35 protein-coding genes (2 of these 35 running past the window's edge) are annotated in these 57,671 nt (G+C 44.3%); 21 read left to right on the forward strand and 14 right to left on the reverse strand.

Features of this window, described 5'->3' with window-relative positions:
• From ACESQI_RS06445 to lpdA, 4 genes are all read right to left on the reverse strand, one after another.
• Positions 1–516, reverse strand: the start of a protein-coding gene (locus ACESQI_RS06445; protein ID WP_373125574.1) for a thiamine pyrophosphate-dependent enzyme. The gene continues 1,521 nt to the left of window position 1, outside the view; the window shows 516 of its 2,037 coding nt (coding positions 1–516); the start codon lies at positions 514–516; its stop codon lies off the left edge, out of view.
• A 327-nt stretch (positions 517–843) separates the two neighbouring features.
• Complete coding sequence (locus ACESQI_RS06450; RefSeq protein WP_373125575.1) at positions 844–2,181, reverse strand: dihydrolipoamide acetyltransferase family protein; 1,338 nt, start codon at positions 2,179–2,181, stop codon at positions 844–846.
• Positions 2,182–2,330: 149 nt separating this feature from the next.
• Entirely contained in the window at positions 2,331–3,065 is a 735-nt protein-coding gene (locus ACESQI_RS06455; protein WP_373125576.1) for a biotin/lipoate A/B protein ligase family protein, read from the reverse strand.
• Positions 3,065–4,414 carry a dihydrolipoyl dehydrogenase gene (lpdA, locus tag ACESQI_RS06460; protein ID WP_373125577.1) on the reverse strand — a complete coding sequence of 450 codons (1,350 nt, stop codon included), beginning with the start codon at positions 4,412–4,414 and terminating at the stop codon, positions 3,065–3,067. Before lpdA ends, ACESQI_RS06455 begins: the two co-directional genes overlap by 1 nt.
• A 111-nt stretch (positions 4,415–4,525) precedes the next feature.
• On the opposite strand from lpdA, the gene ACESQI_RS06465 reads away from it, so the two are divergent.
• Positions 4,526–4,993 (forward strand): nucleoside deaminase, encoded by a 468-nt coding sequence (locus ACESQI_RS06465; RefSeq protein WP_002561697.1) that lies wholly within the window; start codon positions 4,526–4,528, stop codon positions 4,991–4,993.
• 282 nt (positions 4,994–5,275) lie between these two features.
• On the opposite strand, the gene ACESQI_RS06470 is transcribed toward ACESQI_RS06465, so the two are convergent.
• The gene (locus ACESQI_RS06470) at positions 5,276–6,838 is read right to left on the reverse strand and encodes an OmpP1/FadL family transporter (RefSeq protein WP_373125578.1); all 1,563 of its coding nucleotides are present in this window, start codon (positions 6,836–6,838) and stop codon (positions 5,276–5,278) included.
• Positions 6,839–6,867: 29 nt separating this feature from the next.
• Positions 6,868–8,166, reverse strand: coding sequence for a hypothetical protein (locus ACESQI_RS06475; RefSeq protein WP_002561699.1), 1,299 nt, complete (start codon positions 8,164–8,166; stop codon positions 6,868–6,870).
• Positions 8,167–8,604: 438 nt separating this feature from the next.
• On the opposite strand from ACESQI_RS06475, the gene ACESQI_RS06480 reads away from it, so the two are divergent.
• Both ACESQI_RS06480 and prmA read left to right on the forward strand, forming a co-directional pair.
• Entirely contained in the window at positions 8,605–10,842 is a 2,238-nt protein-coding gene (locus ACESQI_RS06480; RefSeq protein WP_373125579.1) for a hypothetical protein, read from the forward strand.
• 242 nt (positions 10,843–11,084) lie between these two features.
• Positions 11,085–11,930, forward strand: coding sequence for a 50S ribosomal protein L11 methyltransferase (gene prmA, locus ACESQI_RS06485; protein ID WP_373125580.1), 846 nt, complete (start codon positions 11,085–11,087; stop codon positions 11,928–11,930).
• A gap of 122 nt (positions 11,931–12,052) precedes the next feature.
• On the opposite strand, the gene ACESQI_RS06490 is transcribed toward prmA, so the two are convergent.
• Both ACESQI_RS06490 and ACESQI_RS06495 read right to left on the reverse strand, forming a co-directional pair.
• The gene (locus ACESQI_RS06490) at positions 12,053–12,883 is read right to left on the reverse strand and encodes a glycoside hydrolase family 25 protein (RefSeq protein ID WP_373125595.1); all 831 of its coding nucleotides are present in this window, start codon (positions 12,881–12,883) and stop codon (positions 12,053–12,055) included.
• A 277-nt stretch (positions 12,884–13,160) separates the two neighbouring features.
• The gene (locus ACESQI_RS06495) at positions 13,161–14,804 is read right to left on the reverse strand and encodes a diphosphate--fructose-6-phosphate 1-phosphotransferase (RefSeq protein ID WP_195349533.1); all 1,644 of its coding nucleotides are present in this window, start codon (positions 14,802–14,804) and stop codon (positions 13,161–13,163) included.
• A 289-nt stretch (positions 14,805–15,093) separates the two neighbouring features.
• On the opposite strand from ACESQI_RS06495, the gene ACESQI_RS06500 reads away from it, so the two are divergent.
• On the forward strand, positions 15,094–17,430 hold the full coding sequence (locus ACESQI_RS06500) for a trehalose hydrolase (protein ID WP_234130522.1): 2,337 nt from the start codon (positions 15,094–15,096) through the stop codon (positions 17,428–17,430).
• A 247-nt stretch (positions 17,431–17,677) separates the two neighbouring features.
• On the opposite strand, the gene ACESQI_RS06505 is transcribed toward ACESQI_RS06500, so the two are convergent.
• From ACESQI_RS06505 to ACESQI_RS06515, 3 genes are all read right to left on the reverse strand, one after another.
• Positions 17,678–19,066 carry an efflux transporter outer membrane subunit gene (locus tag ACESQI_RS06505; protein WP_002561705.1) on the reverse strand — a complete coding sequence of 463 codons (1,389 nt, stop codon included), beginning with the start codon at positions 19,064–19,066 and terminating at the stop codon, positions 17,678–17,680.
• A 111-nt stretch (positions 19,067–19,177) separates the two neighbouring features.
• Entirely contained in the window at positions 19,178–22,270 is a 3,093-nt protein-coding gene (locus ACESQI_RS06510) for an efflux RND transporter permease subunit (RefSeq protein ID WP_007484964.1), read from the reverse strand.
• 3 nt (positions 22,271–22,273) lie between these two features.
• A complete protein-coding gene (locus ACESQI_RS06515; protein WP_373125581.1) occupies positions 22,274–23,470 on the reverse strand; it encodes an efflux RND transporter periplasmic adaptor subunit in 1,197 nt (398 codons plus the stop codon).
• 275 nt (positions 23,471–23,745) lie between these two features.
• Between ACESQI_RS06515 and ACESQI_RS06520 the strand changes: the two genes are divergently transcribed.
• The 13 genes from ACESQI_RS06520 (at position 23,746) to ACESQI_RS06580 (ending at position 39,183) form a co-directional block, all read left to right on the forward strand.
• Positions 23,746–25,959 carry a patatin-like phospholipase family protein gene (locus tag ACESQI_RS06520; RefSeq protein WP_002561711.1) on the forward strand — a complete coding sequence of 738 codons (2,214 nt, stop codon included), beginning with the start codon at positions 23,746–23,748 and terminating at the stop codon, positions 25,957–25,959.
• Positions 25,960–26,622: 663 nt separating this feature from the next.
• Positions 26,623–26,892, forward strand: a complete 270-nt coding sequence (locus tag ACESQI_RS06525; protein ID WP_007484959.1) for a hypothetical protein — start codon at positions 26,623–26,625, stop codon at positions 26,890–26,892.
• A gap of 2 nt (positions 26,893–26,894) precedes the next feature.
• Complete coding sequence (locus tag ACESQI_RS06530) at positions 26,895–27,455, forward strand: 1-acyl-sn-glycerol-3-phosphate acyltransferase (protein WP_002561714.1); 561 nt, start codon at positions 26,895–26,897, stop codon at positions 27,453–27,455.
• Positions 27,456–27,700: 245 nt separating this feature from the next.
• Entirely contained in the window at positions 27,701–28,477 is a 777-nt protein-coding gene (locus ACESQI_RS06535; protein ID WP_373125582.1) for an amidohydrolase, read from the forward strand.
• Positions 28,478–28,650: 173 nt separating this feature from the next.
• Positions 28,651–30,642 (forward strand): glucosamine-6-phosphate deaminase, encoded by a 1,992-nt coding sequence (locus ACESQI_RS06540; RefSeq protein ID WP_002561716.1) that lies wholly within the window; start codon positions 28,651–28,653, stop codon positions 30,640–30,642.
• A gap of 83 nt (positions 30,643–30,725) precedes the next feature.
• Positions 30,726–31,451 carry a tyrosine-protein phosphatase gene (locus ACESQI_RS06545; RefSeq protein ID WP_373125583.1) on the forward strand — a complete coding sequence of 242 codons (726 nt, stop codon included), beginning with the start codon at positions 30,726–30,728 and terminating at the stop codon, positions 31,449–31,451.
• 215 nt (positions 31,452–31,666) lie between these two features.
• Positions 31,667–34,564: a xanthan lyase gene (locus ACESQI_RS06550; protein WP_373125584.1), complete on the forward strand. Its 2,898-nt coding sequence runs from the start codon at positions 31,667–31,669 to the stop codon at positions 34,562–34,564.
• A gap of 201 nt (positions 34,565–34,765) precedes the next feature.
• Positions 34,766–35,083, forward strand: coding sequence for a hypothetical protein (locus ACESQI_RS06555; RefSeq protein WP_373125585.1), 318 nt, complete (start codon positions 34,766–34,768; stop codon positions 35,081–35,083).
• A complete protein-coding gene (locus tag ACESQI_RS06560) occupies positions 35,080–35,298 on the forward strand; it encodes a sulfurtransferase TusA family protein (protein WP_002561720.1) in 219 nt (72 codons plus the stop codon). The genes ACESQI_RS06555 and ACESQI_RS06560 overlap by 4 nt, the downstream gene beginning before the upstream one ends.
• 114 nt (positions 35,299–35,412) lie before the next feature.
• Positions 35,413–35,757, forward strand: a complete 345-nt coding sequence (locus ACESQI_RS06565; RefSeq protein WP_373125586.1) for a hypothetical protein — start codon at positions 35,413–35,415, stop codon at positions 35,755–35,757.
• Positions 35,758–35,761: 4 nt separating this feature from the next.
• Positions 35,762–36,244: a DUF456 domain-containing protein gene (locus tag ACESQI_RS06570; RefSeq protein ID WP_122202077.1), complete on the forward strand. Its 483-nt coding sequence runs from the start codon at positions 35,762–35,764 to the stop codon at positions 36,242–36,244.
• A 10-nt stretch (positions 36,245–36,254) separates the two neighbouring features.
• A complete protein-coding gene (locus ACESQI_RS06575) occupies positions 36,255–37,328 on the forward strand; it encodes a hypothetical protein (protein WP_373125587.1) in 1,074 nt (357 codons plus the stop codon).
• Between the two features lie 34 nt (positions 37,329–37,362).
• Positions 37,363–39,183, forward strand: coding sequence for a YgiQ family radical SAM protein (locus ACESQI_RS06580; protein ID WP_373125588.1), 1,821 nt, complete (start codon positions 37,363–37,365; stop codon positions 39,181–39,183).
• A 103-nt stretch (positions 39,184–39,286) separates the two neighbouring features.
• On the opposite strand, the gene mfd is transcribed toward ACESQI_RS06580, so the two are convergent.
• Positions 39,287–42,664, reverse strand: coding sequence for a transcription-repair coupling factor (gene mfd, locus ACESQI_RS06585; protein ID WP_195660288.1), 3,378 nt, complete (start codon positions 42,662–42,664; stop codon positions 39,287–39,289).
• Between the two features lie 195 nt (positions 42,665–42,859).
• Between mfd and ACESQI_RS06590 the strand changes: the two genes are divergently transcribed.
• The 3 genes from ACESQI_RS06590 to ACESQI_RS06600 all read left to right on the forward strand — a co-directional run bounded on the left by ACESQI_RS06590 (position 42,860) and on the right by ACESQI_RS06600 (position 46,013).
• The gene (locus tag ACESQI_RS06590) at positions 42,860–43,621 is read left to right on the forward strand and encodes a polyprenol monophosphomannose synthase (RefSeq protein ID WP_025868154.1); all 762 of its coding nucleotides are present in this window, start codon (positions 42,860–42,862) and stop codon (positions 43,619–43,621) included.
• 41 nt (positions 43,622–43,662) lie between these two features.
• On the forward strand, positions 43,663–45,006 hold the full coding sequence (locus ACESQI_RS06595; protein ID WP_195660287.1) for a dihydroorotase: 1,344 nt from the start codon (positions 43,663–43,665) through the stop codon (positions 45,004–45,006).
• A 110-nt stretch (positions 45,007–45,116) separates the two neighbouring features.
• A complete protein-coding gene (locus ACESQI_RS06600; protein WP_002561727.1) occupies positions 45,117–46,013 on the forward strand; it encodes a vitamin B12 dependent-methionine synthase activation domain-containing protein in 897 nt (298 codons plus the stop codon).
• A gap of 199 nt (positions 46,014–46,212) precedes the next feature.
• Here the strand turns inward: ACESQI_RS06600 and ACESQI_RS06605 are convergent, their stop codons facing one another.
• On the reverse strand, positions 46,213–53,358 hold the full coding sequence (locus tag ACESQI_RS06605) for a T9SS type A sorting domain-containing protein (protein ID WP_373125589.1): 7,146 nt from the start codon (positions 53,356–53,358) through the stop codon (positions 46,213–46,215).
• Between the two features lie 20 nt (positions 53,359–53,378).
• On the reverse strand, positions 53,379–57,203 hold the full coding sequence (locus ACESQI_RS06610) for a leucine-rich repeat protein (RefSeq protein WP_373125590.1): 3,825 nt from the start codon (positions 57,201–57,203) through the stop codon (positions 53,379–53,381).
• A gap of 366 nt (positions 57,204–57,569) precedes the next feature.
• Between ACESQI_RS06610 and ACESQI_RS06615 the strand changes: the two genes are divergently transcribed.
• Positions 57,570–57,671: the 5' end (the start) of an RNA polymerase sigma factor gene (locus ACESQI_RS06615; RefSeq protein ID WP_278510235.1), read on the forward strand. 411 nt of this gene lie beyond the right edge of the window; only the first 102 of its 513 coding nucleotides appear in the window; it begins with the start codon at positions 57,570–57,572; the stop codon falls past the right edge of the window.

Genomic DNA, 57,671 nt, shown 5'->3' on the forward strand with positions numbered 1-57,671 from the left:
GCGCTCAAGACTGGCCCCATTGACAGCTTCGTAAACAAAGCCCTCGGAGGAGGCTGATTCGCCATGCGAAGTGATCGCAACACCCCGGTGGCCGTAGTAAACCATAGCCCGGGCTACGCCTGCGGCATGCAAGTCGTGTGTACCGGTGGCAGAAGAGACATTTTCAATGTGCCACTCCGGTTTGGCGAAGTGATTGGACATGTGACGACCGCCACTACCGGGGTCGGTAGCTTTGGAAATGCCGTTTAGAATCAATTCCTCTACGCTCATTCCGGCAGAAAGAGCGGTAAGCATATCGCGGTAGTATGGGAAAAGAAAATCTTCTCCTTTGGTGAAAACCTGCCCGATGGCTAACTGAATGCCATCATGCCCGGCATAAGGGGCGTGGAAAGACCACCCTAAAGATTGCAACAAATAAGACGGTGTTTTCTCGTCGAGTGCACGTCCTAAAGTCATCAGATAGTACCATTTACGAAGCGTGGCTTCGTCAGTAGTCTTAATATCATATTTCTTCATAAATCTTTTTTTGTGCTTCCCGCACGGGGAGGTGCGGCAGGCGATGATTGTATATTAATGGGGGTATCAATGTGTATTTTTATTTGACATTTAGGGGATACTTCGAGGGAGGCTTCGGGAGGGGGTGTTGTGACATCGTGATGTCATGCCCGGTGACATCGTGATGTCATGCCCGGTGACATCAGTGTGTCATGCTCGGTGACATCAGTGTGTCATGACTGGTGACACAGGTGTGTCATGACTGGTAACACAGGTGTGTCATGACCGGTGACACAGGTGTGTCATAACAGCATCCCCAAAAAGCTGCTCAGAAGTACCACAGGGGCATTATTCTGAGGTGAAACGCTCTAAATAATCTGCTATAAAATGGAGGAAGTTACCCCCTAATGAGCCATCAACTACCCGGTGGTCATAAGAGAGAGACAGGTACATTTTGTGCCGGATAGCGATCACATCTCCTTCGGGAGTTTCTTTTACAACCGGCTTCTTCTCAATACTCCCCACACCCAGGATAGCGACCTCCGGCTGATTGATTACCGGAGTACCAAAAAGCATCTTAAATGTACCGTAGTTGGTGATTGTAAATGTTCCGCCACTAATCTCGTCAGGAGTCAGCTTATTATTGCGGGCTTTAAGTGCCAGTGAGTTTATGCTCAGTGCCAGTCCGTTCAGGTTCAGGCGGTCGGCATCATGGATGACAGGTACAATCAGATTACCGTCATTCAGCGATACGGCAACCCCGATATTGATGTGCTTCTTAAACAGTATATTGTAACCGTCAACAGATACATTCACCTGCGGATAAGCAGCCAATGCTTTAGCCACCGCCTCTGTTATGACAGGCATATAAGTCAGCTTCACACCCTCCCGACGGAAGAATGCATCTTTATTCTTCTCACGCCAGTGAACCAGCCGGGTCACATCAACTTCGACTACATTGGTTACGTGTGGAGAAACTTTCTTCGACATTACCATATGATCGGCGATAATCTTACGGACAAAATCCATAGGCTTCACTTCCACATCCGAAGTGGACCCGGCTACCGGAGCAGGCGAGACAACCGGTGCAACCGGAGCAGTGGTAGCAGCAGATACAGGCGAAGTAGCCGGAGCTGTATTCACCGGAGCCTCTTTGGATATAGCGGCTGCTTGCTGAACAGTAACTTTAGGCGCAACAGGACTACCACTCTTCTTCCGGGCAATGTAATCTTTGATATCTTTCTTACTCAACCGCCCCTCATAACCTGTACCGGGAATGGTATCCAGTTCTTCCCTCTGAATTTTTGCTTCCCGTGCCAGCTGTAACACAACGGGCGAGTACCAACGCTCTTCTTCGGCTTTCACAGCTTTCTCCTGCGGAGAGTCAGAAGTGGGTATTCCGCTTGCAGGTTGCTCTGTTTCGGTTTCTTCCTGTTCGCCTTCTCCACCCATATCTACAAGGGCAACCACAGTTCCTACCGGCACTGTATCGCCTTCTTTAAACAATATCTCTACCACCTTGCCGGCTACGGGAGACGGAACTTCGGCACTCACTTTGGCAGTGTTAACCTCAAACAATACATCGTCTTCCTGAACGACGTCGCCTACTTGTACCGACCAGGATATAATGGTACCTTCAGTGACACTCTCACCCAATTTGGGCATCTTTATTTCAAACTTTGCCATATAACTTACTCTTTTATTATTATTGACTTATATAGATTAAACAACCTTCCGGATTAGAAAGTTCCGAGTTAATAGTTTATAGTTGTTATCACCCCGCACAATAACTGTCCACTGTCAATTGTCCACTGTCAATTGTCCATTGTCCCCTGTCAATTCCCCAAAATCCACGCTTCCGTAGCATACTTCTCACGCTTCAGCCGTTCAATAGCTTCTATATCATTACGGGTGAAACGATAGATAGGATTCTCTCCATTCTCACTCAGAAAGTAATGAAACAGGAGCCGTAGAAAGCGTCGCATATCCGGAGGTTGTTGCAAATGCCTGCACACATTGGTCACTTCACTTTTTACTGACGGCACAGCGCGCACTATGTGCGAACCGGGAGCCAGTACTTCCGGCTCCGACCTGCCATTGAGCGAGGCATTCAATGCCTCGATGTTTGTAGAAAAGAGGAGTGTGCAGTGATACATCACTCTGTTTTTGTGGATACACTGCGCACTACCGGATATCTTCTGCCCGTCGATATACACTCCTAAGCGACTGTCCGCACTGGCAGTGATCCCTACTGTTGCCAGAAAATCAATGGTCTGTTGCAGATAATAGTTGAAGTCGGGCTGAGTAGCAGTCTCTATGAAAGTGAGGTTGACATTTCCCGCATCGTGATAAACTGCACCTCCACCGGAGAAACGGCGGGCAATCCTCACACCGTACTGCTGCGTGTAGTCCGTATCCACTTCTGCCTCCACACGCTGGTGTTTGCCGATAACCACCGTAGGAGTTGCCTGCCAGAGCATGAAATAGTTCTCACGCTTCTGCTTCAACAGATATTCTTCTGCTGCCAGATTGAAATAGATATCCGTACAGCGGTTGTCTATGCAGAACATCAGGCAAAAAGGGTTTCATGGAAAATCTCTCCCACCGTGGGGTGAGGAAATACACTCTTCTTAAACTCTTCTACCGTATATCCGTGCTCGATGGCAATACCTGCCACCACAATTAGTTCCGAAGCCGGATTCCCCAACAAGTGACAGCCGATGATATGCTCATCCTCATCAAGAATCAGTTTGCAAAGCCCATTTCCCAATTCATTCTCGGCAATAAAACGCCCGGAGTAGACCATTGGTAACTTCTGCACCCGGTAACTCACCCCTCCGGCAATCAGCTCTTCTTCCGTCTTCCCCACCCCGGCAAGTTCGGGATTGGTATAAACTACTCCGGGAATGTAGTCGTAGTTCATCTTATCTTCTACGCCCAAAATGTGGTTAATAGCCACCTCACTCTCACGGATGGCAGTATGTGCCAGCATCGAATGGCCTGTAATATCACCACAAGCATATACATGCGGGTGAGAGGTTTGCATGTGCTCATTTACTTTCACCCCACTACGGTGTAGCTCGATGTTCAGTTTATCAAGCCCCACCTGGCCTATATTTGCTTTACGTCCCACGCTTACTAATATCTTATCTGCTTCAAGCACGGTTGTTTTCCCATCTCTCTCTACTGTAACTCCTGCCTTACCCACTTCAATCACTTTTGTATTCAGATAGAAATTAACACCCCGTTTCGTATAGTCTGCCCGGAGCATGGCGCTGGTTTCTTTATCCATCGCACCCAGAATTTCGGGCATCATCTCGACCACTGCTACCCGCACTCCCATACTGTTGAAGAAAGAGGCGAACTCCATACCGATTACGCCACCACCAATGATGACGAGTGACCGGGGGAGCTGCGTCGACTCCAGGGCTTCTTTTGAAGTCCAGTAATCTACATCCGTAAGCCCCTTTATCGGAGGAATCACCGTATCAGAACCCGTACAAACCATCAGATAGGTTACCTCATACGATTCGTCCTCACTGCTAATGTGTATTCGCCCATCCTTCTCCCCCACTATGAGGGCTTCATGCTCCACAATCGTTACACCGTAGGAAGTTACCGTCATTGTCACTCCTCCCGTCAGCTTCTTCACTGTCTTGTCTTTGCGGCTGATAATCTTTTCCATATCAAACGCGGGAAGCCCGGAGACGGAAACACCATACTTGGATGCTCCTTTTATATTATCCAGCACTTTGGCGGAGTACAATAATGTTTTGGTTGGGATACATCCTTCGTTAAGGCATACCCCTCCCATTGCTTTTTTCTCAAACAGTACGGTTCTCAGACCGTTGGCCCCTGCACGCTCGGCAGCGGTATATCCGGCGGGACCTCCGCCAATGATTGCTATATCAAATTTCATACGCTGATTGTTCTTAAATAAAATATGATATAACAACAAATAAAAGAAGAACTTGGTTGCCGGGAATTGTCTGAATGATTACCTTTGCCTTAAAACTAAATCTTAAAAGAAATGACTAAGGAAGAATTAATGCGGAAAGCCATTGAGCTTTCAAAAGAAAATGTCGCTAATGGTGGTGGCCCGTTTGGTGCTGTTATTGCCAAAGACGGAGAGATTATTGCTACCGGAGTAAACCGCGTAACTGCCTCTTGCGACCCTACAGCCCATGCGGAAGTCAGCGCTATCCGTGCTGCTGCTGCCCAACTTGGTACATTCAACCTAAGCGGTTACGAAATATATACTTCGTGTGAACCCTGCCCGATGTGTCTGGGAGCGATCTATTGGGCACGACTGGATAAAATGTATTATGGCAATAACAAAACGGATGCGAAGAATATAGGGTTCGACGACTCATTTATTTATGACGAACTGGAATTGAAGCCCGCAGACCGGAAATTGCCTTCGGAGGTACTGCTCCACAATGAAGCTATCAAAGCTTTTGAAGAGTGGGCGGAGAAGGAAGATAAAGTGGAGTATTGATTAATCCTATTAACATTCCTGAGAATCATACGTACTATGCCTGACAAAGAATGCATAGTTTACATCTGAACTATGCATTTTAAGGGAGCGTTAAAATGCATTTTAAGGTATTGTTAAATACGTACTTTAGGACTCGTAATATTATCTTTCCTAAATGGTAACATAAAGCGTTGCAACATAGAAGTATACGCTATATAAAACAAGAATCCCCGGAGTACTGCATTTCTCCGGGGATCTTTTTCACACACAAAAGTTATAATTGCAATTGAAACTCTTCTCTTTTTAGAAACGCATGCCGATGGTAAAGAGTACCTGGCTGCGAGTATTGGTAACGTCCGTCTTGTTAAGATATATATCTTCAAAGGCATAGAACTTCTCTTTATAAGTACTGTATTTATATGCGAGATCTGCATAAAGCAGGCTGCCACGATAACCGATACCGATGGTATAATTGCTAAGCGCCTGGGCATTGGCAAAATCGGTATCTGTACTTATTGAGTTTATAGGCAAGTTCTTGAAAGCATCCTCCTTAAAGGCAGAAGTGCTGTAATTGTATCCCAAACGGAAAGCAAATTGCGGAATCACCTTATACTCTGCCCCTACGCGAACCGTACTAACTCCTTTCAGCATACTGGTCTGGTCATTTTCCCAAGTCATTGCATCACCTTCGGGGTAGTTGAAGCGCATCGTTGAATAATTTTCATATTCATACTCCGCACCGATAGCCAGGCTACTGCCCACTGTATATCCGAGACTGAAATTATAAGTCCACGGTGTACGGAAACTATACTCACGGTTCATATCACCCACCAAGTCATAGGTATCAATGGTGGTCCGAGTCAGTTTATCACCCAAAAAGACATCGGAAACCATACGGGAACTTGTGGTCAGCGTAAGTTTATAGAATGTAGGAGAGTGCACAGACACACCGAAACGCAGAGGAGAGGATTCGATGGGACGTACAATGGCTCCCAGCTTAAAGTCAAATCCACTACCGCCAATCTTGTTCCAGCTTTCCAGCAAATATCCTGTCTCGCCATAGTTCTCGTCATAAGAGGAGTACTTCTTATAGTCTACGTCATAAGCTCCTATTGTCATTCCGAAATAGAAACGGTCATTGACGTTGAACGATACGTTGAAATCATATTGATCAATTCCGCCTCTTTCCTCGGAGTGAAACTTAGCATAAGGGATATCGGTAGTCATCGGCCTGTAAAGGTTTCCACCCCATTGGTCTTTGCCGTCTTCATTGAGCAGATGGCCTTGCCATCCCAATACGGAAAGCCAACCCAAATCCTTGTCACGAAAAGCTTCACGGCCTTCAAGATATTTACTGTCTTTCACTCCATTCGCCTGATTAGCCATCTGATAGGTTTGGGTTACAATTCCATCACCAGGTGCTGTGTTCAGCAATCCCTCCATACCCATATTCTTATAGAACGACTTCGATTTGTGATAGTTGAATCCGAAATTCACATACCGCAGAGGCGTCTGATTACCTATCTTTGAAGAAAACACAAAACCTATATTATCAAATCCTCCACGGTTCTTATCCCATTTTGAATTATAAACATTGTCAAATCCCTTGTATGTACTCTCCATCCCATAGGCTGAGAAACTGAAAGTAGTCATCACATCGTTACTGCGGTAGATTCCGATACCAGCCGGATTTGTTCCGATAGTGGATATATCTCCTCCTAAAGCACTCATTGCGCCACCCATACCGACAAAACGGGCGGTTCCATTTAAGTCCTTACCAGTAAACTTAGCAGCATCGTATATTGTCTGTGCCTTTGCACTGCCTGCAAGCAGGGCGGCAGCCGCTATAATCATTATCTTTTTCATAATCCTTACCTTTTAAGTTAATACTACGGTTATCTCCGGCTACTACTGCTACGGCTGGAACCACCGCCACCACCACTGGAACGGGAGGAACTACCACCACTATATGAACCTGCACTGGAGCGCGAACTACTGCTGCTACTGGGAGAATAACTTCTGCTGGAAGAAGGAGTAGACGACGAACGTGAACTTCCGCTTGAATAGCTGCTACGGCTGGAAGGCTGCGTTGAGCTACCTCTGTTGTAAGTAGAACTCGGACGGCTACTGCTACTACTGCTCGGTCTGGAGGAAGAGCTGCTGGAAGGACGGCTTACCTCAGTCCGCGAGCTACTATTATAAGTACTGCGCGTACTGCTCGGACGTGTGTAGGTAGAACGACGTGAAGAGCTTGCTTCTCCCCTGTCCGTACTTACTCCCGGACGACTGCTGGCGGAGGTACGTGTTCCTACAACCCTGCTTGAAGACGAAGCATTGGTACGACGGGAAGTGCTCGTTCCGCCTGCACTTGGGCGACGGGAGGCATCTCCTGAGGTATATGTACGACGGGAAGTACCCGACGAATACCGGTCGCTGTTTCCGTAAGACCGACGATTGGTATAACTGTTATTGCTCCAGTAGTGACCTCCGCCACCCCAACCCGGATAATACCCGGGATAATGATGGTGATGTCCCCAGTGACCACCCCAATAGCCGCCACCATACCAACCACCGTACCAGCCGCCATAATATCCGCCCCAACCGTAATAAGGACGTGACCATCCCCAACCCCAACCGGGACCGTAGGAATTATAGCGCCAATCCCACCACATCGGATTGCTGAACGTAGGGAACGCATAGGCATACAAGCCGTCAGTATATACGTTCCAGTCCCATGAATTGCTTCCGTAAACAATATCCCAATAGAACGGGCTACTGATACTTACAGCAAAACGCGGATTACGGAAACGGATGATGCGTTCTGCATATTCGTAATCGTCCTGCGAACCGTTGAACTCACCGTTCACCCATTCGCCATCCAGATCCGGGCGTGATTTCTCTTTAATATATAAGGTGTCATCCTCCATCTCGAAGTCGTTTTCACGTGCATCGTAGCGGCGGTTATACTCGTCCACATCTCGGGTATTTCCTTTGCGGTCCTGAACAACAACAGTTGTCCCCGGAGACGTATAAATATTCGTCGTGGCCTGTCTCCTCACCGGTTCCTTCTTCTCTGGTGCCGGCTCTTCCTTCTCTTTGGAAGGAATGAAGTAGAGGTCATCGTCATAGCTCTGTGCCATCAAACCTATAGGGAGACACAAGGCAATCAACAATAAAAAAACAATCTTTTTCATATCTCTGTGGTTTATGGGTTTATTTTTTTTAATCCTTTTATTCACATTACAAAGATAAGCAAGGTATTGTTGCTTTTCGGGAGATTTTCCCCAAACAATAATAGGGAAATCCCTATTTATAAAAGATTAAGAAGCTGATAAAAGCCTTTAATACTTTACCTCAATGGATAAAAAACAGAAGGATGTAGGGAATTGTTTCCGGGAGAAGAAAAGTTAACCATGAAGGTTGCATGTAGCCGGGGCGTAGTCTACATGTAGGCAAGGCATAGTCTCCAAGCAGGCAAGGCGTAGTCTCCAAACACCCTGTTTGTCCTCCTTTTACCATAGTAATCTTTACAAGGCAGGAACAGCCGTTTAAATTAAAAACTCATTTCGCTTTCAATTTCAAAAAATATATATACTTTTGTTCGTCATAAATAAACTTTTAAAAGACAGATTATGAAAAAAGAACTACTATTAATTGGTTTGTCACTGTTTTCCGTGACAACATCGGCACAACAAATCCATTCCATAATAAGTAAAAAATATGGAATAGAGCACAAAACATCTATCAAAACAAAGCAAACCAGACAAGCAGAAACAGAAAAACAAAAAGAGTATCAGAAAATGGTGGAAACACAGGTGAATACCAGCATCGCACGCCATAAACTGGAAAATATGCGCGAAACCATCGAAAGGGCAAGCGTCAACCTCCTGGACGAAGCTGTCATCGAAGGATCGGAGAGACGCACATACACCTATTCGCCCGACGGCAAACGTGACGAAGAAAAGCTATACCATTGGTACAACAATGAATGGCGACTGGATAATGTCTATAAAAGAATATACACGTATGACGACCAACAACGCTGTACTGGACGTACTATATTAGATGATGGCAGAGAAATATCCAAAGTTACCATCAGCTATGAAGGTGGAAACACCATCTACAAATACTACAGAATAGGAGGACCCGAGCAAACATTGGTGGCCGACTATGAAAAAGGTTACGATGCAGAAAAGCGCGAAACCCTCTACAAATTATACGACGAACGAGGTATCCTAAGAGACTGGAGAGAATTCAGATATGATAATGAAGGAGACCAGGTATTCACGTTATTCTGGAACGGATCATGGGGTGAACATGGCAGTGGAACAAAGTATGAAACGATAAAAGAAGGCTTGAAAAATACAAGAACCTCCTATCAATGGGACTCAAATAAAAACGACTGGTGGATGACCGAAACCCTGACCATCCTCCACAATGAAGCAAAATGCAGCTTGTCCGAAGAACGTTACGCATACAATCCCGATGGTAGCATCATCCATGGAGAAAAAGAAACCAATGTATATGATGCATACAACCGCCTCACCTCTACAGTGGTCGAGGAGTATACGAACGGAAAATTTGAATACTCATACAAAGAAGAGTATACATACTGGGGAACCGAAGCCTACGATCCCGACAGCGAAGAGGAAGACTTTGAAGGTCCGTTACTCACCTATTCTTCTTCTGACTGGGAAGACGGTGAATGGGTAGAAACTGAGTATGGAAAGATAGAACGTAATGCACAAGGGGTAGCCACAAAGGGTTACTCAAAAGAAATTGATGAAGAACGTATTGACGGTGAGTATGTCTTTGTAATCAACGAAGAAGAAGGAACGTTTGACGATAAGGGAAACCTTATTGCAAGTACAGGAACATGCAAGCATGAGAACGGCACATTGTTGTACAACATAAAATCTGAATACGAATATAATGCCCAAAACAAAAACATACGTTCTACTTTCTACAGAAAATACCCGACGGATGATGCATGGCAACTGAATGAAGAAGACCGTGAGGAATATGATTCATTCGGCAGAACTATCCTGAGTTCCTACCTCTACCGCGATGATAGCAATAACTGGCAGGGAAATAAGTCAATATACAAATACCAGTTTGGAACCAAAGAGACGGAATATGCCGAAATAACAGATTACTTTGTAAACAGCAACGGTGAATTCAGTACAGTACCAAGCTACTTCCGTTCTCATCTCCTGAAGGATCAAATCAAAGAAACCATAAACCAATCCTACGAGAATGGAGTTGTAGTTTATGGAAACAAAGAGGAAGTGGCTACAATCAGCATCCAGCTCACACTGCCCGACCCCGAACGTTACAACGATCCTATCGAGATAGAAGAGGTGATGGAAAGTCCGAAGATTTCTCTCATATCCTCCTACTACTGGGAAAACGATAGCTGGATACCGCAACAAAAGTACGGATTCGAGCAAGAAGGCAACAACATCACCGTAACATTCCAGGTAGGTGACAGAGAGATGGAAAGAAGCGTATACACCTACGATGACCAGAAGAGAATCGTTGCCTATACACAGTATCAGGATACAGAGAAGAGATCAGAAGTGACATATAGCTACAACAACGACGGATTGCTGAACAAGAAAGACGAAAACGGTATTGTCACCCTCTACATCTATTCTAAACACGAGGTGACAGGTATTGAGAAAACAACCGTGTCCGTTCTGCAAATCAAGGGACGTATCATTACTACCGACAACGCAGAAACATTGTTGCAGGTATATACCATTGACGGAACACTCATCGCCAGCGGAACAGGTACAGTTACCCTGCCGGAAAGCGGAATCTACATCGTAGTTACAGACACTGTTCGCCAAAAAGTTATGATCCAATAATGTATGGACATGAATTTATTTACGATTAGACGATATACGATTGAAGTTACTCTTTTAAAAGCCTGTTTCAGTGCTGTTAGAGACAAAGTAATCCCAATCGTACATCGTAAATCGTCTAATCGTAAATAAATTCATTATTATACGGATATAAGGAAATTTTAGTGCAGTTGCCCGGGCTTTTTCGGATATTATACCAGGCAATTGGTATTTTAATTACCTTTGCAAATAAAAACAGAATACATATGAAGTACTTTGAATTCACTTTTAACACCAACCCTTGTACCGAAACAGTCAACGATGTACTGGCCGCTGTCCTGGGTGAGGCAGGATTTGAAAGTTTTGTAGAGTGCGAAGGAGGATTATCAGCTTATATCCAGCAAAGCCTTTGCGATGAAGAAACAATAAAAAATGCGCTTGCTGATTTTCCTTTGCCCGATACGCAAATCACTTACAGCTATGTAGAGGCAGAGGATAAGAACTGGAACGAGGAATGGGAAAAGAACTTCTTCCAGCCAATAGTAATCGGAGACCGTTGCGTGATTCACAGTACATTCCATACAGATGTGCCCAAAGCGGAATACGATATTGTAATCAACCCACAAATGGCATTCGGCACAGGACATCATGAAACCACCAGCCTTATTATTGGTGAATTACTGGATAGCGAACTGCAAGGTAAATCATTGCTCGATATGGGGTGCGGAACTTCCATACTTGCTATCCTTGCCCGCATGCGTGGCGCTGCTCCCTGCACTGCTATTGACATCGACGAATGGTGCGTACGCAACTCCATTGAAAACATTGAACTAAACCAGGTAACGGACATCACCGTAGAACAGGGCGATGCTGCTGCATTGGCGGGTAAAGGGCCGTTCGATATAGTCATTGCCAATATCAACCGCAATATTCTGCTGAATGATATGAAGCAATATGTCGCCTGCATGCATCCGGGTTCGGAACTATATATGAGTGGCTTTTATGTAGATGACATCCCCGTGATCCGCGAAGAGGCAGAACGAAACGGACTGAGCTTTGTTCATCATAAAGAAAAGAACCGTTGGGCAGCTGTCAGATTAATAATGTGCTAATGTGCTAATATGCCAATGTGCCAATTAGCTGCGCAGTATTTGCACAAAGCTAATTGGCACATTATTTAATTGCATATTAACACATTATAAATTGGCACATTGGCATATTAGACATTGGCACATTATTTTATCGTCATCCTCTTCAGCTCTTCCAGCGAACCGTTAAATACATTCAAGTCCACATCTTCATCAATCCCAGGCACAGTGCCAACATCAGAATGCTGCCAAAAGTGCCATTTACCTTCATACTTCACAGAATCCACATAATAGTGAGCAATCCAGTAAGGATATGTATTGAAAATTGAATCATCCAGATAGCGGGTTTTAAATTTGTAAGAAGTATAAAGGATCGGTTTCACACCATAGTGCGCCTCCACCCTGTCGAGCCAGCGCTTTATATTTTGCTGTAATTCCTTCTTTGTCTTTTTCCCGGTTACCTCCACATCCAGCACCGGAGGAAGATCACCCGGAGCAAGTTTCACGGTACGAATAAAGAAATCGGCCTGCTTTAGCGGATCAGTCTTCGGAGAGAAGAAATGATAAGCTCCGCGAATAAATCCATGCTTTCCCGCTTCCGAGAAATTACGGGCAAAAGTATCATCACCATGATCTCCGCCTTCGGTAGCTTTCATAAAAACAAACTCAATAGGATAATCGGTCAGACGGCTCTGCATCAGTTCAAGCCAATCTATATCACCCTGATAATGGGAGATATCAATGCCATGTACATCATAACAACAAGGCACACAAATACCATACGCTTTCAGACCGTAACAAGGTTTCCAACGATAAGCATAAGGACGTATAAAGAAATAATAAAATGCCCCGGAAAAGATAGCAATAATAAAGATAGCAAGTACATTGCGCAACCAGGAGGGCATTACAGTACGGGCTGCTTTTTTTGTTTTTGAGGGAGTACGACGACGGGTACTACGCGAAGCGACAGCATCCATAGAGGTACGACGCGAAGCAGCAGTAGAGGTTTTGCGAGGTATAGGTTTGCGGGAAGTAGTCATATCAGTAGTTAGAAGTCAGTAGTCAGTAGTTAGGACCTATGCAGAGTATTAGTATTTACTACTAACTTAGAATTTAGTAGCTAAAATCTAATAACTGAAATCTATGTAGCATACCAGTATCGTGTTACTAACTTAGAATTTAGCAGCCAGAATCTATACAGCATGCTAATACTGCTGTATAGATTCCAACTACTAACTATCAGTTTCTAACTTCTTATTTAGCTTGTTCAAGCTGCAAAGTCTTGGTAGGCTGATCACAGACTTCAGTAGGACCAAAGTACTGGATAGGACCCGGATATACATAATCCGTAGTCATAGCCCACTGGTCGCGCATAGCGGCAAATGTTTTGAAAGGAGCACCATCCAGTTTCACAAGAGCTTTCTGGATAACCGGTTTCATTTCGCCATGACGACGTTCCATATTCATCATCATTGTGATAGGTACACCACCTGCAATCCATTCTTCGGCAGGAGCAGTAGTGTTGCGTACAGATGACATATAACCAGTCTTACCATTGGCAATCAGCATAGAAGCTGTATAGCCCAGTGAGTAGCAGTAGTCAGCATCGTAGTTTGACGGAGCAGCGCAACGGCCTTCATAACCGAAGAAGTGGTGCTGTGCAGCAAACTTTCCTACATATTTGCCTTCTGCCTTCCAGGTAGCCAGTTTGGTAGCAACCATTTCCGACAACAATTTCTCTGTCTCAATCAGCGATACCTGTACATTTCCGTGCGGGTCACGATCCAGAGTAAGCTGGCGTGCAACACCTTCGGGAAGACTTGCATAGATAGCAGCATTCACCGGAGAGAGCTTGCTGATAATGTAATCACGTTGGTGAGATTTCTTAATATGAGAGAACTCTTCTGCATTAGAAGCCAAGAAGTCGTTCAGCTCAGCAATCAGGCGTTTCATAGCCGGAATGAACTCAACAAGACCTTCGGGGATAAGTACAGTACCGAAGTTATTGCCCTGTGCAGCACGATCGGCAACCACCTGTGCAATGTAGGTTACTACATCGTCCAGAGACATATCTTTCGTTTCTACTTCTTCAGAAATGATACATACGTTAGGCTGAACCTGCAAAGCACATTCCAGCGCAATGTGAGAAGCCGAACGCCCCATCAGTTTGATAAAGTGCCAATATTTGCGGGCAGAGTTACAGTCGCGTTGGATGTTTCCAATCACTTCTGAGTAAACCTTACAAGCTGTATCAAAACCGAAAGAAGTTTCAATCATTTCGTTCTTCAGGTCACCGTCGATAGTCTTCGGACAACCGATTACCTGTACACCAGTGTTCTTTGCTGCATAATATTCGGCCAGCACACAAGCGTTTGTGTTAGAATCATCACCACCAATAATGACAAGTGCTTTGATGCCCAGTTCTTTCAGAATTTCAAGACCTTTGTCAAACTGCTCTTCCTTTTCCAGTTTCGTACGGCCGGAACCGATAATATCAAAACCTCCTGTGTTACGATACTCATCGATGATATCAGAAGTGAGCTCCATATAATTATGGTCAACCAGACCGCCAGGGCCCAAAATGAAACCATACAATTTGCTATCAGCATTGAGAGCTTTGATACCGTCAAACAGACCGGAAATTACATTGTGTCCGCCCGGAGCCTGTCCACCGGAAAGGATAACACCTACATTCATAGCAGGCAGTTTAACAGCTTCTCCGGCTTCAAACTTAATCAATGGCATACCGTACGTATTGGGGAATAATTTCTTGATAGCTTCCTGATCGGCTACCGATTGAGTAGCAGCGCCTTCTACGGCTTTAACAGCTCCTTTCAGCGCTTTCGGAAGTTTGGGCTGATACGCAGCCCTTGCGATTTGCAATGCACTTTTAGTCATTTTCTTTATTTTTATTTAAAGGTGTTAGTAAGTTCGATACTAAAAAATCAAAAGCGATGCAAATTTCGTGTTTTTTTCTGAAATATGAAAGAGCATACGTAAATAATGTTAGCATACCTTTCGGTTAGAGAGACTTCCGTCTATCAACTACGAAAAATGGAAAAGGCAATAAAATGGCTTTTTTTGAGGTATTAGTATAAGCCATTGAGATAATACTGCAAAGTGAGACAAAAGATTTGAACTACATTTGCACACATCATTTATGCATTTTTAATCAGGAAAAGAAACCATGAAAAACATGTATGATCACTTTAGTAAAGGTATTCTGTTAGGGGTTCTCTGTCTGGCTTCGTGCAGCAACTCCGCCCGTTCAGAACAAGAGCCGCCTATGAACCGCTACAAATCTGTATTTACTTCCATCCCGCAGGAAGTACCTACAATCAAAACACCCGATGCTCCCTTGGCAGGAAACGGAGATATAGGTATCACTATGGGCGGAACACCGGATAGTCTGTGCTTTTATATCGGCAAGAACGATTTCTGGCGTGCATATCCTGTTTATCCGGGTGGCATTGCTCTGCCGGGAGGGCTGAGTATCTCTTCCAAAAGCCTGCAAGGAGCCGGCTACTATGCAGAGCAACTACCGGGAAGCGCCGAAATCAAAGGCCGCTTCACCAAAGAAGATTTACAGGTTGAATTATCGGCATGGGTAGTAGCAACACACAATCACGTCGTCATAGAACTGACAGCCAACGAACCCATTGAAATCAATCTCAACCTATGGGCGGCCCAGGGCAACACCTCCGTCACTGCACAAGGCAAAGAAGATATACACTGGGTGAGCCGTTCATTTGAGAACACTCCGTTGCTACGCTGGCCTACACACGTAATACTGGCTATGAACACTCCCGGAAGTCCCCTCCCCCATTCTGACAGGATATTGTTGCAACCCGGAGAAAAAAGATGGATTACCGTCACAGCATATACCAATCACGACACACCCCAATGGAAAGACCGGGCACTCAGTGAAGCCAGAAAGTTGACTCCCGCTTTATTGAAAGACCTAAAAAAAGAACATCAACAATGGTGGAATAACTTCTGGAATGAATCCTCTGTCGCCATCGGTGACGAAGAATTGGAGCGTTACTATTACATGTCCCAGTATCTGCTGGCTTGCTCTTCACGTGGCGATAAGTTTGCTCCCGGCATTTGGGGCACATTTGTTACACGCGATGAGGCTGCATGGGGAGGTGACTATCACCTGAATTATAATTATCAGGCTCCCTATTGGGCAGCATTTTCTTCCAATCACATCGACCTCACAAAGAATTTTGACCAGCCATTGCTGGATTATATGGACATGGGACGCCAGCACGCCCGCGAGCTATTGAACTGCAAAGGCATTTATTATCCGGTTGGTATCGGTCCGAAAGGACTCTGTACCTCTATGTGGCCTCTTACTCCGGACGAAATGATGCAAAAATATGCTACCCGCGAAAACACGATTGACAACGGGTATAAGTTCCTGGGACAAAAAATAAATGCAGTATTCAGTGTAGGCAATATGCTGATGAGGCACTACAGTACCTACGACGAAGCGTATGCAAAGAAAGTATATCCTTATATTATAGCCTGCGCAGACTTTTGGGAAGATTATCTGGTAATGGAGAACGGACGTTATGTGATAAAAATGGATCACTTCAACGAAGTGATGCCCAACAAACGCAATAAAGGCGTATGGCGAAACAGGCTGGGCGATTTCAACTCAACTCTCTCGCTGGGGTTAGTGAAGATGCTATTCAAAGGAGTAACGGACATGAGCATCTTCCTCCAAACGGATGAAAAACGACGAGAAAAATGGAATGAAATACTGACCAGACTGAGCGACTATCCTGTAGGAAAGAATGCCGAAGGAAGAATGAGCCTGAAAAGCATGGAACGCGGACCACAAAATTCGGTAGTTCGTCCGTCGGGATTAAACCGGGTTTCTATTCATGGGCTTATCCTGCCAGGAGGAGTAGCCGGTCCGGTAACCGACTCTGTATTCAATGCTATCCTGTTGGAAGACGTCAATCATTGGACAGATAGGCAATGGAATCCCGACGACTGGGGAAACACAAGCAACAATGGAATAGAAACCTGTTATCCGGGTGCAGTACGTGTAGGCTATGACGCAGAAAAGCTACTGCAACATCTTAAAAGACGTATCAGCTTCAGTGTTCATCCTAACCTGTGGATAACCCAAGGAGGTGGAGGCATAGAGACACTTGCTGCTGTGCCTTTGACTATCAACGAAATGCTGATGCAGAGCTACGAAGGAGTGATCCGTATTTTCCCTAATTGGATAATGACACAGGACGCTTCTTTCAAAGATCTGCGGGCATACGGTGCTTTTCTCGTGAGTAGTAGCCTGAAAAACGGAACAGTGGAAATGGTGGAGATTAAAAGCGAGAAAGGACGTACCTGTGTGATAGATAATCCCTGGAAAGGGAAAAAAGTCCGGATCGTACGTAATGGGAAAGACGAAGAAGTTATAGGCGGCAGCCGATTCACGATTGATACAAAGGAGGGAGAAACGGTAAAAGTGCTTCCCGCACGGGGAGGTTCGACCAGCGATGGTAGCTAAACAAGTATATTCAAATCTGTATGGGTTTGGATATATTTCACCACAGAGTAACACAGAGTTTAGATCTTTATTGAAACGCAGATGAACGCAGATTTTCGCAAAGGGAAACAAATAGATGATAAAGAAATACAGTCTTTTAATCTATCTGTGTTAATCTGCGTTTCATCAGATAAATAGTACTCTGTATTACTCTGTGGTGAGTTTCATATCTGTACGGGTTTGAATAAAACTGAAACAGCCTCTTAATTTATTTACCTTCTTCCCTTATTTGCCAACCTCCGCCAAGAGCTTTATACACTTGTACTACTGCGATTAACTCATCACGAATAGCATTGCTCAAGCCTATCTGAGCATCAAAATAACCACGTTGCGCATCGAGTACATCCAGATAATTGATAACTCCGTTAATATATTGAAGTTGCGCCAAGTCTACATAGCTCTTGGAAGAACGTTCCAAATGAGCACGAAGATCATATACCTCTTTTATCTTGTTGAAGTTAACAATTGCATTTTGTGTCTCTTTAAATGCCGTCAACACCGTTTTCTCATAGTTGTGTACTTCCGCTTCATAGGCAGCCTTCTTAGCTTTCAACGCTGCGCGATTCTTTCCCCAGCCCAGAATGGGAGTTAGCAAAGCACCTTCCATAATACCATAAGGAGATTTCAGCAGATCAGAAAGGACTGTACTTTCGGCTCCGGCCCTACCTGTAAGAGAGATACGCGGAAACATATTCGTATACGCTACCCCCACTTTGGCGTTGGCAGCAATCAGTTTCTGCTCTGCCTGACGAATATCCGGACGACGTTCGAGCAAGGCAGAGGGTAAGCCAACAGGCAACGCATTCGGAAAATTGAATTCCTGCAACAAGCCACTACGAGCTATTTTATTAGGATACTCTCCGGCAAGAAAGGCAATATCATTCTCTTTGAGACTGATCTTACGTTCGAGATCGGGCACAAGTGTTGCCGTACGGGCAAGCTCCACCTGAGACTGGCGATAGGAAGTCTCGGATGTCAACCCACCTTCAAAACGAATACGTGCCAGACGCATCCCTTCTTCACGGGCTTTCAGAGTCTGCCGGACAATCTCAAGCTCCGTATCAAGAGCTACAAGTTCATAGTAAGCCTGTGCCACTTCGGCTACAATAGTCATACGCAAAGCACGTTGTGCCTCTATGGATTGTAAATAGTCGGCAATACTTGCCGAACGTGCCCAACGCAGGTTTCCCCAAAGGTCAAGCTCCCACGAAAAAAGTACCTGAGCCTCAAAGGTATCACTGCGTTTGAAAGCATCGCCACCATGATTCTCAAACTCACGTTCACCGGTCACCGTTCCTTTTATGTCGGGAAGAAGGGCAGCAGTTGAGATTCTTTTTTGTGCAGCCATCTCTTTTACGCGGGCAGCAGCAATTAAAAGATCTTTATTGTACTCCAGCGATTTTGATATCAACCCGCGAAGTGTAGAATCGGTATAAATCTCCCACCAGTCCATATCACCAAAACTAAGTGTATCCTGATTGCGAGCAAGGCTGTCAGGCAAGTGAAGGTCAGGGCGGGTGTAACTTTTTCCAATCTTACAAGAGGAAAAAGAGACTACAGCCAGTAATAAAATAATATATAAAAAATTTCTCTTCATATCGTAGTTAGAATTTAGTAGTTAGTAGTTAGAATTTAGAATTTGGTAGTTAGAATTTGGTAGTTGGAATCTTTGCAGATACTCCCACGCTGCATAGATTCCAACTGCCAACTACTTACTTCTAACTACCAACTTATACACCATAACAAAGAAGAACGGTACAAGAATAATGCCCAGAACAATAGCAAAAATCATTCCGAAGAATACACCCGTACCAATAGCCTGCCGACTGGCAGAACCCGGTCCGCTTGCCAATACCATCGGGAGCATACCAAGCACAAAAGCCAGAGACGTCATCAAAATAGGACGAAAACGCAGACGGGCAGCATTGATAGCCGCTGTAACAATATCTTCGCCATCGTCTACCTGTACTTTGGCAAACTCCACAATAAGGATAGCATTCTTAGCTGCCAACCCTACCAACATTACCAATCCTATCTGAAAATATACATCATTTTCCAATCCGCAGATCCATACCCCCAGGTAAGCACCTAACGCAGCAATCGGCAAGGATAACAGTACGGCAACCGGCAAGGTCCAGCTTTCATATTGTGCAGCCAGAAACAGGAACACAAAGAGGAATACCAACGCCATCACCAACCCTGTCTGTCCACCGGCCTTCTTCTCCTGATAGGAAAGTCCACTCCATTCCAGCCCGATATTATCAGGCAAATGATCACGGGCTATCTGCTCCATAATCTCCATGGCTTGTCCGGAACTATATCCCTGTGCAGCTTCTCCGCGTATCACTGCCGTAGTAAACATATTGAAACGTTTGATACTACCGGGTCCTGTAGTGTATGAAGCATTCCCCAAAGAGGTAAGCGGTACCATAGCACCATTGGATGCTTTAACAAAGAAGAGGTTGATATTATCTTTATGCTCACGATAAGGAGCCTCTGCCTGAATATACACCTTATATATACGGTTGAACATGTTGAAGTCATTTACATATACAGAACCTGTATAGGCCTTCATGGTAGAAAACACGTCCGCCAGCGGAACACCTAACATCTTCACCTTATCACGGTCTACATCGAAATACAATTGTGGTATCTCTGACTGTAACGAAGAAGACAAGCCGGCAAGTTCTTTACTTTTTGAAGCATAGTACATCAATGTATCCGCCGCCTGAACCAGATTATCAAAAGTTGCCTCTCCACGGGCTTCCAGCTGCATCTCAAAACCTCCCGAACTACCTAAACCCGGGATAACCGGCGGTGTAGAGAGATACACTTTACTCTCGGGATACTCTTTGAGGTGTTCTTGTACCTCGGCCATAATTTTGTTTATAGTGGTTTCTTTACGTTCCTCCCACGGTTTCAGGATAACAGTCAACTCACTACGTGCCTGGTTACTACCGACACGAGGGCTACTTCCAGTCACATTCTGTACATATGCAATGTACGGATTCTTATCAAGGAAAGAGATAGCGCGCTCAGTCACTTTACGTGTACGTTCCAGTGTAGAACCTTCGGGCAGTTCAAGCTCTATCTTAAAATACCCCTGGTCTTCTACCGGAAGGAAACTGGTAGGAATGATACGATGTAATAAAAGAATCGCTATCAATACCATGCCGAAAGCACTTAATACACGACGCGGATGCTTAATGACACGAGTGATAACTGCTACATATTTATTATTTCCAATATTCAGCCACTCATTAATTTTACGAAATACGATGTTCTTCTTTTTGCCATTGTCCGGTTTCAGAATCAAAGAACACATGACAGGACTCAGCGTCAGAGCCACTACTGTAGATATCAGTACAGACACAGCAATGGTAATGGTAAACTGACGGTAAAGCTGCCCGGTAATGCCACTAAGGAAACTAACAGGAACAAATACGGCGCAGAGCACCAGCGAGGTCGCAATCAGAGCACTCGTCAGTCCCTCCATTGCCTTCTTAGTGGCCTCGTAGGCACTCAACTTTTCTGTCTCCATGATATGTTCTACGCTCTCCACCACCACAATAGCATCATCTACCACGATACCAATGGCAAGAATCAACCCTAACAATGTAAGGATATTCAGTGAGAAGCCAAAGATCAACATAAATCCAAACGTACCAATCAGCGAGATAGGTACAGCCACAATTGGAATCAGTGTGGCACGCCAGCTCTGCAAAGAGAGAAATACCACTAATACCACCAGTACAAGTGCTTCAAACAATGTTTTGTACACTTCATGAATCGACTCCGAAATATAGGTAGTCATATCAAACGGGATTTCGTAGCTCAACCCCTCAGGAAAGTTTTTACTGATTTCTTCCATGGCCTGTTTCACGTTGTCGGCCACTTCGATAGCGTTAGCACCAGGAAGCATATAAATACCGAGTACGGCAGCATTCTCTCCGTTGATACCACTCTCCGTATTATAAGAAGAAGCCTCAAGTGACACACGTGCCACATCTTTCAAACGGATAATAGATCCGTTTGCATTGGCACGCACCACAATATCTTCAAACTGACTTACGGTGGAAAGACGTCCCTGTGTAGTAATAGGAATAGTAACATCGAGCCCTTTTACCGGTTGCTGGCCAAGTACACCGGCAGCCGACTCACGGTTCTGATCCTTCAGAGCATTCTGCAAGTCCTGCACGGTCAAACCGAAGTTTGCCAGTTTATCGGGTTCTGCCCATATCTGCATAGCATAATACCGGCTACCAATATTCGATACACGTCCCACACCCGGAATACGACGAAGCACGTCGAGCACGTTGATCGTGGCAAAGTTACTCAAATAGATTTCGTCAAACTTCGGATCCGAAGAAGTCAGACAGAGTGTCATCAACTGACTTGGTGCCTGCTTCTCTACGGAAATACCATTTTGAATTACTTCGGCAGGCAAGCGGGATTCGGCAAGTTTCACACGGTTCTGAATCTCAACGGCAGCCAAATCAGGATCGGCAGATACATCAAAAGTGACTGTAGCCGAAAAACCTCCGGAGTTGGAACTGTTAGACTCCATGTAAAGCATACCGGGAGTACCGTTAATCTCTTGTTCAATCGGAGTAGCCACCGCCTGCGAAACGGTAAGTGCACTGGCTCCCGGATAGGATGCACTGATTTTAACCACCGGCGGAGTTATCTGCGGATACTGATCCACCGGAAGCATAGTCAACCCTATGACTCCGATTATTATAATTACAATGGATATGACCGCCGAGAAAACCGGACGATCTATAAAAAAACTGACTTTCATTATTTACTCCTTTATAGCGTTATCCACCTCTTCAGCCTTATCGGCTTCTACTACCCGGACTTTCATTCCCGGATTGAGTTTGTGGAATCCTTCAACAACAATCATTTCTCCCTGTGCAAGTCCGCGTTCCACAACTACTTTATTACCAAATTCAGGTCCTAATTCAATGAAACGTTTCTCTACTGTTGAGTCTTTACGCATCACGTAAATATAAGCCCCACCTTTCTCGATTGTTACAGCCTTGAGAGGCACCACAACAGCACCTTCTCTAACATCGAGCAATAATTTCACTTTTGTGAACTGTCCGGGTAACAACACCTGCTTCGGGTTGGGCATCTCGGCCCGGACAGAGAACGTCCCCGTCTGAGGATCCACTTGTGGTTCGGCAAAATCCACGTAACCTTTGTATGGATAGACCGTATTATCGGCCAGTGTAATAGAAATGTTGGGTTGCCAGGAACGACTGGAATCCTGCTGCCCGATATTAATATTCCGTTCTTTACTTTTCAGATAATCCAGTGCAGTCATATTAAAATCGACCAGCACCGTATCACTCTTTACGATGGTAGCCAGCAAAGACTTCGCACCCGGTCCAACCAATGTCCCGAGGTCGACGTTTCGTTCGCTGATATGTCCCGAAAGCGGAGAGCGAACTAATGTATATCCCAATTCCATCTCTGCTTGTACCAGATCGGCTTCACTCATGGCAACCGTAGCTACTGCACTTTCATAAGCAGCTTCAGCATTATCAAGATCCAACTGGCTGGCAGCATTCTGAGCATAAAGCGGTTTGATACGTTCAAAGTCACGTTGAGCTTTCAGTGCCTGTGCCTCATCTTTTTTCAGCTGTGCACGTGCTTTATCTGCTTTTGCCCGGTATTGCTCCTGGTTAATAACAAAAAGTACCTGGTTTTTATTCACATAGGTACCCTCTGCGAAAAGCATCTGTTCCAGATAACCTTCTACACGGGCACGCACTTCAACAAATTGCTGGGCACGAATACGGCCTACATACTCACCATAAATTTCTACATCATCTTTTACTGCAGCCTCCACTATCACTGTAGGTATTTCCGGTTCAGCCTTATGCGGACGCGTTAATAACCAGTAAATACCCAATATCAGAACAATGCAAACAACAGTAGCAATGGTTCTCCTTTTCTTTAATTTTAATTCTTTCTTTGAGAGAAATAATCTCATAATCGGTTGAATTAGTTAATTTAACTTATGTTTGTTCTTAGTCTCTTGTCGTACAAGTTTCGTACCAAAACTGCAAAAACTTCATTTATCTACTATAAACAAGCTGTTTATACTGTATATACACTAATTGGACATCTGTGGAATTTTACTGTAAACTGTAGAATTTATCCACAATTCCGACTTTTGGACCACAAAAGTAGAGAAATCTGCCTAAAGCAAAACAATTTATCACTTACATTTGTATTTTATATGTTACACGTAACAAAACCATCTTAATGAAAAAACATTTATCTTTAACATTAGTTCTCCTGGCCTGCTTTTTTTTGGCTTTACCTACTTCGGCACAGCAACGTAAAAAAGTAGGCGTAGTGCTCAGCGGTGGCGGTGCAAAAGGTGTCGCACACATTGGAGCATTAAAAGTGATCGAAGAAGCAGGTATTCCCATCGATTATATCGTAGGTACCAGTATGGGCTCTATTATCGGAGGTTTATATTCTATCGGCTACACACCGGAGCAACTTGACAGCATGGTGAAAAAGCAAGACTGGACCTTCCTTCTCAGTGACCGGATCAAACGAAGCCAACAGACCATGTCCGAACGGGAAAAGTCGGAAACGTATGTACTCTCTCTCCCTCTGACCGGAAAAGGTTTCAAAGAACAGGCATCGGGAGGAGTTATCAAAGGGCAAAACCTCGCTAACCTGTTCTCTGACCTCACTGTGGGGTATCATGACTCAATTGATTTTAATAAAATGCCCATCCCTTTCGCCTGTGTTTCGGAAAACGTTGTGAATGGTGACGAAATAGTATTCCATAATGGCGTACTTGCCACAGCGATGCGTGCAAGTATGGCTATTCCCGGTGTGTTTACCCCTGTGCGAATAGACAGTATGGTATTAGTAGACGGTGGCATGAAAAACAACTATCCGGTGAATGTAGCCAAAGCAATGGGAGCCGAAGTTATCATCGGAGTAGATGTACAGGATAAGCTGAGAACAGCTAATGAGCTGAATACGGCTCCTGATATTTTGTTGCAGATTATCGATCTTACTACACAAAAAAATTATGAACAAAACGTAGCAGCTACAGATGTTTATATAAAAGTAAATGTAAAAGGATATTCTGCTGCCAGCTTTACTCCCAATGCACTGGATACGCTCACCAACCGAGGGGAAGAAGCAGCACAGGAGAAATGGAGCGAACTGTTGAAGCTAAAAAAGAAAATAGGTATCCCGGCAGATTATAAACCAACTCCTCATGGGCCTTATACTTCCTTATCTTCTTCCAGAAAGTTCTTTGTAAAAGAGATCAATTTTTCCGGTATTGAAGATGTAGATAAAAAATGGATGATGCGGAAATGTAAATTGAAAGAAGATAGCGAAATCAGTGTAGCTCAATTGGAAAAAGCACTTTCCGTATTACGGGGAAGTCAGGCATATTCCAATGTCAGCTATAAACTTACCAGTACACCGGAGGGAGACAAGTTAGACTTTTTGTTAGAAGAAAAGTATGAACGGAAAATCAACCTGGGCATTCGTTTCGACTCTGAAGAAATTGCTTCTATGCTGCTGAATGCGACCCTAAACTTAAAGACACATATCCCGTCTAAAGTATCTGTAACCGGACGTTTGGGGAAACGATATGCTGCCCGCGTAGATTATACCCTGGAACCGATGCAGATGAGGAACTTCAATTTCGGCTACCTCTTCGAATATAATGATATCAATATCTACAATCATGGTGACCGTGCTTATAATACCACTTATAAGTACCATTCGGGAGAATTCAGCTTCTCGGACGTATGGTATAAGAACCTGCGTTTTGCTGTCGGAGCACGATTCGAATATTTCAAATACAAAGATTTTTTGTATACCAGCCCGGAGTATAATCTGAAAATAAAACCGGAACATTTCTTCAGTTACTTTGCGCAGGTGCATTATAATACATTCAATAAAGGATATTTCCCCAACCAAGGTGCAGATTTTAAAGCCGGATATTCACTTTATACAGATAACATGGCAAAGTATAAAGGACATGCCCCATTTTCAGCACTCAACGCTTCATGGGTGGAAGCTTTCCAATTAACCAATCGTTTTGCCTTGCTTCCCGCTATATATGGAAGAGTGCTTATAGGTAGAGATATCCCCTACCCGTATACCAACGCATTGGGTGGTAACTACTTCGGACGGTTCATTTCACAACAAATGCCTTTTGCCGGAATTGATAATATCGAAATAATGAAAAACTCCGTAGTAGTAGGCGGTTTAAAACTACGTCAACGCTTATGGACCAAACACTACATCAGCCTGACAGGTAATGTAGCACTAACCAATAATAACTTCTTCGACATCTTGGAAGATAAATGTATCTACGGATTCAGTTTAAGTTACGGAATAGACAGTATGTTCGGCCCCCTCGAAGCTTCATTGGGATACTCTAATCAAAGTAAGAAGGCAGGGTTCTATGTGAATCTGGGATTCTACTTTTGACCAAACCTGAATCAGTTCACCACAGAGGACACGGAGGACACAGAGAAATTATCGACTTGGCATAAAAAGAATAAAATCCTCTGCATTCTGTGGTGAATCCTCTCTTTTCTTTGCGAGAATTCGCGTCTATCCACATTTCAATCAACCATCGTCTGATGTACCTCCCCATGCGGAAAGCACACCGTTGCCCGGTGTTGTACTTTGTCTTTCTCAGAAAGGAACGTTCCTTTTCCCCGTGAGCAGCCTTGTTTTACATGTACATGTTTCACTGTACCACATGTACATGTCGTACTGCACCACATGCACATGTCGTACTGCTTTACATGTACATCTAAAACAATATTACACACCGAGGCTTCCTACGTTACTCTACGAGATAGAACTTTATCAGCACCGAAGAAATAAATAGATGGTAACGACAGAAGCTATTAAGCTCAAAACTTAATCTATTTACGATTAGGCGATGTACGATTGGAATTACCCTGTCTCTGACAGGGCTGAAACCGGCTTTTAAAAGAGTAACTTCAATCGTACATCGTAAATCGTCTAATCGTAAATAGATTCATATCCATACAGTATTGTATTATTTATTTGCCTAAGCCGAAGAAAGTATTTATCTTTACCGCTGATATATTCAATATTCACATTAAAAGAAGATAGATTATGGCAAGTAGAAGAGAACTCAAGAAAACCGTAAATTATATTTCAGGAGAATTATTCTCAGAGTGTTTGATCAATAGCATGTTTGTTCCTGGTACTGATAAGGCCAAAGCAGACCAACTTATGACCGAAATCCTTAAGATGCAGGATGAGTTCATCAGCCGCATCAGCCATACAGAGCCGGGCAATGTAAAAGGATTCTACAAGAAATTCCGTAGTGACTTCAACGCTAAAGTAAACGAAATTATTGATGCCATCGCGAAATTAAACTAAGAATGAAAAAAGCAATTTACAGCTTTATTTACTTTCGCTTGTTGGGTTGGAAAATGAATGTAACGGTGCCAAACTACGACAAATGCGTAGTTTGCGCCGCTCCCCATACTACAAATTTAGACCTCTTCATAGGTAAACTTTTCTATGGCGCCTGGGGGCGTAAAACAAGCTTCATGATGAAAAAAGACTGGTTCTTCTTCCCCTTAGGCATCATTTTTAAAGCAGTGGGAGGTATTCCGGTAGACCGTAGTCGTAAAACATCATTAGTAGATCAGATGGCACACAAATTTGCCGAAAGTAAGAAATTTCATCTTGCCATCACACCCGAAGGCACACGTAAACGAAATCCAAACTGGAAGAAAGGATTCTACTATATCGCACTGAAAGCACAAGTCCCTATCGTGCTCGTAGGAATAGATTATACTACTAAGACCATTTCATCCACCAAAGCTATCATGCCTACAGGAGACATTGAAAAAGATATGCGCGAAATAAAGCTCTACTTCAAAGACTTCAAAGGCAAACATCCCGAAAACTTTAGTATCGGAGATATTGATGAGTAGTGATTAATGCGAATCAGTAGTTCAAAGCTTACCGGAAATGAGCTAAATAGCTTTGTGTTTCTATGGCACACGGATAAAACAGATCAAGCAGATGACAACGGATCTTTTTTGTTTTATCTATTGGTAATCCGGGAAAAAGAAAATATGATCCGTTGTCATCCGTCCTATCCGCTTCATCCGTGTGCCATAAAAATAGAACGCAATCAACTACTGATTTGCATAATTAATGATTAGTAATAAATGTAATGCAAGAATTACGTGTTTCAATCGTCCAGACTAATATTGTCTGGGAGAATAAACAAGAAAATCTCCGTTTGCTCCGTGATAAGCTACAAATGCTTCACGGAACAACGGAGATTGTTGTTTTACCGGAAATGTTCTCGACCGGGTTTAGTATGAACAGCCGGAAGTTGGCAGAACCAATCTCCGGAGAAACCATACAAACACTCAAAAAGTGGGCCGGAGAATTTCAGTTCGCTATTACCGGAAGCTTCATTTGCAGCGAACAAGGCTCGTATTATAACCGCGCTTTCTTTATCACCCCCGAAGGAGAAGAGTATTACTATGACAAACGCCACCTCTTCCGCATGGGGCAAGAAGCTGAACATTTTTCCTCCGGAGACAGTAAACTCATTATCTCCTACCGCGAATGGAACATTTGCCTGCTGGTATGCTACGATCTGCGTTTCCCGGTATGGAGCCGGAATGTAAACAATGAATATGACCTATTAATATATGTAGCCAGTTGGCCGCAAGCCCGCCGATTAGTATGGGACACACTGCTTCGTGCCCGTGCTTTAGAGAATATGTGTTATGTATGCGGGGTAAACCGTACAGGGACAGATGGTAATAACCATCTATATAATGGAGGCAGTATCGTCTATTCCGCTAAAGGTGAAATACTAACATCGGTCCCGGACGGCAAAGAAGCTATCGCCACTGTTTCACTCAACCTCAAATCACTACAACAATTCCGTGATAAGTTTCCGGTATGGAAAGACGCAGACACTTTCCGGATTTGAGTTTATATGTACATTTTAGTGATGCAACTTAAATAAACAAACGTTAAAATCGCCTCTTTATAGCAACAATACCTACAATAAGGTAGTTTTTATAATAAACTTCTTTTGTATCTTTGTCGTTCAGAAAAAACAGTCGCACGACTTGAATCTAACATAACTTAATTAAAGAATTTATGAAAACAAACTTAAGTTCTCAAATCACTCTCAACAGGGTCTCCCCCAGATACTACAGACCAGAGAATGCATTTGAACGGTCGGTATTAACCCGACTTGAAAAAATCCCTACTGATATTTATGAATCTGTAGAAGAAGGTGCCAATTACATCGCTCGCGAAATAGCACAAGTAATACGCGATAAACAGAAAGCAGGACGATTCTGTGTTCTGGCATTGCCGGGTGGTAATTCACCACGCAATGTGTATTCCGAGCTAATTCGCATGCACAAAGAAGAAGGCCTGAGCTTCCGCAATGTGATCGTGTTCAATATGTATGAATACTATCCATTAGCTCTGGATGCAATCAACAGTAACTTCAATGCCTTGAAAGAGATGTTCCTCGACCATGTGGACATTGATAAGCAGAATGTATTCACCCCGGACGGAACCATTGCTAAAGATACGATTCTGGAATATTGTCGCCTGTATGAGCAACGTATCGAAAGTTTCGGAGGTATTGACATTGCTCTTCTGGGTATCGGTCGCGTAGGTAATATTGCTTTCAATGAGCCGGGTTCACGCCTGAATTCTACTACTCGCCTGATCTTGCTGGATAACAGCTCACGCAATGAGGCTACCAAGATATTCGGAACAATGGAGAACACTCCTATCAGTTCTATCACAATGGGTGTATCTACTATCCTGGGTGCCAAGAAAGTATATCTTCTGGCATGGGGAGAGGACAAAGCCAAGATGATTAAAGAATGTGTGGAAGGACCGATCACAGATACAATCCCTGCATCTTATTTGCAGACACACAACAACGCTCACGTAGCTATCGACCTTTCAGCTGCCAGCAACCTGACACGTATTCAACGTCCTTGGTTGGTGACTTCTTGCGAATGGAACGATAAACTGATCCGTAGTGCCATCGTTTGGTTATGCCAATTGACCGGTAAGCCCATCCTGAAACTGACCAATAAGGATTACAACGAAAACGGATTGAGCGAACTTTTAGCTCTCTTCGGCTCGGCATATAATGTAAACATCAAGATATTCAACGACTTGCAGCACACGATCACCGGTTGGCCCGGCGGTAAACCGAATGCGGATGATACGTATCGCCCCGAACGTGCAAAACCGTTCCCAAAACGTGTTGTTGTATTCTCTCCGCACCCGGATGACGATGTGATCTCTATGGGTGGCACTATCCGCCGTCTGGTAGAGCAAAAACATGAAGTACATGTAGCTTATCAAACATCAGGTAACATCGCTGTAGGCGACGAAGAAGTAATCCGCTTCCTGCACTTCATTAATGGTTTCAACCAGATTTTCAATAACAGCGAGGACCTGGTAATCAACGAAAAATATTCAGAGATCCGCAAATTCCTCAAAGAGAAGAAAGACGGAGATATGGATTCACGCGATATCCTGACTATCAAAGGTCTGATTCGCCGTGGCGAAGCCCGTACGGCTTGTACATACAATAACATTCCGTTGGACCGCGTTCACTTCCTGGATCTGCCATTCTATGAAACAGGCAAAATCCAGAAGAATCCTATCAGTGAGGCAGATGTAGAAATTGTACGTAACCTGCTCCGCGAAGTGAAGCCTCATCAAATATTCGTAGCCGGTGACCTTGCCGATCCGCACGGAACCCACCGCGTTTGTACGGATGCTGTATTTGCTGCTATAGATTTGGAAAAAGAAGAGGGAGCCAAATGGCTGAAAGACTGCCGTATCTGGATGTATCGTGGTGCATGGGCTGAATGGGAAATTGAAAACATCGAAATGGCAGTACCTATCAGTCCGGAAGAGTTGCGTGCTAAACGTAATTCCATCCTGAAACACCAGTCGCAAATGGAAAGCGCTCCGTTCTTAGGCAATGACGAACGTCTGTTCTGGCAACGTAGCGAAGACCGTAACCGTGGTACAGCCGCACTCTATGATAATCTTGGCCTTGCGTCTTATGAAGCAATGGAAGCATTCGTAGAGTATATTCCATTATAACAATTAGTAAATAATCATAAAGAAGAGTGAGGAACAGAGAATTCTTCACTCTTTTTTTGTTTACAAATAAAAGACAAATTAATATGAAGAAAGAAGATACTCATTACCGGCTCCTACCAATGGCAGGAGCTTATAACATGCGCGATCTTGGAGGTTATCGCACCATTTATGGCAAACATGTGAAATGGAAAACTTTTCTGCGTTCAGACGACATGAACAAACTGACATCCACAGACCTGGATTATCTGACTCTATTACCGCTACGAACCGTGGTCGATTTCAGAGGTGAAGCCGAAAAGAGGGCAGCTGCCGATCATTTGCCACAGACTGTGTCCAAGCATATCCCATTGCCCATCGAAGCCGGCAATATGAGTGATATTGCACATTTTGACAAAAACAATCTGAGTGCTGTTATGGAAGAAGTGTACGCATTCATCGTTCGCCATATGCAGGATACATACAAAGAATTTTTCCGCATCCTGACAGAGAAAGCCAATACCCCGCTCCTCTTCCACTGTTCTGCCGGAAAAGACCGGACAGGCATTGCAGCTGCATTGCTGCTTTCGGCTCTGGGAGTGGAACGCGATACAATAATAGAAGACTATATGCTGTCAGCTCAGCATATCCAGGCCAAATATGATTTTATCACAAAAGACCATCCGGAACTGAAGCCGCTGACTACCGTGAGAAAAGAGTATCTGGAAACGGCTTTCCGTGTGATAGACGAAGAATTCGGAGGAATAGAAAGTTATCTGATAAACAACCTTGAAGCAGATATAGAGAAACTGCGCAATTTATATACAGAATAACGAAAATTACTCTACTTTTGCAGGCTAAGATTTCACCACAGAGGACGCAGAGAACACAGAGCTTTATTATCCGAATAAAACGCAGATTAAAGTACTGATATTCTTTCTTTTATATTTGTATTTTGCGAAAATCTGCGTTAATCTGCGTTTCAATCAGATAAATAATACTCTGTGTTCTCTGCGTCCTCTGTGGTAAACCGTAATAATTGAAGTTTATGAGAAAGCTATACTTATTCCTGCTGTCGCTTATTGCAGGAACCAATTTACTCTTTGCGCAAGCCATCGAAAAAACAGTAGAAGATCGGCTGAATGAATACTTCAACAGCTACACCTCTGCCTCTGCAAAAATAAAACAACCCACACTACAAAGTGTAGAAATTGACTTTGACCGAAAGCAACTCACAATACAGGTTTCAGAAAGTTTTGCTTATCAGCCCTTTCTACCCGAAACTGTTGAGTCTATTTATAATCAGGTAGAAAATATTCTCCCTGGCCCGGTACGTTTTTTCGATGTTACGATATACGCCGATGGCAGACCCATAGAAGACCTTATCCCCAACGCCTACCGCAAAAAGAAAAAGGACAAAACCCGCCTTTCATTGAATACTGACTATAAGGGAGCACCCTGGGTGACAAATACATCGCGCCCATACGAAATATCCCGTGGACTGCAAAACCGGCACATTGCTCTCTGGCAGAGCCATGGACAGTATTTCAAGAATGAAAATGGAGAATGGAGCTGGCAACGTCCCCGGCTGTTTTGTACAACAGAAGACCTTTTTACACAATCGTTTATCCTGCCCTATGTTATCCCGATGTTGGAAAACGCAGGTGCCAACGTTTTCACTCCACGCGAACGGGATACGCAGAAGAACGAAGTAATTGTTGATAACGACACGAAAGACGGTTCTATCTATCTGGAAATGAAAAGTCGCAAGGCCCGTTGGGAAACAGTAGGTGGAAAAGGATTTGCATCTAAAAAACGTATCTATAAAGATGGAGAGAATCCTTTTCTGGACGGTACTGCACGCTATGCCCGTACAGAAAAGAAAAAGAACAAAGCCTTTGCAGAATGGATTCCGACCATCCCACAAACGGGTAACTATGCAGTATATGTATCCTATCAGACACTACCTAACAGCGTAAGTGATGCCAAATACATTGTGTTTCATAAAGGAGGAGCTACCGAATTTAATGTGAACCAGCAGATAGGCGGAGGTACCTGGGTATATCTGGGGACTTTTGAGTTCGACAAAGGCAATAATGATTATGGCATGGTGGTACTCAGCAATGAGAGCAAAGAGAATGGCGTCGTGTGTGCGGATGCAGTACGTTTTGGAGGAGGTATGGGAAATATCTCACGAGGCGGAACCGTCAGCGGACTTCCGCGCTATCTGGAAGGAGCACGTTATTCTGTTCAATGGGCAGGTATGCCGTATGAAATATATGGTGGACGAAAAGGAGAAAATGATTATGCCGATGATATCAATGCACGCTCCAATACACTCAATTATCTGTCCGGCGGTTCAGTGTTCAACCCCAAAGAAAAGGGATTGGGAGTACCGTTGGAAATGACCTTGGCCCTGCACAGTGATGCCGGATATAGTAAAACAGACGAAATAATCGGCTCATTAGGCATATATACCACCGATTTCAATAACGGCTTGCTGAACACAGGCATGGACCGCTATGCCTCGCGTGATCTGGCAGATATCTTATTGACACAGTTGCAACGGGACATCCGCATTACCTACAATATCCCCTGGACTCGACGTAGCATGTGGAATCGCAATTATAGTGAAACACGCTTGCCGTCTGTACCCTCTACGATCGTAGAACTACTATCACACCAGAATTTTGCGGATATGCAACTGGGGCACGACCCTAATTTCAAGTTCACCGTAGGACGTGCTATTTACAAAGGTGTACTCCGCTTTGTGAGCAGCCAACACGGAAAGGACTATGTTGTACAACCGCTTCCTGTAAGCAACTTCGCCCTTCAGTTCGGCAAGAAAAAAAACACCATCGAACTCTCCTGGCAAGGAGAAAACGATCCGCTGGAACCAACCGCCACTCCACGTGAATATATAGTATATACCCGCATCGGCTACGGCGGCTTCGACAATGGTGTACTGGTGAGCCACCCTTCCTATACCCTAAAAATGGAGCCGGGCCTTGTGTATTCATTCAAAGTCACAGCAGTCAACCGTGGTGGCGAAAGTTTCCCCTCAGAGATATTATCGGCCTATAAAGCAAAAGATGAAAAAGGGAAAATACTTATCATCAATGGTTTCGACCGTCTGAGCGGGCCGGCTATTATCAACACACCTACCAGTGCAGGGTTTGATCTGGAAGAAGATCCTGGCGTACCCTATTTATACAACATCTCCCTGAGTGGGGCACAAATCGGATTCGACCGGAAACAAGCCGGCAAAGAAGGGAAAGGCAGTCTGGGGCATAGTGGCAACGAGCTGGAAGGAATGAAAATCATTGGAAACACATTTGACTATCCATTTATTCATGGTAAAGCAATTCAGGCAGCAGGACACTATAGTTTTGTATCATGTAGTGATGAGGCTGTAGAAAACGGACGGGTACAACTGGAAGAATATCCCATTGTGGACTATATCCTGGGACTGGAAAAAGAAGATCCCGTCAACCGCGCATATTACAAAACATTCTCCTCGCCTATGCAACGGATCATTACGGCTTACTGCCAATCGGGAGGTAACATTCTCGTCAGCGGCTCTTATCCTGGAAGTGATATGAATACTTCGCAAGGTAACCGGGAGTTCACACAAAAAGTGCTGAAATATGGCTATCAAAGTTCACTACGCAACAGCCTGTCCGGACAGATCAACGGACTGGGACGTACTATTTCCATTCCCCGCCTACCCAATGAAAACAGGTATGCGGTGACTGCACCGGATTGTATAGTCCCCGTAGCACCTGCCTTTTCCGTATTCACATATAGTCCGGATAACCAAAGTGCAGGTATTGCCTACAAAGGGAATTACCGCACATTTGTTATGGGTTTCCCCTTCGAAAGCATTGAATCGGACAAAGACCGGGCAATGGTTATGGCAGCAATACTTAACTTTTTTAGTGAATAGTGATTAGTGATAAGTGATAAGTGATTAGCAGGCTGCGCCATCATGCCGCATGGCACTAATCACTAATCACTTATCGCTAATCACTTATCACTAATCACTATTCACTAATCACTTTTTTAATTAATTTCCCCCCTATTTGTTCAATCTCTCACGAAAAGTTCTATCTTTGTCGCTATCATTAACCTCTAAAACAAAAACATTATGTATATCATACAAGCAAATCCCAGCGGCACACGCAGCATGAAAGTTTCCGAAGAAAACCTGAAAACCATTGAAAAATATGCCCTCTTCCGTCACCTGATTGACAGTAATGGTATTGTAGACGAAGCTGTTCTTGATAAACTTAAACTGAACGTCCGTTCGCTTATCGCCAGCCAGGAAGAAGACAGTAAGGACCTGCTCGACCTCTGCATAGACGTGATTTATCACAATAACATGAAGGCATTCGGCCTGCAACAGCTTATCAAACTATATCTTACCTGGCTTAACTCCCAGGAAGCAGAAGAGGAAGAGTCATGATTACCGCCGACACTCGTGGAACGACTGCTTACAGTCCGTTAATCCCGGCTATAAAAGCCATATGTAGCGCCCAACCCGGCGAAACAGTGAAGATTATTATGGATAATGCCGACGCATTTCAGGACTTAAAAGAGTACTTATCGGAACAAGGCATCGGTTTTCGCGAAATCTACGGTAGCGAACAAATGACTTTGCAGTTTATCGTACAAACATAAGCTTTCACCACAGAGGACACAGAGAGCACAGAGTTTTAAAATATATTTAAAGTAATATAGTCTCTGTGCCCTCTGTGTCCTCTGTGGTGAAACATATCCCAAACCGCATTAAACATGAGTGAAGTACAACAGAAATTAAAGGAATTACCGGGATCAGCCACCCGGAAAATCAACAGTATATATGGTAGTATAGACAAGTTCTACGCTACCGTTTATCTTATTGCCCGCAATGAGCACCAGTGCCAGATGATGGCTGTGCTGGCTGCCGACCAACGAATGAAAACCATTCGTGCCTATCAGGGTCTCATACGTTTCATGCTCGACGAACTTGGTCTCGACGGAAAAAACATTATGGATGCCATAGCCAGTGACTATCTGGAAGATTTCGTAAATTACCGCGAACAAAGCTTCGGCATGACAAACGAAGAGTTCATCTCTATTATCAAACGAATCGGTTAACTGGATGGATATTCTCCTCATTATCATAGGAAGCATCTGCCTGTTGGCAGGACTGATAGGGTGCATCGTCCCGATGCTTCCGGGTCCGCCCATCGCCTATATGGCTTTGGTATTGCTTCACTTCACCGACAAAGTACAATTCACAATAACTCAACTTTTATTGTGGCTACTCCTCGTTATAGTTATTCAGGTACTCGATTATTTTATCCCGATGTTCGGGGTGAAACGGTTTGGTGGCACCAGTTGGGGTAACTGGGGTTGTATTATCGGTACTTTCACAGGACTTTTCCTGTTTCCTCCCTGGGGTGTTATCATCGGTCCGTTTGCCGGAGCATTTATAGGAGAGTTATTAGGAGGAAAAGAGACACATCACGCCCTCAAAGCCGGATTCGGAGCTTTTGTGGGATTCTTAATGGGCACTGTACTGAAAGTTGCCGTATGCGGTTGGTTCATTTTCTGCTTTATCAATGCATTAATTCAATCTTAACGATCTATCTATGAAACACACGAAATCACTGACTTGTCTATTAACTTTGTTCTCCTTCATTACATCCGTTACCATAAAAGCACAGGATGATAGAGAGTGGCATACTATTCAGATAGAGAAATTAGGGATTAGTGCCTCTTTTTACCAACAACCCACAGCCACTACTAAATTAGACGGTGAGGAAAAGAACTATCGTTTTGAAAATATAGTAGAGGAAGAAGAACATCCCAATAAATCTTACCTCATCAGTATCTGGGAAACAACAAACCCATCTGATTCTGGATATGCAGAAAAGAAGGAGATGCAACTTATCACCCAGAAACTGTATGGAAGCAATCTGGAACTCATGGACAAGAATATCTTTTCCAAAGGGGGAGTTCCTATTACACAATATACTTTGAAAAATATCAATGGAGAATACATTCTTTTCTTTATTGGATATAGCAAGAACAAAGTATATACGTCAGAGATACACTGTAAAAAAAAACAGGAATTCAACTACGAATGCCTAAAGTTTATTCAGAGTTTTTATATCGACAACTATATCAAAGAGATACAGAAAATCAGTCTTGATAGTTTAAGTTGTAATATCCTTTTTCCTTATCCACCCGAAGTATATAAAATAGATAATCCGGAACCCGAAATAATATATGCAATAGAAGCATATGCCTCAACTCCCCAAAAAGAAGAAGAGGTAACTATCTGGATTGGAGAAGAGGAAGAAACCATCAAGATGTATCAATATGAAGACTCAGTGAGTTATTATAAATTATCAGAGGCACTTCTTTCAGAAACCATTCCGGAAACGATGTCAGCCGAAACTATGAATTTATTATTGCAGCATTTCGTTCACTCGATGGTAAGTACTTCTAACGGGAAGTTAATAAAGAAAGAAGAAATCCAAAGAGACAATTTACAAGGAATAGCTATTACGGTACAAAGTGGTAATACAACCGAGACTCTTCTTTATCACATGTTTCTAAAAAATCGTAAGATATATATTCTGATGGCCGCCCTACAACGTGGAGTAAGAACGAACTACCCTGCCGTCACCCGATTTATGGAATCCTTTCACATAAAATAAATGTGCAGTTATAAATTATCCGTATCTTTGCAGCATGAAAGAATACCGACTTACCGACTGGCTGCCCACTACCAAGAAAGAAGTAGAACTGCGCGGATGGGATGAACTCGATGTCATCCTATTCAGTGGAGATGCCTATGTAGACCACCCCTCCTTCGGGCCGGCTGTGATTGGCCGCATTCTCGAAGCACAGGGATTGCGGGTAGCCATTATCCCCCAACCTAACTGGCGCGATGATCTACGCGACTTTAAGAAGCTGGGACGCCCCCGTCTGTTCTTTGGCATTTCGGCAGGATGTATGGATTCCATGGTAAACAAATATACTGCCAATAAACGCCTTCGCAGTGAAGATGCCTATACCCCAGACGGACGCCCGGATATGCGTCCCGAATACCCTTCGATTGTATACAGCCAGATACTGAAAAAGCTATACCCGGATGTTCCCGTTGTACTGGGTGGCATCGAAGCAAGCTTGCGCCGGTTGAGTCATTATGACTATTGGCAGGATAAAATACAGAAAAGTATCCTGTGTGACAGTGGTGCCGACCTGCTCATCTATGGCATGGGAGAGAAGCCTATTGCCGACCTTTGCAAACGACTGCAAACCACCCATGAGATGCCGACCGACCTACTGCAAACAGCCTATTTACGAAACAATACGGAAGACGTAACCCGTGCGGAAGATGACATCGAACTTTACTCACACGAAGAATGCCTGAAAGACAAGAAAAAGCAGGCCGCTAACTTCCGCCACATCGAAGAAGAGTCGAATAAATATGCTGCTGCGCGTATCCTGCAAGTAGTGGGAAAGCAGGTTGTAGTAGTCAATCCGCCCTATCCACCCATGACGCAGGAAGAACTGGACCACTCGTTCAACCTACCCTATACCCGCCTGCCGCATCCCAAGTATAAAGGAAAGCGTATCCCCGCCTATGATATGATTAAGTTCTCGGTAAACATCCACCGGGGATGTTTCGGAGGTTGTGCCTTTTGTACTATTTCGGCACACCAGGGCAAATTCATCGTAAGCCGCAGCAAGGATTCCATTCTCAAAGAAGTAAAAGAGGTGATGCAGTTACCGGACTTCAAAGGCTATCTTAGTGATCTGGGAGGTCCTTCGGCCAATATGTATAAGATGGGAGGAAAAGACGAAACAGTCTGCCGGAAGTGTAAACGCCCGTCATGTATCCATCCCAAGATATGTCCGAATCTGAATACAGACCACCGTCCCCTGCTTGATATCTATCATGCAGTAGATGCACTGCCGGGTATCAAGAAATCATTTATCGGCAGCGGGGTACGCTATGACCTGCTACTGCATCAAAGTAAAGACCCTGCAGTAAATCGCAGTACCAATGAATATACCCGCGAACTGATCGAGAAGCATGTTAGCGGACGACTGAAAGTTGCACCGGAACATACCAGCGAGCGCGTTCTCAATATTATGCGCAAGCCCTCGTTCAGCCAGTTCGGAGAGTTTAAAAAGATATTCGACCGCATCAACACCGAGAAAAACCTGCGACAGCAACTCATTCCTTACTTCATCTCCAGCCATCCGGGCTGCAAGGAAGAGGACATGGCTGAATTGGCCATCATCACCAAACGACTGGACTTTCATCTGGAGCAGGTACAGGACTTCACCCCTACCCCGATGACCGTTGCAACAGAAGCATGGTATACCGGATTCCACCCCTATACACTGGAACCGATATTCAGCGCCAAAACACAACGAGAGAAACTGGCACAACGCCAGTTCTTCTTCTGGTACAAACCGGAAGAACGCCGGAATATCATCAACGAATTGCGGCGCATCGGACGCCAGGATCTGATAGACAAACTGTACGGAAAGAGATAAAATACAGTATCATACTATGCCGCTTGCAGTACACGCCTTGCCTACAAACAGGTAAGGCGTACTCTCCAAACAGGCTCTACAAGGCACACAGACACGGGTAGGTTTATTCTTCCTGTTTCACCGGTAAAGCCACCATTTCCTGCAATATACTCACGGCAGTCTCTACATTCGGGATATCTTTTATTACCATCGAACGGCGTCCGTTCTGTTCGCGCAAATCGCAACGGCGGGTGTACTTCATCATATAATCTATCACCTTACCAAAAGCCTGGCTCTGATAGAACGGGCTGTCCGGATTGGATACGAAAAACAACGTCATACGTCCTGCTTTAAGGAATACCTTTTCCGCTCCCAGACGGGCTGCAAGGCGACGAAGCGGAACGATACGGAGCAGTTCCTCCGTCTCGGAAGGCACAGGGCCAAAACGGTCTTCAAGCCGCGAACGAAAAGCCTCCACATCTTTGTCCAGAGTCAATCCGTCCAACTCGCGATACAGCAACATGCGTTCACTACTTCCTGTGACATAGTTGGCAGGCAACAACAACTCCAGGTCACTCTCTACCTGGCACTCATCTACAAACTGCTCTCCACTTACAGCTCCTTCACCTTTTATCTCGTTGGCATACAACTCGGCAAACTCGTCTGTCTTCAACTCATACACGGCCTCTGAAAGGATTTTCTGATACGTCTCATATCCTAAGTCAGCAATGAAACCACTTTGTTCCGCCCCCAGCATATTTCCTGCACCACGGATATCAAGATCCTGCATGGCAATGTGGATGCCACTCCCCAAATCGGAGAAATTTTCGATAGCCTGCAATCGTCTCCTACCCTCAGGAGTAAGTGACGAAAGCGGAGGAGCAAGCAGATAACAGAATGCCTTCTTGTTACTACGTCCCACACGCCCGCGCATCTGGTGAAGATCACTCAAACCAAAATTCTGCGCCTGGTTTATGATGATGGTATTGGCATTAGGGATGTCAATTCCACTCTCGATAATCGTAGTGGCAAGCAACACATCATAATCATAATTTACAAAGTCGAGGATAATCTGTTCCAGATCGGCAGGCTCCATTTGCCCGTGTCCGATAGCGATACGGCAATCCGGAATATGCCGTTGTATCATGGCTTTCAGTTCCGGCAGATTCGCTATACGGTTGTTTACAAAAAACACCTGCCCGTTGCGGCTCATTTCGAAGTTAATAGCATCGGTTATAATCTCTTCATTAAAAGTATGCAGTTCCGTTTGTATGGGATAACGGTTGGGCGGCGGAGTAGATATCACACTCAGATCACGTGCTCCCATCAGCGAAAACTGGAGCGTACGCGGGATAGGCGTTGCCGTCATAGTCAGCGTATCTACGTTCACTTTCAGTTGGCGTAGTTTCTCCTTTACCGATACACCAAATTTCTGCTCTTCGTCAATGACCAACAGTCCCAAATCTTTGAAATTCACATCTTTACCCAAAATACGGTGCGTACCGATAAGGATACCCACTTCTCCTTCTTTAAGTCCTTTAAGTACCGCCTTGGTTTGTGCAGCAGTACGGGCACGGCTCAGGTACTCCACTTTACAGGGGAGTCCTTTCAGTCGTTCGCGAAAGGTTTGAAAGTGCTGATAAGCCAACACGGTAGTAGGTACCAGTACTGCCACCTGCTTATTATCGGCCACTGCCTTAAAGGCAGCACGGATAGCCACTTCTGTCTTTCCAAACCCCACATCCCCACAAACAAGGCGATCCATCGGGCGGTCACGTTCCATATCTGCCTTCACCTCGGCAGTAGCCTTACTCTGGTCGGGTGTATCTTCATAAATAAAAGAAGCCTCCAACTCACGTTGCAGAAAGCTATCGGGACTATAGGCAAATCCCTTTTCTTCACGGCGCTTTGAATAAAGCAGAATCAAATCGCGCGCAATATCTTTAATCTTAGTTTTAGTACGTTCCTTTAGCTTCTCCCAGGCACCCGTACCTAATTTATTCAGGCGGGGAGCTTCCCCCTCTTTACCTTTGTACTTCGATACTTTGTGCAACGAATGGATAGACACAAAAACCACATCCTCGTTCTGATACACCAATTTCATGACTTCCTGGGTGGTATCACCGTTAGGGATACGTACCAATCCTGAAAAACGCCCCACGCCGTGATCGGTATGCACCACATAGTCACCAGGGGTAAACTGGTTAAGCTCTTTGAGCGAAAGAGCTACTTTTCCCGAACGGGCTTTATCACTTTTAAGGTTGTATTTATGAAAACGGTCGAACAACTGATGATCTGTAAAGATACACAGACGCAAGGCATCATCGGCAAAACCTTCATGCAGAGTACGCTCTACTGCAATAAAAGGTATCTCGTCACCTCTGTCTTCAAAAATAGCCCGTATACGTTCAGTCTGTTTCCTGCTGTCACTACAGATATAAAGTGAATAGCCCTTCTCACGATATTCTCTGAAAGAAGCAGCTACCAGATCGAAATTCTTATGAAAAATAGGTTGTGCCGTTGTCTCAAACTCAATCGTAGCATCCGGTGTTCCGGTAGGCTTGTTGCCAAACTCCATCCTTCGGAAATCAAGAGCGCGAACGGTAAATTTGGCACCATCAATTAATGCCCCTTCAAGCTTAATCCCCCCATTATCTTCGGCTTCCTGTACTGCAAGTGCCTGCGGAGTCAATGCCTCATCATGAACGGTCTGAATACGTTCACGCAACCAAAGGAAATCACGCATGGCCAATATCGTATCTTTCGGGATAAAATCAAGGAATGAAGAAGACATTGCCCCTGCCAGCGCCAGATCCGGAACGATAACAATGCTATTTTTCTTCTCACGCGACAGCTGTGTATCAACCTCAAATGTACGGATACTCTCTACTTCGTCTCCAAAGAAATCGATACGATAAGGATACTCCGATGCAAAAGAAAAAACATCAATGATACTACCGCGTACAGCATATTGTCCCGGTTCATAAACATAATCTACGTATTCGAAACCGTAGCTATGCAATACCTCCGTAATAAAACCGGAATCAACATGTTCACCTACGTTCAGCTTAAGAGTCTTATCGTCCAGTTCTTCCTGCGAAACTACTTTCTCCGCCAATGCATCGGGATAGGTAACAATGCACAAACCCTTTTCTCCTTTCTGCAAACGGCTGAGCACCTCGGTACGTAATATCTCATTGGCTGCATCCTTCTGACCATACTTGATGGCACGGCGAAAAGAAGAAGGGAAAAAAAGCACCTGCTCTCCTCCCAACACCTGTGTCAGGTCATGATAAAAATAACCGGCTTCCTCCAGATCGCCCAAAATAAACACAAAAGGAGACGGGCTTTTCTGTACCAACGCTGACGAAAAAAGCGAAGCAGAAGAAGCGCACAATCCTCCACAAAAAATGTGATTTACAGAAACGTCTTTCAGCAATTGACACATAACAGTCACGTTGGGATGAAAGGCGTATTGTTGTTGCAGTTCGGTGATAGTCATTGTTCCTGTTTTTAACTCGCCAAAGGAGCCAAAGAGTCCCACTGAGTTTTAAGAAAAAATAGAACCCTTGTAAGATAATTGTGCTCTCTGTGGTGAAAATCCTCGCAAAAGTACTAAATTATCCTTAGTTTTGATACACTATTTTCGGTAAGTAACGGAAAAGCGTTACATTTGTCTGCAAATACAGATACGATTATGCACACACCATCGGACAGCATTGTTATCATACCAACCTACAACGAGCGGGAAAATATAGAGAATATTATCCGTGCTGTTTTCGGGCTGGAAAAGGAGTTCCATATTCTCGTCATCGAAGACGGTTCACCGGATGGAACAGCCGCCATCGTGAAAAAACTGCAAGAGGAGTTCCCCGAACGTCTGTTCATGTTGGAGCGCAAAGGTAAACTCGGATTGGGGACTGCTTATATTGCAGGTTTCAAATGGGCGCTTGCCCACCATTATGAATATATCTTCGAGATGGATGCCGACTTTAGTCACAATCCGCAAGATCTGCCCCGCTTGTATAAAGCCTGTGCAGAAGAAGGAGGCGATGTGGCAATCGGTTCGCGTTATGTCAGTGGAGTAAATGTAGTAAACTGGCCTATGGGACGTGTCCTTATGTCATATTTCGCATCCAAATATGTCCGGTTCATAACCGGAATACCGGTACACGATACCACTGCCGGGTTCAAATGTTACCGACGCTGTGTACTCCAAACCATAGACTTGGACAATATCCGCTTTAAAGGATATGCCTTTCAGATAGAAATGAAGTTCACGGCTTATAAATGCGGATTCAAAATAATCGAAGTACCCGTCATCTTTATCAACCGGGAGTTAGGTACCTCCAAAATGAACGGTAGTATTTTTGGCGAAGCTGTATTTGGAGTAATCAAGCTGAAACTAAACAGTTGGTTTCATAAGTATCCCCAAAAAGTGGGAAACAACAAACCGTGAACGACAAAGTCTTATGGGTAATTTAAAATTGTAGATTTCAGATGAAAAGAACACTTATAAAGAATGCAATCATTGTAAACGAAGGGCTTCAAGTACCCGGTTCGGTGATTATAGAAGGAGAAAAGATAGCGGAAATATTGGTTGAAAATCAAGAACCTTCCATTCCTTGTGACGAAACAATCGATGCAACAGGATGCTATCTACTGCCCGGAGTTATCGACGGTCATGTTCATTTCCGTGATCCGGGATTAACTCACAAAGCAGATATCATCACCGAAAGCCGGGCAGCAGCAGCCGGCGGAGTAACATCTATCATGGATATGCCTAATACCAGTCCGCAAACAACAACATTGGACGCCCTGAACGCCAAACTCGACCATCTGGCTGAAAAGTGTTCTGTAAACTACTCCTGTTATTTTGGCGCTACCAACAACAACTATCCTCTGCTCGAACAACTGGACAAGCACCGTGTATGCGGTGTCAAGTTATTCATGGGTTCGAGTACCGGCAATATGCTGGTGGACAAGATGGCCAGCCTGCTGAATATATTCAACGGAACCGATCTGCTGATTGCCACCCACTGTGAAGATCAATCTATCATCAAAGACAATACAGTCAAATATCTGGAAAAATACGGAGCAGATGGCGATGTACCGCTAAAGTATCATCCCAATATCCGTTCGTCGGAAGCCTGTTATCAGTCTTCCGAGCTTGCTGTTCGACTGGCGCGTATAGCCGATGCCCGTCTGCATATACTGCACATCTCTACTTCTAAAGAGTTGCAACTGTTCGAGAACATTCCATTATCAGAGAAACGAATAACGGCCGAAGCATGCGTTGCCCATCTGCTATTTGCTTCCAGTGACTATCAGGAACTGGGCACACGTATCAAGTGTAATCCTGCTATCAAAAAGAAAGAGCGAAATGCGCTGCGCGATGCTGTAAACTCCGGACTTATTGATTCAATTGCCACTGACCACGCTCCTCATCTGATCTCCGATAAAGAAGGAGGTGCCTTAAAAGCAGCATCCGGCATGCCTATGATACAATTCTCCCTTGTAAGTATGTTAGAACTGGTAGATGAAGGCATATTTACCCTTGAAAAGGTAGTAGAAAAAATGTGCCATGCCCCTGCCGAAATATACGAGATACATAATCGTGGCTACATACGGACAGGCAATCAGGCCGACCTGGTACTCGTTCGCCCCAATAGCGAATGGACTGTAAATAAAGAGTGTATTCTTAGCAAATGCCAATGGAGTCCGTTAGAGGGACATACTTTCCGCTGGAAGGTTGAAAAAACTTTTGCCAACGGACATTTGTTATATTCCGATGAAACGGTAGACGAAAATTATCGTGGACAGGAATTAAGATTTAGAAATTAGTGATAAACGGTTAGTGATTAGTGATTAGTAGCTGCGCTGTGGTCTGCATGGTACTAATCACTTATCACTACTCACTAATCACTATTCACCGACCATTTATTATTAAAAACTTGTCAACAATAGTATCATATAAAATTCACGAAGTCAGTCCCTATATCAATTGGATCTACTTCTTTCATGCATGGGGCTTTCAACCTCGTTTTGCTGCGATAGCCGATATACATGGGTGCGACGTTTGCCGTGCTTCCTGGCTAACATCATTTCCGGAAGAAGAACGCCCGAAGGCATCGGAAGCTATGCAACTCTTCAAAGAAGCCAATCGGATGCTGAACTTACTGGACGAAGATTTTGAAGTAAAAACAATCTTTAAGCTCTGCCAGGCAAATTCACAGGATGACAACCTGATACTGGACGGCATTACTTTTCCCCTGCTTCGCCAGCAAGCTAAAAAACGCGAAGGAGGTCCATTCCTTTGCCTGAGTGACTTTGTCCGCCCCTTGTCATCTGGCATAACCGACACTGTGGGTGCTTTTGCCTCCACAATCGATGCAGATATGGAAGGGCTTTATGAAAAAGATCCATATAAACACCTCCTTGTACAAACCCTCTCCGACCGCCTTGCAGAAGCTGCAACAGAAAAGATGCACGAATATGTGCGCAAAGAAGCCTGGGGATATGCCAAAGAAGAGAATCTGACCATCCCCGAATTGCTCGTAGAAAAGTATCAAGGCATTCGCCCGGCTGTAGGTTACCCTTCCCTCCCCGATCAGTCAATAAACTTTCTGCTCAACGAGCTTTTAGATATGAGGCAAATCGGTATATCACTTACAGAAAACGGGGCCATGTATCCGCATGCCTCTGTCTGCGGTTTGATGTTTGCACATCCTGCTTCCGAATACTTCTCTGTTGGCAAAATCGGAGAAGACCAGTTACTGAATTACGCAACCCGCCGGGGAAAATCAGTAGAAGAAATGCGAAAGTTCCTGGCAGCAAATTTACAGGATTAGTTGAATAAGGCTGATAATCAAGCCATAAGAAAGTACGTACTTTTACACCACAAAAGTACGTATTTAACACACTGTTAATATGCATTTTAAGTCACTGTTAAAATACTAAGTTTGTCATCAAAATATAAAAGGCTTTATTTATCATCGTCTGACAAATAAAGCCTTTATCTATATAACTATACAACAGAATTATATCAAACTATTCTATCTTAATAAATTTCTGCCGAATCTCATCGGTTACCGATTTCACTACAATAAAATAGATTCCTTTTGATAATGAAGAGACATCAATCCCCTCTTCAGCCGAAAGTCTGTCTGTAACAATACATGTTTGTCCTGCTGTACTAACAACGCGGATATCTTCTATATTGTCAACCTCTCCGCGAACATACAACCGGTCACGAACCGGATTCGGGTAGATAAACATTCCTGTGCCGATATTATGAATGCCCGTAGGATCTCCAAGATGCAGACTCTCAGGAGAAGCATAACTGCCTTTCATCACATCGCTACTGAAGTCTAACTCTTCTTTTATCATATATTCCTTTCCGGAAACCACATCAAATGCACGTAAACTGATCTGCTCACCAGTTTGTTCTCCGTGAACAGTCAGGAAAATATGACCCTCTTTTTCTACAGCAACACCCCGGCATTCATTTCCGGAAAATGCTCCTATCAGATATTTATCAGCCTCTACCTGCTGTTCGCCATTATACAAACGTGCCAATACAGTCATATTATCCGCATATTGACGAGCATCGTATTTCCATTGCGGTGAAAAAGCGTCCGGTATTACATCCTCCGTTTCAGGCTCTACATAGTTAAACGACTTCACTGACTGGGAATAGTACATATATCCTTCCCCTGGAACCAGATGCGTCAGGCTTCCAGCCCACGTAGTGCCGTTGTACACAGCAAAACAATCAAGCCCTTTGATTACATCATTCTCTTCGGCAGTCAGGTTTTGCAGGGCTGACTCTACCGAAACCTCTTCGGCAGAGATATAGCCAATCCAGTTCCAACCCTTGTTCAAAGTGATAGTGGCATCGGCAGGCAAAACCGGTTTCCCTTTCAGTTCCAGATCGTCGTCTTGCAACATCTCTATTTTGTATGACCGCGTAGGATGCAACAGGCTAAGATCGCCCTGCCAATTACCTTGGTCGTCCTTTGTCAATTCGCCGCTTTGCCCCTTGATAGCCACCACAGATTCCTTTATGGGTTCCAGCAGAGCAACTACATCGTCCAGTCTTTGATCGGCTACGTTGGCAGAAATCCAATTCCATCCCATAGCCAGATGATAGCTGCGGATTACTTCGCCTTCACCTTTCTCTACCACCTTCACTTTGACTTCCGTTCTCAAATCCATGCCCTCTACGGCAAATTGCAAAACTGTGCTTCCAAGCAATTCACCACGTACCGTAAAGGTAGCTTCTCCATTTTCATCGAGCACGGCCTCCGAAGTGGCAAAAGTAGCAATGGAAGGAGAAGCGGAAAGTACAGTAATCTTCTTATTCGCCGCTGCCTCTACCGGTTCAACGGCTACAGTGACCTCAGCCACCCGATTATAAACCACTTCCAGACTCGGAGCAGTTACAATCGACTTCGCCTCCTTCTCTATCGTCACCTCCTGATTATAATCATTCTCCATGTTAATGCCGGCATAGCTTTTCGCCCTACGGCTAACGGTAAGGATTACCTTATCGGTAATGGCAAAAGGCTGTTCGGGTATGAACCGGACTTTGGAGACAAACGCCTCGTTTCCTTTCAAAGGATCAGGTTCTGTATTCAACAGCTGCACTTCACCATTTTCGGCAACTCCGTTCCGGGTAACGAGAATCTGTTCGGCAGTCACAGTAGCGGGTTGCATAAACTTGCTGAACTCTATTTCGATACCGGTTTCATAACCATGCACTGCCGCCACATACGGTTGTGCATTCTGCACCAAGCCAATATTTACATCAAGCTGAGGAGGAGGCACGGGCAGCCATTCGCTATAAGCGGTCTGATAACCCTCTTTTTCGTACTTCACTTGCCACTGCCCGACGGGTACATCCCAAGCATACATACCGTTCTCATCGGTAGTCAACGGGTTCTCCTGTGCATAGTCTTTCGCATTCCACAATTCGATCTTCTCGTGCAGGTCGCCATACATATCTTCCTCGTAAATCTTCTGATAGACAGTAGTGGTCACTCCCTGAAGACGATTGGACGGAACAGCTTCGTAAACATAACCGGAAGGATCGAGCACATGTTTGGAATCACCCGAACCGGACTGTCCGCTTTTGCCACCGCCATTGCCGGTGCCACCCGAAGTGGAACCGCTGCCTCCATTCGGATCGGTACCGCTACCGGAAGAAGGATTATCACCACCGGGATGGTCGCTATCACCCGGATGATCACTGCCACCGCCGGGATTGTCACCGCTGCCGGGATTGTCACCACCACCAGGGTTATCACCACCACCGGGATTATCGCCGCCACCGGGGTTGTCATCATCGCCATCATCGTCTTTATTACAATCAAGACTATCTATGGCCTTTTCAATCTGAGCAACCCGCCGATCTACTTCCCAATTAAAAGCCACATCCATTGCCAACCCGGCAACTATTTTCGCCAATACGGTAGCAAAAGCAGTGCCCAGTGAAGTTCCTCCTGTTGCCGGAGAAGCAACCACCTGTCCGGCAGTAGCAATATCCATTAAAGCCTCCGTTCCCAGTTTCACTGCATACAATCCACTCACATACGCACCTCCTGAGATAGCCAGTCCACGGCATGCTTCAGCCCGTTTAGCGTCATCTTCGCAAGTAGTCGGGATAGATTGGTACAACCTCATGAACCTGTAAACCAATGCAACCCCCTGCGTCACCTTATCGGCATAATCCATCAGCGGACATGCTTCTTCCAGCATAGGTCCCAGTGTTTTTGCTGTTTTCAGACCAAGGGTAGTCAAGGTTCTGTTTCTTTTAGCAATATCGAGTACCCCTTTGGCGTTTTTGACCTCTTGCTGGCAAACTTCCATACGCAGCTTGGTCAGCCCGTAGTTCATATCAGAAGGATCCATCGCCTCCAACTTAGCCACTACGCGACTCAACTCGTTTTGCTTTGCCACATAAGCCTTATTCTTCAAGAAACAATGTTCTTTTGCTATCGTACACTGAACATCAAGCTTGCTCACCAGCTTCATGATCTCCGTTTTTAAGCCCATATAAGCTGACGAAATCGGGCCGTACACGCTTCTTATCTTATCAACCGCCTCATTAAACAGCCTTATCCCTTCTTCTGTCGCAGAATAGGTTCGTAACCCCATATTCACACTTGGAGGAAAAACGATAGATATGAACAGATCCTGACTCATATCTACATAATGAGTCTGCCCGTCCACAGTCAGCATATAGACATACGTCCCTTCGGTAGTAAGGCACCGGGTATATCCTCTTTCAATCAGCAAGGAATCGGACAACCCCTCACAGGTCTTGGACGTCATCGTTACCGCTCCTTCCGGATCCTTAAATTCAAAGTACTTTTCGGAGGTGAAGATTCCTTCCAACCGCTGCATCTCGTTCTTCAATGAATCCAAAACCTCCGAGCCGTCTATCGGATTTTCCTCTATAAGGGCGTTCAGTTCCTCGTCTGTCAACCCATCCAGGTACTTCTGATAGGCTACTTCATCAAAAGCTACATCCTCATTCGTCTCTATGCCCAAAGCCAACAATAAAGAATCCTGCTTCATCGACTCATAGCCCAAACTGAATATCGAATCCATCAATTGAATCTGCTCTTGAAACTGCCTGGATGTTTCTTCATACTCTGTCCGTACTTCCATTAAGTGCTCATGATCCAGCTCCATCTTCGTCTCTGCCTTATAGTCCACACTCAGGTTTGTGGGCAGAGCTTCCGAATAGAACTTCCGGGTGGCAAGCCAGATGTCTTTCTCTTTGTCATAAGACGCCGGAACAGGAACGATGGAACCGGACGAAGTAGTGACATACAAAGTAACATCCGACACGAACTGCGGACTATTGTTTGTGAAATCAATCTTAAATGTAAAGTCCGGATAGCTGGGCCAATACCAATAAACCGGCATTTCCGACTTGGGATTCTGGAAGTCGAACTCTACGATGTACTCACAAAGATCCAAAGAAGAAGAAGGATGGGCCGTATTGATCATAGTGACCGTCTGCACTTCGATGGCGCTCCTATTATAAGTCACCACCTTCGATTCGGTCTTTATAGAAGCATTCTGAGGAGTCTCGACCAAAGCATAGATGGTATGTTTGGAAAGATTGTAGGCATTATAAAGTTCGCCTTGCACCACCCAAGTACCATTTGCCAATGCGGTAGTCTGACCGATAAGCACATCATTATCATATACCTTGACGGTTGAAGATCCCGGTGCAACACCACTGATCGGCAACTTTGTCTTTGCAACGGTACCGGGCACTATGATGCTCAAGTCCCTCACCAGGCAGTTTGCCACGCCAAACGGCTGTTTCAGGGTCTCGCCATTATAATCAAACTCCACAAAGCCGTTGGGAGTGATCGTTTCCCCTTTCGTCGGAATAATACAGAAACGTACTTGCTCGCTGCAATCGGCCAAAGGGATAGACAGGCTCGTCCCGTCGATGGTATATTCACTGACAACCTTATTGCCTATCATGATAGAATTGTTGACGAAGGAGCAACTAGCAGGCAGTTCTACTACCAGCTTGATATTATCCACCTGCCCGACATAGTCTTCCTTGAAGCCCACCTGGCTGCGCACCGTCAGATAATTGCCCGCCACAATCGTAGCCTTATTCGTACGGATATAAGAATCGCTGTTCGTATACGAGAACTTAGTAAGGTCAATCTTGGGTATTGCCGGCAAAACAACTCCTTCTATCTTTCCACTGGCAACATGGACTGTTGACTTTACATAGTCCGTGCCCTCCGTTAAACCGGCAGCTGGCAATCCGGACAGGTTCAATATAGAATTAAGCAAACGGCTATAGGCCATCGACACCAATGTATACGTCCCATCCTGCAATCCGGCAAATACTACGGAATGCTCCTTATCGTAACTGTATGATTTCAGACGCTGGCCTTTTGAATCATACAATATGGCTACATTCGTCGCATTCTCGCTATCAGTATAATTCAACTTAACAGATCCCAACTGAACAATATCCAATCGGGCAGTTGCTTCATTCCCGGCATCGATCGTAACAGTACATTCCACCGGCTCAAACTCATTCACCCTGCTGGTGGCAGTGATCCGTATCTCATCGCCAATATCCGTAGGCTCCATCAAGACAATGGAAGGGTATTGCACGGAGAAGTCTTTCACCTCCTTTGCCTTCGTCCTATTATATAAGGTATAGACTACATTCTGATAGTTTGAATATCCCGTCTGGATTTGAGGCGTTTCTCCCGTCGAGACACTGGGAGTATACGTAAAGCCGATAGTGATCGTTGCTCCTGAAATGACAGGCAATTGCACGGTTTCCAAGTCCCCGCCGGCATTGAAGTTCGGGCAGGAAAGGGTTTGGTTAATGTACCCGTTGGCAGAGAAAGTGATCGTGCTGGCATCGTTGTATACATTTAGCCGGTACTTACCGTTTTTATCGGTCTTGCCTATTACCGACCTGGAATACTTACCGTTCAACAGTTGCGAAACGGACACAACGGCGCCGGAGATTAACCTCCCGTCTTCCCCCTTCACGACTCCGCTGATATCTAAAGAATCAATCGGCTGCAAAGCATAAACTAACGCATTACTCTCCTTAGACACCGTATACTCTCTGACTTCGGGAAGCATATATTTACTGCCAAGCACACGATCCAACTCAATGGCATAGCGCACCTTGTCATTCGCAAGTTGCTGTTTCAGATCATTGCCTTGAGAAAGGTATTTATTATCGGCATCATACCATTTAACTACTACCCGGTTGGAAACATCCTCTTCCCTTTCCGTAACAACCTTCAGGTTCAAGTCATAGAGGGACAATATAGAGTCGAATACAGCATCCGTGCCTTCCTCCGTCACTGCAAGTTCCCTGACCTCACCCAAAATCACACCACCTGTGTTCTTCAAATACAAATTATAAACATCTCCGACAATCAATCCACCAAAGACATACGTCAATTTGTCGGTAATCACAAAGCGCAGTTTCTGTGCACTCTTTGTATTCACAAGTTCCAGGGTCATGTTCTTATAGCGTCCATCGGAAGCCGTTTCCGGCAGAGTTACGGACAAAGCCCCTATTTCTTCCATCAAAGGAAGAATCGTCAGTTGGTTCCACTGTGCCGCAGCACTATACTGAGGAATGGCAGCTTGCGGTACCCGCAGCACTACATTCTCTCCTGTACCCTCGAATACATTTTGTTCCAATACAGGAGGAACCATCGAGTAGCAACTTATCTCTGACAGATTGGTACAGTTTCTGAACGCATAAGCACCGATGGAAGTTATTTCAGCCGAGAGGCTTATCTTCTGCAATTGCGACCCGTCAAAAGCATAACTCGACAGAGAAGAGATACCTGATATACGCTTTAAATCGAGCGACATGCATGCCGAACAATAACGGGCAACACCTAAATCTCCGGAACTGACAGCACCGGCAACGGTTATCACCACGACCTTACTCCGATTACCCGATCCACCAATCACGTCATCGATTGCTCCCATCAAATTCCCTGCAACAAAGTCATCTACAATCACTTCACCCGACGCAGCATCCCAATGGTTGGCCCCCGGATTGGATGGACTGCCCGGATTGAAACGGAACAAGCCGACCAAAGAAATATCTTCCGTACCCATCGTAACGGAATAAGAAGGATTGGCAGACACGATTTCATCTCCCCGTTTCCATCCTGCGAACTCATACCCGCTATTGAGATAAGCTTGCAAGCCGATCACATCTCCTTCTTTAAATATACTCCCCGAACCTACATTGAACCACCCTCCTTCGGCAGGAGATGCCGACAGGAAAAGGCTATGCTGCAAAGGTACGGGAGAAGGTTCCTCCGGATTACCGGGCGCGTATTCAAAAACAGCTGTCAAGGTGGTATGAGCTGCCGGAATGGTATAGCTGAAAGAAGCTAAATCAGAAACCGGAGCTGCGCCCTGTCGCCAACCTACAAAACGGTAGTTTGTTGCAGCAGAGGCCCAAAGGTCTATCCTCTGCCCCAAAGCATACTGGTTTTTCCCCCCAGGAGAAACACTGCCTGCTCCTTCAGGAGTGACATTGACCGTCAAGAAGTACATTTGTCCCGGCTCTGCAGGATTAGAAGGGTTGAACTCTCCTCCTTGTCCCCAAGCCGCCATACTCCATAGAATGATGAATAGACTAACTATATATTTCATGTTATACTCTCCTACCCCGTTTATTTGGTCACTACTGTTTTGAATGATTCACCGTTCACCATTACGACATAGAATCCCGGAACGGACGGAATAGTAACAGATGATTCTGTAGCAATCAGTTTGGTTTGTTTTTGTCCGGTAGTACCATAGACCGTAATCAGGTTTCCTTTTTCCGTTGTTATTTCAATTTGCTGATTACCGCCTTTCACTGTTGTTGCTGATATCATTTCCCCAGTCTCTACACCTGTAGAAGTAACATCAAGACGTATTTCAAAACGACTGTCGTATGTACCGGCATCAGCAACAAACGTATAATTTTCGCGTTTAAGCCGCACTTCCTGTTTAGCTTGCTTATCAATCAACAGAACTTCTCCACATTGTTCCATATTCTCTCCCAAAGAGAAAGTATAACTACCCGCTTTTCCAATATATACTCCCAAAGGTATAATCCCGGTTCCTACCGGACGCTCATTGATGGCATAACGCATGGACGAAGCATCCAAACTAAATAGCTGGGGCACTTCCTTATCATCGCTCATAAACTTAGCAGCATCGCGAGCCATATCATAACCCATTGACATAGCGGGATTCACAACGATACGGGTATTATCAGTATACTCACTACTAGCGAGAGCCAGATTATAAATCGTTCGGTTACTTTCTACAGCAGCTGTACGAACTGCCATCCGGGCACGTATGGAAGTATCCATCTGTCTGCCCTCCGGCAAAAATGTAATGGCGTCCATGCCAACCGGTTTTTGTACAAAAAACGCCTGCATCGGTTTCAATATATAGTTATCATCTTCCGGTGATATTGCCATATATCCTCTTCCATTCCATACCGTAACAGGTGCCGTATAGTTCATATAACGAATGTCAAAATAACAAGGATACGGATTACCTACGAAATTCCAACTACGGTTGTGCGCAAACTCAGAGATGTATTCGCCCAGTTCCCGGCTTAAAGCATTACCTGAGAATAATCTGTTCTTATTATCATTGTTGATAGCCTTCAAAGCAAAACGGTTCACGTTTTTATTGAACTGGATAATATACCCTTCTCCAGCATGGAGTATGCTGTCATCGGTCATATCCTTCCAATTATTCGTTCCTCCTTGTGCACGTGTGGCACCATCATATTTGCGGATAGCATACAAGCCTCCGTCACTGACTTCAATGTCTGATACTTTCACATCAAACGGGAAGGACAGATACATCCAGACTTCTCCCCACGCACTCATCGTATAAATTACGCTATCTGCCCTCATAGCTGTCGATTCACTAATCAAACTGGTATACTGTGAACGGTCATAATTACTGCTATTGGCATACATTGCAAGTACATGGCTTTGAGTATATTTCTTCATCGAAAATGCATCGGTACCTTTTACTGCAAAGTGACCATTATCAAAGACAGAAACACTGGGCTGCAAAGTAGGACGAATCCCTTCGGCAAGCGTAAGTTTCCCCCTGATATTGATCCTATCTGTTTCAGACTCGGAAGGATTAATGACAGGAAATGCATCCCATCCAGGAGTTAGTTTATAGTTATTCACTGACCAGAAAGGGACCAATAACTCACAAGTCGATTTATCAACATTATAAAGTATATCACGATTACCTTCCAATGTAGGAGGTACGGAAGCATAACAATTAATTCGCTTGATATTACTACAATTATAAAAAGGATAATCACAGTATTGCAAGGATGCAGGCAGAGTAATCTCCGTCAACCCGGAACATTCACGGAAAGCCTGACTTCTTAAGAAGGTTAATGCATCCGGCAATTCAATGGAAGTCAAAGCGCGGCAGTATGCAAAAGCATAACCTTTTATTTCACTCAAACCGGCAGGTAGTTTCACTTCGGACAGGGAAGCACAATTATAAAATGTATAATCTTCAATAACTGTCACCTTTTCAGGGATGGCAATGGATTGCAACGAAGTACATTCATAAAAACTCTCTCTCCCCATAGTGACCAATGAAGCAGGCAGGTTAATTGATTTTAAATCTTTACAATAATAAAAAGCGTTATTATTGATTGTTGTTAATTCTTCCGGCAACACCAAAGATGTCAAACCATAGCACTCATTAAAAGCACCATACCCAATACTCTTTAATACCTTCGGTAACTTTATTTCCAGCAAAGCTGTTCTGCGGGAAAAGAAATTATCGGGCAACGATTCCATCGTAACATTTGTCATGTCAATAGACATCAAATTGGGCATTCTGTTTTGTATCTGATAGTAGTCATCCCCATTTAACGGACCTGCAATAACCAGTTCGTTTACCTTATTCACATACTCAAGTTGCTTAAGAATCTCCTCCCCTAATGTTCCTGCTGTCGCCAAAGTCACCTCTACTTTCAGAGGAATATCTCCATCAATGATCACCAGACTATTCCAGTATGCAGTATTGGAATAAACTTCACCAGACCCCTTAGGTACAAAAAACACTTTGGTAAAATTAAAAGAATCGCTGGACAAGTTAGGCGGTACAACTCCTTTCAGAATGACTTTATGTAAACGAAAACAATCTGAAAAAGCAGATGACCCAATCCGTTCCAGATTCTTCGGAAGAGTAACGTCTTGAAGGTTGGTACAACTACGGAAAGCCCAGTCACCTATTTCTTTTAATCGGTCTGGGAAAACAATTTTAGTAAGCGGACTTACATCAAAAGCACCCGATCCTAATGCAACAAGTGAATCCGGCAAAACCAACTCACCCGAAATGTTACATTCGGAGAAACCTTCCTGTTCTATTTGCTCCAGTCCTTCCGGAAATACAATTCTTTGCAAAGCACTACATTGATCAAAAGCCTGATAACCTACAACTTTCAGAGTGTAAGGAAGAACCACCTCACGCAAAGTCTTCTTACTCTGAAGCGCATAGTTAGGAATACGATTTCCTGTAATGGATGTTGCAGATAAATTCAAATATTTCAGATTAGGCATATTATTTTTCATAAACCGGAAGTCGGACTCATTCAAATAACCCATAATTGTTATGCTATCACTGTTTGCATCTTGTACTAAAGAGCTAAACTGACCAGCTACAGGCACCTCTACTGTATAACTTTTAGAACAAAGCGCCTTTACAGAAACAACATGCGTTCCGGCATTACTTACGATAGCAAGATCCTGTTTCCAATACCCCTCTTCCGTAGGAGAATATTGTACCTCTATGGAAGCCTTTACCCCTTTGGCTATAGCTGCTGTAGGATAACTTACCACCTCAAACGGTGTAGACAAACCAGAAACCTTCTCAATAACCAGATCTTGATTCCCCAAATTTGTGATTTCAAGAGATTCTGTTGTTTTACTATCAGATACTTTATTTTTATAATCAATCACTGACTGGGATAGAGAGAGAAAAGGTTTTTCTATATTTATCCCACGTACTGTCATATTCTTTATATAAGCATAAAACCCTTCCTGATAACCTCCACTCAAAATATAGGTCCACTTTAGGGTATGTTTACCTTTCGGAAGTTCATAAGAAACAGTAGTCCAATCCTTCCTCTCTACGTTGATAGTATCCCGACCATCTATTGAAAAATAAAACTTCTCTCCATAACCTCCACTATCAACTTTATAATCAAACTTCACACTACCACTTGCTTCCACAATATCTACAGTAGTGCTAAACCAGGAAGTCTTCAATCCCACAATATTAGAACTGGATACACATCCTTCACTTACCACCCATGGATAATCCGGAGATTGCTCAAAGGCTACGGGAAAACCCGTATTACCAAAAATAGCCGTATTAAAATTCTGGGCTATTCCTTTAGATCCTACAATCATCAGAAAGATGACCAATAATAAAGTAGTTCTTCTTTTCATAAGATACATGTTTGTGATGCTTTTCTAACATCCTGTTAATATTTATTTTTTAATATATTCCACAGATTACAAGCAAATTCAGGAACAAAAATGAACCTGTAAAAATACAGATATTCCGGCATCCATAAAAACGCATATTTTGACATTTAGTCCCAAACAGCAAAATACGGTGTTCATATAGTCAATAATAGTGGCTAAATTGCAGAAATAATTCAAGCATCCGGAATCCCAGAATGAGATTGCAAACATAAAAGCAATATCCGGATAGTTATGAATACAAAATACTTTCTATCTTTGCATATCTCGCTGTGATTTTTCTTATCCCCCAACGACTAACAATCTAAAAAGCAATCGAGAAAAAAGCCAATGGATTCAAAAGCCACGCAAGTCAATGAAAGTGTAGAACAGGAATTCCTATCGGTCATCCGGGAGTATGAACGGGTTATATATAAGGTGTGTTACCTTTAT

It is taken from the genome of Bacteroides sp. HPS0048, from assembly GCF_964240755.1.
GTDB lineage: Bacteria > Bacteroidota > Bacteroidia > Bacteroidales > Bacteroidaceae > Bacteroides > Bacteroides nordii.

What these genes read in the sequence shown, in the direction of transcription:
- ACESQI_RS06450 (WP_373125575.1), bottom strand. Translation starts at nt 2,181, where the DNA reads ATGGCAAAGTTTGAAATAAAGATGCCCAAATTGGGTGAGAGTGTCACT.
- ACESQI_RS06455 (WP_373125576.1), bottom strand. Translation starts at nt 3,065, where the DNA reads ATGTTCTGCATAGACAACCGCTGTACGGATATCTATTTCAATCTGGCA.
- lpdA (WP_373125577.1), bottom strand. Translation starts at nt 4,414, where the DNA reads ATGAAATTTGATATAGCAATCATTGGCGGAGGTCCCGCCGGATATACC.
- ACESQI_RS06465 (WP_002561697.1), top strand. Translation starts at nt 4,526, where the DNA reads ATGACTAAGGAAGAATTAATGCGGAAAGCCATTGAGCTTTCAAAAGAA.
- ACESQI_RS06470 (WP_373125578.1), bottom strand. Translation starts at nt 6,838, where the DNA reads ATGAAAAAGATAATGATTATAGCGGCTGCCGCCCTGCTTGCAGGCAGT.
- ACESQI_RS06475 (WP_002561699.1), bottom strand. Translation starts at nt 8,166, where the DNA reads ATGAAAAAGATTGTTTTTTTATTGTTGATTGCCTTGTGTCTCCCTATA.
- ACESQI_RS06480 (WP_373125579.1), top strand. Translation starts at nt 8,605, where the DNA reads ATGAAAAAAGAACTACTATTAATTGGTTTGTCACTGTTTTCCGTGACA.
- prmA (WP_373125580.1), top strand. Translation starts at nt 11,085, where the DNA reads ATGAAGTACTTTGAATTCACTTTTAACACCAACCCTTGTACCGAAACA.
- ACESQI_RS06490 (WP_373125595.1), bottom strand. Translation starts at nt 12,883, where the DNA reads ATGGATGCTGTCGCTTCGCGTAGTACCCGTCGTCGTACTCCCTCAAAA.
- ACESQI_RS06495 (WP_195349533.1), bottom strand. Translation starts at nt 14,804, where the DNA reads ATGACTAAAAGTGCATTGCAAATCGCAAGGGCTGCGTATCAGCCCAAA.
- ACESQI_RS06500 (WP_234130522.1), top strand. Translation starts at nt 15,094, where the DNA reads ATGAAAAACATGTATGATCACTTTAGTAAAGGTATTCTGTTAGGGGTT.
- ACESQI_RS06505 (WP_002561705.1), bottom strand. Translation starts at nt 19,066, where the DNA reads ATGAAGAGAAATTTTTTATATATTATTTTATTACTGGCTGTAGTCTCT.
- ACESQI_RS06510 (WP_007484964.1), bottom strand. Translation starts at nt 22,270, where the DNA reads ATGAAAGTCAGTTTTTTTATAGATCGTCCGGTTTTCTCGGCGGTCATA.
- ACESQI_RS06515 (WP_373125581.1), bottom strand. Translation starts at nt 23,470, where the DNA reads ATGAGATTATTTCTCTCAAAGAAAGAATTAAAATTAAAGAAAAGGAGA.
- ACESQI_RS06520 (WP_002561711.1), top strand. Translation starts at nt 23,746, where the DNA reads ATGAAAAAACATTTATCTTTAACATTAGTTCTCCTGGCCTGCTTTTTT.
- ACESQI_RS06525 (WP_007484959.1), top strand. Translation starts at nt 26,623, where the DNA reads ATGGCAAGTAGAAGAGAACTCAAGAAAACCGTAAATTATATTTCAGGA.
- ACESQI_RS06530 (WP_002561714.1), top strand. Translation starts at nt 26,895, where the DNA reads ATGAAAAAAGCAATTTACAGCTTTATTTACTTTCGCTTGTTGGGTTGG.
- ACESQI_RS06535 (WP_373125582.1), top strand. Translation starts at nt 27,701, where the DNA reads ATGCAAGAATTACGTGTTTCAATCGTCCAGACTAATATTGTCTGGGAG.
- ACESQI_RS06540 (WP_002561716.1), top strand. Translation starts at nt 28,651, where the DNA reads ATGAAAACAAACTTAAGTTCTCAAATCACTCTCAACAGGGTCTCCCCC.
- ACESQI_RS06545 (WP_373125583.1), top strand. Translation starts at nt 30,726, where the DNA reads ATGAAGAAAGAAGATACTCATTACCGGCTCCTACCAATGGCAGGAGCT.
- ACESQI_RS06550 (WP_373125584.1), top strand. Translation starts at nt 31,667, where the DNA reads ATGAGAAAGCTATACTTATTCCTGCTGTCGCTTATTGCAGGAACCAAT.
- ACESQI_RS06555 (WP_373125585.1), top strand. Translation starts at nt 34,766, where the DNA reads ATGTATATCATACAAGCAAATCCCAGCGGCACACGCAGCATGAAAGTT.
- ACESQI_RS06560 (WP_002561720.1), top strand. Translation starts at nt 35,080, where the DNA reads ATGATTACCGCCGACACTCGTGGAACGACTGCTTACAGTCCGTTAATC.
- ACESQI_RS06565 (WP_373125586.1), top strand. Translation starts at nt 35,413, where the DNA reads ATGAGTGAAGTACAACAGAAATTAAAGGAATTACCGGGATCAGCCACC.
- ACESQI_RS06570 (WP_122202077.1), top strand. Translation starts at nt 35,762, where the DNA reads ATGGATATTCTCCTCATTATCATAGGAAGCATCTGCCTGTTGGCAGGA.
- ACESQI_RS06575 (WP_373125587.1), top strand. Translation starts at nt 36,255, where the DNA reads ATGAAACACACGAAATCACTGACTTGTCTATTAACTTTGTTCTCCTTC.
- ACESQI_RS06580 (WP_373125588.1), top strand. Translation starts at nt 37,363, where the DNA reads ATGAAAGAATACCGACTTACCGACTGGCTGCCCACTACCAAGAAAGAA.
- mfd (WP_195660288.1), bottom strand. Translation starts at nt 42,664, where the DNA reads ATGACTATCACCGAACTGCAACAACAATACGCCTTTCATCCCAACGTG.
- ACESQI_RS06590 (WP_025868154.1), top strand. Translation starts at nt 42,860, where the DNA reads ATGCACACACCATCGGACAGCATTGTTATCATACCAACCTACAACGAG.
- ACESQI_RS06595 (WP_195660287.1), top strand. Translation starts at nt 43,663, where the DNA reads ATGAAAAGAACACTTATAAAGAATGCAATCATTGTAAACGAAGGGCTT.
- ACESQI_RS06605 (WP_373125589.1), bottom strand. Translation starts at nt 53,358, where the DNA reads ATGAAATATATAGTTAGTCTATTCATCATTCTATGGAGTATGGCGGCT.
- ACESQI_RS06610 (WP_373125590.1), bottom strand. Translation starts at nt 57,203, where the DNA reads ATGAAAAGAAGAACTACTTTATTATTGGTCATCTTTCTGATGATTGTA.